The sequence below is a fragment of the Candidatus Brevundimonas colombiensis genome (genome assembly GCA_029202665.1).
Classification (GTDB): domain Bacteria; phylum Pseudomonadota; class Alphaproteobacteria; order Caulobacterales; family Caulobacteraceae; genus Brevundimonas; species Brevundimonas colombiensis.
This window is the reverse complement of record CP119326.1, coordinates 962,839-1,020,509: the sequence shown is the minus strand read 5'-3', so window position 1 is coordinate 1,020,509 and position 57,671 is coordinate 962,839. Positions and strand designations below refer to the sequence as shown.

The window sequence follows — 57,671 nt, the reverse complement described above, 5'->3', positions numbered from 1 at the left end:
CTTGCGGCTGAAGCGCAGCGACCCGTTCCAGGTCGGCAAGCGCACGGGCCGACTGACCCATGCGCTCATAGGCGGCAGCCCGACGATAAAGAGCGTGAATATCCTCCGGCCAGGATCGCAGCGCCCCCGTGAACGCCAGCACAGCCTCTAGATCGTCGTTCCCGATTTCCGCCAACCGGCCTTTGGCGTGAAGAAGGATCACCTCATTGGGATTGACGGCCTCCGCTGCGGCGATATCGGCGCGCGCCTTTTCAAACGTGTTCAGGGCCAGATAGGCTAGGGCGCGGTTGGCGAGCGCATTGGCGTTGGGCGTCGGAAAGCCAGCGATCGCAGCGTCAAACTGGGCGATGGCCCCCAGATGGTCGCCCTGATCATTGAGCGCGTAACCGCGACGAAGCGCGGCCTCCGGATCGCCTTCGGGCGGGGTCGCCAGGGTTTGACGGTCCGTGGCCGTCATCACATAGCCCGGCCTCACCCTCATGGTCGCCTTCAGGTCCTTGAACCGGTCCATGTTCGACTGTTCGGCCCTAACCTCTGTCGCCGTCGCATAGGGTCGAAGGGTGATGGACCCCCGATCAGTCTCCAGCCGGTTTCCGTTCCGCTGAACGGTGCGGAAATAGCGGGTGGCGCCCGCCTCGACCTCGTAGGGCTCAACCGAGAAGTCGATGTCGTCCCGGCCTTCGGGGAGGATGACGACGGTGCGGAAGGAGCTGAAGCCGGGGAAGTCTTTCGCGTAATCCGCGTCCTTGAATCGCTCATCGGCGTTCAGGTCGAACCCCTGCCACGTGACGTGGGCCAAGGGGATGTTGATCGGCCCGCCGCTCCAGTCGAAGACCATGCGCGCCGTCGCGCTGGCGACGAATTCATGCGTATCGTCGCGGTATTCCCATTGGCTTCTTACGTCGGAGACCTCGCCGCTGCTCTTCAGCAGCGTCTTCCACCGCTCATCGTAGAGCCGCGTCAGTTCGGTCGTCGGCGCCTGCGCCGCGACGGCCTGCATTTCGGCGGCGCTGTCACCCCGATCGATATCGGTGATCGTGACGCGTGCGGGGCTGTAAACGCCCTCCGACAGGTCGACCTCGACCGTCATGGCGCCCATGGGACGCGAGGGAAGGCTGAGCGGAACGCGCTCCAGACGCGCGCGCTCGGTGATGGGCAGGATATATTCGTGAACCAACGGCGCGTCCGGCGTCAGGCTTCGATCCCCGATCCGGGACCCGTCCATCAGATAGCTCTGCTGACCGATCCGCGCCCTGACGACCACATGGTCGAACACGCTGACCATTGGCAGATATTGGTCGAGCGGCAGATTGTTGGACGAGACCAGCACTGGAACCGCGTCGATGTCGAGCGCCCGAAGCAGCGCGACCAAAAGAACGGTCTTGCCCTTGCAGTCGCCCTGACGACTGGCCCAGACATCCTGGGCCGAGGTCGGCAGCCAGCCCCCTTCGCCAAGCGTCAAGGCCATATAGCGCACCTCGTCCTGAACCAGCCTCAGGGCCGCCAGGGCGCGCGCTTCGGGAGTGGGGTTCTCGGACTTGATACGTTCCAGGCTTGCGGCGAGATCTGGCGCATCCGGCAGGCGCTCAGCCTGATCGAAGGCCGGGCGCACATGGTCGGCGATGGCGCCCCATTGCGGTATGCTGCTGACCTGCCAGCCGTAGTCCGGAAGAGATCGAGGTGCGATGTTTATCGGGTACGCGTCTCCGTCCGTATCGGTCATGCGATAGGTCAGAACCTTGAAATCGCCCTTCTGGAGGATCGGCGGAAGCTCGACATGGCGTCCGACGCGGGTTTGCACCTCCATGGAGGACGGCCAGCTCAGAGTCGTCACGCCAAGGTCGACCGGCAATGTAGAGCGCGAATAGCCGATCGCTTCCAGGGGATTGCCGAAGACGTCAAACTGGGTGCGCAGCGAATAGGCGAAGTCGATCGTATCGCCCACGCGGATGTCCGGGTTGATCAGGACGCCGGTCAGAATTCCTGTGATCTGCTGCGACTTCTCCAGACCCGCCTCCCGGCGAAGGATGGTGAAGTCGGTCTTCTCCAGAATATCGGCGGTTTCGCCCGCGCGGACAATGTGGGCATGATGGACAGTGGGCGTTTGGAAGGCCGGATTCCACTCCAGGCTCAGCCGCGACGCCTGTTGCAGCCCCAGGGGCGACAGCACCTTGAGCCGCATATGGACATAGGTTTCCGTATGGTCCCCAAAGGCCCTCGCATGGCTTTCGACGACTTCGTACCGAAGGGGCTGCGTCGGACTGTCGGGCCGGTTGGAGCGGTGCGGCGCGACCTCAGGAAGCCATTCCGGCGCGGGGCCGCGCTGAATCGTTTCGCCGGCGATCGCCGATGTGCCGACCAGCAAGGCCCAGACGACCAGCACCAACCCTCTTTTCAAGGCTATCCCTCCCCCGACGGATTCCGCTGTTATCTGCCTAGCAGATCGCCGACGAGAAAGCATAGAGACGCGGTCAAGGCTTCAGGCTTTGCAGGCGGCGGGCGGGTTTCCGTCGCGGGCCCCCAGTTTGCAGGATCGGTCGATCTCGCCCTGGATCAGATCGCACGGATTGGCGGCGTTGCAGGGCGGATGGGTGGCAGGGCTGACCTGGACGCAGCGTTCGACCAGGCGGGCGGCGGCGCTGGCGCCGATGGCGTCACGGCAGGCGACCTCGCTGGCCGGCACGCGAACCGGCGCCATGTCCGGGCCTTCCGGAAGGGTGGCCTGCGGCTCTTCGGCCGGCGTTTCGGCGGGCTTGGCCTTTTCGGGCGCGGGCGTCACGGACGGGGGCGCCGGTGCCGGCGTCTCCTCGGGCGGCAGGGGTACGGCGTCGATCGCGTCGGACGGCGCGGCACCGGGGCCCGAGGCGCCCGGATCGGCCGGGCCGGACCTTTGACAGCCTGCCGCCAACAGGATGCAAGCGGCCAAAGGAAGCCACAGGGTCGGGGCAGAGGAGATGCGACGCACGGGCTGGCCTCCGTTCAGGATCGAGGTGGCGACCATGCCCGGCCCGAGGCGCGGACGAAACCCCTTATCGCTTCACCACCGCCAGGGCCGCCTTCTGCAGGGCGAACAACTCGCCGCAACCGACCTCGGCCAGGGCGAACAGCCGGTCGAACTCGGCCCGGGTGAAGCCCCGCTTCTCGCCCGTCGCCTGGATCTCGACGATCTGGCCCGCCCCGGTCAGGACGAAGTTGGAATCCGCCTCGGCCTGGGAATCCTCTTCATAGTCGAGGTCCAGGACCGGAACGCCGTCGCACACGCCGCACGAGACGGCGGCCACCTGATCCAGGATGGGGTCGGCCTTCAGCACTCCTTCGTCGCGCAGATAGTTCAGGGCCGAGGCCATGGCGACCCAGGCGCCGGTGATGGCGGCGGTGCGGGTGCCGCCGTCGGCCTGGATGACGTCGCAGTCCAGCACCACCTGACGTTCGCCCAGCGCCTTCAGGTTCACCACGGCGCGCAGGGACCGGCCGATCAGCCGCTGTATCTCCTGGGTGCGGCCCGTCTGTTTGCCGACGGCGGCTTCGCGCCGGCCGCGGGTATGGGTCGCGCGCGGCAGCATGCCGTATTCGGCCGTGACCCAGCCCTGGCCCTTGCCGCGCATCCAGCCGGGAATGCTCTCCTCGACCGAGGCCGTCACCAAGACCTTGGTGTGCCCGAAGCCGATCAGGCACGAGCCCTCGGCGTAGCGGTTGACCCCCGTCTCGATGGTCACGAGACGCATCTGGTCGTCGGTGCGTTGCGAATGGCGCATGAGCATGATCCCTTGGCGGCCGGACCCGAAGTGTAGAGGGCCTTGGAAGCGGCAGCGGCGCTGCTTATCCTGAAACCGTGAGCCTGTATGCCCCGAAAAGCCCGCCGTTCGACGCGGGCCAGTCCCTTGCCGGGCTGGCCGGGCTGGATGCGCGCGCCCGCGACATCTTCCGCCGCATCGTCGAGAGCTATCTGGAGACCGGCGAGCCGGTCGGCTCGCGCACCCTGTCGCTGGGCGGGGTGGCCCTGTCGCCGGCCTCGATCCGCAACACCATGCAGGATCTGACGCTGGCGGGCCTGCTGGCCGCGCCCCACACCTCGGCCGGGCGGATTCCGACCCATGCGGGCCTGCGCCTGTTCGTCGATGGCCTGCTGGAGGTCGGCGACCTGACCGCCGAGGAGCGGCGCGAGATCGACGGGCGTCTGGCCGGACGCGGACGCAACTTCGACTCCGCTCTGGACGAGGCGTCCAACCTCCTGTCCGGTCTGGCGGGCGGCGCAGGCGTGGTGTCCAGCCCTGTGCGCGATGCGGGGGTCAAGCACGTCGAGTTCGTGGCCCTGGGCCCGGACCAGGCCCTGGCGGTCATCGTCGCCGACGACGGTACGGTCGAGAATCGGATCATGGCCCTGTCAGCCGGCGTCACGCCATCGACGCTGCAGGAGGCGTCCAATTTCCTGAACGCCCGTCTGCGCGGCCGACCCTTCGCCGACGCCAAGCGCGAGATGACTCAAGAGCTTCAGGCCGCCCGCCGCGAGCTGGACCAGACCGCCGCTAGACTGGTCGAGGACGGCCTGGCGGCCTGGTCGGGCGGCCCGGATCGTGAGCGCGCCCTGATCGTGCGCGGCCGCGCCAATCTGCTGCAGGACCGCGAGGGGCTGGCCGATCTGGAGCGGGTGCGGGTCCTGTTCGACGATCTGGAGCAGAAGGAACAGCTGATCGGCCTTCTGGACGGGGTGGATGCGGCGCAGGGCGTGCGCATCTTCATCGGGGCTGAAACGCGCTTGTTTTCACTTTCGGGTTCCGCCGTGATCGCGGCGCCCTATATGAGCGGTCGACAGCGGGTCCTGGGCGCCATCGGCGTCATCGGCCCCGCACGACTGAACTACGCCCGTGTCATTCCGTTGGTGGACTATACCGCCCGGGTGCTGGGCCGGATGCTGGACGGGAACGAGACGTGAGCGACAAACCCCTGAACGACGACATCAACGCCCTGGACGCCGAGGCGACGGACACCAATGCCGAACACGGTCTGGACGCTCATCCTGCAAAGGATGGGGGCGGTGACCTGGCCCCGCTGGACGCGGTGATCGCCGAGCGCGACGAGTGGAAGGACCGCGCCCTGCGCGTCGCCGCTGACATGGAGAACCTGAAGCGCCGCGCCGAGACGCAGCAGAACGACGCCCGCGCCTTCGCCATCCAGCGCTTCGCCAAGGATCTGCTGGGCGTCGCCGACAATCTGGAACGCGCCCTGATGGCCGCGCCCAAGGACGCGGACGGCCCGGCCGCCGGTCTGGTCACGGGACTGGAGCTGACCCAGAAGGCCTTGCTGCAGGCGTTCGAGACCAATGGCCTGAAGCGCGTGGCGCCGGAAGCGGGCGAGACCTTCAATCCCCACCTGCATCAGGCCATGATGGAACAGCCGTCCGACACCGTGCCCGGCGGCACGGTGATCCAGACCATGCAGTCCGGCTTCGAACTGTTCGGCCGCACCGTGCGCCCCGCCATGGTGATCGTCGCCGCCAAGGGTTCGGGCGCCCAGGCCCCTAATCCCTATGGATCGGCCCCCGCCTCGGACGGCCAGGCCTTCGACGGCAAGGCCTGACCCAAGGATCGACGGGCGGCGCTGTCAGAACCGGCGCCGCCATCCTCCGATCAGGGCGAACTCCGGCGCGGCGTCGGCGACATGGCGCGGCTCGCGGGTGGCCACGGCCTGAAGCGTCACGCTGGATCCGTCCCACACATCGCGTTCGCCGCCCAGGATGAAGTCGATCTGACGACCGCTGGGCGCCGCCGAGAAGCTGCGCCGCGAATAGGTCAGCGGGTCGAAATAATCGGTCGGCACATCGGCCAGATAGGCCGAGAAACCGCCACTCTCGATCCGCAGCGGCTGGGCCAGGGTGAAGCTGATCCGGTCGCACAGGATCGAACATCCGCTCAGCAGCCCCAGTCGCCAGTTCGAACTGATCGCCGCACGGTCCATCGACAGGAACCGTCCCTCGATCCGGGTCGATCCCAGCCCCGCCTCTCCGATCAGGCGCAGGCCGGGCGTCAGGGTCCAGTCGCCGCCTAGCGCATAGAAGGCCGTCCGCGACGGCAGGGCGAAGTCCGATCCGCCGGGCAGGAAGGCGCCCAAGGGCCCCAGCCGTTCGTCCAGGGCGCCGACGCTGAACGACAGGCCGCCGTCCGCGCCGCGCCAACCGATGGAGGCCCGGTTGTAGGTGGAGGCGTCCTGCTCGACCCGGCGCAAAGGCATCCGCCGATCCCCGCCCCCGCTTTCGGCCGAGACCGTCACGGCCCCGAACCGCATCGCGCCGCGCACGGCGTGGTCGGCCTGGGCTAGGGCGGAAAAGCCGTCGCCGGCCGAGCCGCCGAAGGGCGAGACCGCCCCGCCCCGGCCCTGCCAGGCGGAGAAGCTCAGCCGCCCGCTCTCCAGGTTCAGCATGGCCTCCTGGCGCGGCTCGTCGCCCATCCAGGGCGCATTATAGAGATCGTGACGCGGCGCGATCGGCTCGGGCGCCGGGCCCGGCTGGGCCGCCACCAGGTTCAGTCGCCCGCCGCCGGGCAGGGACAGGCTGGTGGTCGCCGTCTGGTTCTGTTCGAACGGCGCAGGCTGATAGGAGCGGCTGGGCGCCGTGGGATAGGCCCCGCCCAGCTGGACGGCGAACATCCGATCATAGGCGTCGTACAGCACCGTGTTCAGCGCGCTCTGACGGCCGAAGGCGTCCCCGAAGGCGCCGCCGATGAAGCCGCCCGGCTCGATGGACGTCTTGATCGCGCCTCCATCCGCCATGGGCGTCGAGGTCGTTCCCGTCGGCCGGAAGGCGTTGGCCAGGTCCAGCAGACCGCGCCCATAGACGATGTCGGTCCCCGGATCGCCGGCGTCGCGCGCCGTATCGACCAGAATGGCCAGGGCCTGTCGCGCGCTCAGATTGGGGAAGGCCTGCATCAGCAGGGCCAGGGCGCCGGACACATGCGGGGCCGAAAAGGAGGTGCCGCTCACGCGCCAGCATGACGTGTCCTCACAGCCGGTGACGACCTCCTCGCCCGGCGCGGAGATATAGGCCGAGGCGGTGTCGCCGGCCTTGTTGGAGAAGCTGGACATGATGTCGGTTGCGCCATGCGACCCCACGGCGATGACGCCGCCGGCGAAGCGCGGATCGACGGCATAGCGTGCGGGCCAGCCCGGATTGGCCTCTCCATCATTGCCGGACGACGCCACGATCACCGCGCCCGAACTGACGGCGCGCAGCAGGGCGGCCTCGAAGGCCGAACCCAGCCGCCCGTCTCCGCCCAACGACATATTGATGATCTTCACCCCGTTGGTCACGGCGTAGTCGAGGGCCCGCACCAGGTCCGAACTGGCGAAACAGACCTTGTCGTCCTTGTCCTTGCAGTCGGAAATGTCGGCGCGGATGGACAGGATGGTCGACTGATAGGCCACGCCGATCGTGCCGAAGCCATTGAAGTTGGAGGCGATGACGCCCGAAACCCGCGTGCCGTGGCTGCTGGATCCGACATAGGGGGTGTTGCGACCCACGACGACATCGGTCGAGGCGCTGGAAATCCTCCCCTCCAACTCCGGCATGGTGTTGGCGATGCCGGAATCGACCACCGCGACCGTGACCCCCGCCCCCGTCGCGCCCGTCTGCCAGGCCGACTGAACCTTGATGTCGGCCAGGCCGTAGTTGCGGAGATATTCGCTCGACGACATGGACGGCGGCGGCGGCGGCGGCGGCGGGGGAGGAGGTGGTGGTGGAGGAGGAGGTGGTGGAGGAGGAGGTGGTGGAGGAGGCGGCGTGATCGTGCCGCCGCCGGTTCCACCGCCGCCACCGCCCCCGCCGCACGCGGTCAGCGGCAGGACCATCAGACCCAAACCCAGAACAAGCGCCGCCCGGCGCCGCAATCCGATCATCGCCCGACCCTCCCGCTCCAGGCCGCCCTCCGCAGCCGTCGTCCAGTAACGTCCTAATTCTTTAAAGTTTTGTCGAAGGTCTCCAGCAGTTTGGACCAGCCGTCGCGGGCGTCCGCCTCGACGTAGCTTGAGCGATAGTCGGCATGAAAACCGTGCGGCGCATTGGGATAGACCACGATCCGGCTGCCGGTCTGGCCGGCGCGCGCCAGAGCCTGACGCATCCGTTCGACGCTGTCCATTGGGATGCCCTGGTCCTGACCGCCGTACAGACCCAGAACCGGCGCCTTGAGGTCGTCGGCCAGATCGACCGGCCAAGGTTGGCCGGCCGAGACCTGGGCCGGGGTCGCCTCGGGGGCCGGCGCCAATCGACCGTACCAGGCCACGCCCGCGCCGATGACGCTGAACCGGGCCGCCGCCTGCCAAACCACCTTGCCGCCCCAGCAGAAGCCGGTGATCCCGACCTTGCCGTCCCTGGCCCAGCCCTGCTGGCTGACCCATTCCAGCGTCGCAGACAGGTCGCCCATCACCTGCTCGTAGCCGGCCGCCCCGACGATCTGCATGATCCGCTGCATGTCCGACAGGGGCGCCGGGTCCTCCACCCGGTTGAAGAAGGCGGGCGCAATAGCGGCATAGCCCTGTTTGGCCAGCCGGCGGCAGATGTCGCGGATGTATTCGTGAACGCCGAAAATCTCGGACACCACGATGACCACAGGGAAGGGCCCCGCCCCTTGCGGGCGCGCGACATAGGCGGGCAGGTCGAACCCGTCGGGTGCGGCATAGGTGACGGTCTCGGCAGTCAGGCCCGCCGCCTCGGTCGTGATCGGCTTGGCCTCCTTGGCCAGGGCGGCCACGGCGTAGCCGGAGAACAGTAATCCACCCAGCGCGCCCAGGCTTCGTCGGCTCAGCTTCAGATCTTCGGGGGTCTGGCCTTCGGGACGGTTCAGCACAGTCATGGGCGGACGCTCCAACACGGGAAAGCCGTCAGAGCATCACGACCATGGCCAAGCGTCCAGTCACGTTAAGGCGCGCGGATCGGCAAGATGGGCGCTCAAGCAGCGAGACGCCGCGCGTCGAGCGGTAGCGCCCATCTTGCCCGGCGTCAGTGCCGGAAGACCCGTACGCCGGTGAAGGCCATGGCGATGCCCTTCTCGTCGGCGGCGGCGATGACCTCGGCGTCGCGCATGGAGCCGCCCGGCTGGATCACCGCCGTAGCGCCCGCAGCGACAGCTTCCAACAAGCCGTCGGCGAATGGGAAGAAGGCTTCCGAAGCGCAGGCCGAACCTTCCGCCAACGAACGGGCCAGGCCCTTGGCTTCTCCCGCCTCCTTGGCGCGGATGGCGGCGATGCGGGCGCTGTCGCGGCGGTTCATCTGACCGGCGCCGATGCCCGCCGTCTGACCGTCCTTGGCATAGACGATGGAGTTGGACTTGACGTGTTTGGCCACGGTGAAGGCGAACAGCATGTCCTGGATCTCGGTCGGCGTCGGCTGGCGCTTCGTCACGATCTTCAGGTCCGACGGCTTGATCAACGACCGATCACGGGATTGGACCAGGAAGCCCCCGGCGACCGAACGGAACACCTCACCCGGACCATGCGGATCAGGCAGGCCGTCGGTGATCAACAGGCGCAGGTTCTTCTTGGCCGCGAAGACTTCCTTGGCCTCCTCGTCCGCGCCCGGTGCGATGACGACCTCGGTGAAGATGCCGGTGATGGCGCGGGCGTCTTCGCCGTTCAGCGGGCGGTTGACCGCGATCACCCCGCCGAAGGCCGAGACCGCATCGCATTCCAGCGCGCGGGCGTAGGCTTCCGACAGGTCTTTGCCGACCGCCACGCCGCAGGGGTTGGCGTGTTTGACGATGACCACGGCGGGCTGCTCGAACTCTGCGACCAGCTCATAGGCGGCGTCGGCGTCGGCGATGTTGTTGTAGCCCAGTTCCTTGCCCTGCACCTGTTGGGCGTAGGCCACGCCCGGACGACGCTCGCCCGTGCGGTAGAAGGCGCCCGTCTGGTGCGGGTTCTCGCCATAGCGCAGCGTCTGGGCCAGCGATCCGGCGATGGACTTGCGCGCCGGGGCCGCATCTTCAACCTGACCGGCGAACCAGCCCGAGACGGCGGCGTCATAGGCGGCGGTGCGGCCAAAGGCGCGGGCGGCCAGACGCTTCCTCAGCGCCAGATCGGTCGAGCCGTCCGCCTTCAGCGCCTCCAGGATCAAGCCGATCGACTCGCCGTCCACGGCGACGGCGACATAGCCATGGTTCTTCGATCCCGAACGGATCATGGCCGGGCCGCCGATGTCGATGTTCTCGACCGCCGCCTCGAACGATCCGCCGGCTGCGACGGTGGATTCGAACGGATAGAGGTCGATCCAGACGATATCGATGCCGCCGATGTCGTGGTCGGTCATGGCCTTGGCGTGGTCGGCGGCGTCGCGAACGCCCAGCAGACCGCCGTGGACCACGGGGTGCAGGGTCTTGACCCGCCCGTCCATCATCTCGGGAAAGCCCGTCAGGTCCGCCACATCCTTGACCGGCAGGCCCAGCTTCTCAATCGCCGCGCGCGTCCCGCCGGTCGAGACCAGTTCGACGCCCAGATCATGCAGGGTGCGCGCCGCATCCTCCAGCCCGGCCTTGTCGGACAGAGAGATCAGTGCGCGTTGCGGCTTGACCCGGTCAGGGGCGGGCGGAAAGTCGGGAGCGGCGGGCATGAGGCGGCGTCCGTGAAGGCTGGAGGAGGATGGCGCGCCCTCTAGCCCCAAACCGGCGCGGCGTCACCCCACGGACGGTTTCAGCCTGGGTCGCCGCTGGCGCCCGCCGGGCTCAGCTTCCAGCGGATTTTGGTTTCGCTGTCGGTGCGGGCCGAACCGCGCACCACGATCTGCAACGAACGCCGGGTCAGGCCGGCGTCGATGTGGACGCTGGGTTCGATGGCGACATCGGGGCCGTCGGTCCTGAACCACCAGCCGCGGCCGGACGCGCCGCGCAGCAGGATCGAGCGGCGGTCCCGCGCCAGAGAAGCCTGCACCCCTGGCTCCAGATGGAAGCGGATGGCGTAGGGGGCCGCGATCTGGCGCACCATCTCCTTGCGGCCCGGCGTCGGGAACACTCGCTCCTCGGCGCGCAGCTCATCCAGCCGCTGGTCCAGATAGAGCCTGCGCTGATGATTCAGGCCGAACAGTTCGGTCCAGCCGTCATGCTCCATCTCCAGCCAGACGGCGCCGTCGCCTTCCCGGCGGTCGGCCGTGACGTGGATCGGCGGTCCGACCAGGCGCGCGCCAAGCAGATCGCTCTTCCATCCGCTGAGCGGTTCGTTCAGCGACCGCTCGCCGAGGGTCAGGGTCGAATGGGCCGGCGTCAGGCGCAGGGCTTGCCGGTCCGTGGCGGCCGGCGTCCAGCCCGAGCCGGTGACCAGACGGTCCTTGCCGCAGGCGATCTCCAGCGCCAGCGGCTGGGCGCAGGCGGCCGCGCCCCACGCCCCGGCGGCCGGCGCGGCCGTGTCGGCCATCAGGGTCAGCAGCGGGCTGGCGATGCGGGTCAGGCCGGCGACCTTGCCGTCCGGCGAAGGCGTCTCGGCCTCCTCGTCATGGGCGCGGGCGGCGCCGACCCGTTCGGCGCTTGAGGCGCCCCCGCCCTGGAAACTGGCCAGCCGACCGTCGGGCAGGGTCAGGACACGCAAGCCTCTGGTCAGGCGGGCGATAGCGGTTGAAACGCCTTCGGGCGTCGGCTCGGACAGCTGCGACAGGGCGTCGTCCAGCGTCAGCAGATCCAGCAACAGCTCCAGCCCAGCCTCGGGACTGCGCGAGGCATGGCCGCCGTCCTCCTGGACCGTGGTCTTCAGCGCGCCGTCCAATGAACCCAGGGCGCGACGACGCAAACCCTGCCCCGCCGGTCCAGCCAGGACGCAGCCGCCGATGGCCGCCGCCGTCAGCCGTTCGGCCCGGCTGGCCAGTCCGCCGGGCGGACGCAGCAGTTGCCGCGTCTGGCGCGCCAGACTGTCGGCCAGGATCAGGCGTTCCGTTTCGGTCGCAACCGCGCCCATCCGTCGCGCCGCGCAGGCCAGATTGACGACCCGGCGCGCCAGAATCTCCGGCCCCCAGGCGAAGGGGGACCAGCGCGCGAAGGCGTTGGCCCAGGCCAGGGTCAGACGCAGGCCCTCGCGCGCGCCGCGATCCCCCTGGGCCATCAGCGCCGGCAGCCAGGCGAAGGCGTGCAGTTCGACCGCGAACGGCCGGGACGGACTGGGCCGGTTCCACGGATCGCCCGACGGCTCCACCTCCATCGCGGCGCCGGCCAGCATGAAACGCCCCGCCAGCACATTGCGACCCGGCGCGGGATCATGGGGGCGGAAGTCGCGGGGCGTGGCGGCGAAGGCGCTGACCTTGCGCCCCTTCAGCGTCAGCCCATAGCCCGGCAGGCCGTAAAGCTCGATCCACAGCTGGCGCGTCGCCAGACGTCCGGCGATGGCGGGCCACAGGCCCGGCCCGGCGGTCGTGTCGCCCGCGCGCACGGGCGTTCTGACCGGCGCGCCGGGCAGGCCGGGGATCTGGCCCGAGGCCACGTCCAGACCGGCGTCCTGGCCGCGCGGGGCGAAGGGACCAAGCGGGCTCATGCGTGTTCCGGCGCGGCCTTCAGGGCGGCGATATTGGCCGCATAGTCGCCCTTGAACACGAAGGAGCCGGCGACCAGGGCGTCGGCTCCGGCGGCCACGCAGGCCCCGGCGTTGGCCGAGGTCACGCCGCCGTCCACCTGCAGATGCGCCGTCGACCCGGCCCGGTCCAGAATGACCCGCGCGCCCGCGATCTTCTTCAGCGAACTGTCGATGAACTTCTGTCCGCCGAAGCCCGGATTGACCGACATGATCAGCACCAGATCGACCAGATCGACCACCTCTTCCAGGATCGACAAGGGCGTCGCGGGATTGAACACGACCCCGGCCTTGGCGCCCAGCTGACGAATGCGGCCGAGCGTGCGGTGCAGGTGCGGGCCGCTTTCGGGGTGGACCGTCAGGATATCGGCCCCGGCGTCGCGGAACGCCTCCAGCCACGGATCGACCGGCGCGACCATCAGATGCACGTCGAACGGCAGGGTCGTGTGCGGCCGGATCGCCTTCACGATGTCCGGCCCCAGGGTGATGTTGGGCACGAAATGCCCGTCCATCACATCCACATGCACCCAGTCGGCGCCTGCCGCCTCCAGCGCACGGACTTCTTCACCCAGCCGCGAGAAGTCGCTGGCGAGGATCGACGGACAGATCAGAGGGGTAACGGCCATGGCCCTCGGGATAGGACGGGTTGCGGGCGGGAGCAAGGCGCGGCCGCTCAGGAAACCCTTTCCAGCCTGGCGGCGAAGAAGCCGTCCAGGCCGCCTTTCTCGGCCCACATGGAGGGCAGGATGCGAAGCCAGCCTTCGGAGGTCAGGGCTTCGGGCGGCGCGCCGATGGCGGCGGGGTCTGCAGGGGCGGTGCGGAAGGCCGGGTTGCGGCGCAGGAAGGCGATGATCTGGGTCTCGCCCTCCTCACGCTCCAGCGAGCAGGTGCAATAGACCATGCGGCCGCCCGGCTTGACCCGTTCGGCGGCGGCGTCGAGCAGGCGGTGCTGGACGTCGGCCAGTTTGGCGACCTCGGCGGGCCGGGTGGCGCGCAGGACTTCCGGGTTGCGGCGGAAGGTGCCGGTGGCGGTGCAGGGCGCGTCCAAGAGGACCGCGTCGAAGGTGCGGGCGTCATCCCATTCCTCGGCGGGGACGGCGACGACCTCGGCGGTCAGGCCGGTGCGTTCCAGATTCTGCGTCAGGCGCTTCAGACGCGGAGCCGAACGGTCCAGCGCCACGACCGAGGCGCCGGCGGCGGCCAGTTGCAGGGTCTTGCCGCCGGGCGCCGCACACATGTCGAGCGCGGTTTCACCCGCCTTCACATCCAGCAGACGCGCGGGCGCCGCGGCGGCGGCGTCCTGAACCCACCAGTCGCCGTCGTCAAAGCCAGGCCAGGTCGCCACATCGCCGCGACGGCCGGTGCGGACGGTTCCACCCGACAGGGTTTCGCCGTCCACGGCGGCGGCCACGGCGGCCGGATCGACGCCCGGCTTGAGGCTGAGGTCGGTCGCCGGCTCCTCGCGGGCCGCCAGCGCCAGTCCGACCAGAGCCGCCTCGCCATAGGCCGCTTTCCAGCGCGCGGCGATCCAGTCGGGCAGATTGCTCTCGGCGGTCGTCAGGCCGGGGCCGTCGCGGCCCACGCCGCGCAGCACCGCATTGACCAGATTCTTGTAGGGTCGGGTCTTCGGGTCGCGTTCGGCCAGTTTCACCGCCGTCGAGACGGCGGCGAAGGCGGGGGTCTCCAGCACCAGGGTCTGGGCCAGGGCGATGCGCAACAGGGTGCGCACCGCCTCAGGCGGCGACTTCTGCAGGCGGCGATCCAGGATCTGGTCGATCTCGCCCAGACGGCGCAAGGCGGCCATGGCCACGGCGCGGGCGAAGGCGCGGTCCACCGGCGCCAGGGCGCGGGCGGGCGGCTGGGACAGGGCCTCGTCCAGGCCGTTGCGCTTCTCCAGCGCGGCGTTCAGCAGGATGCCGGCGACCACGCGGGCCTCGACGCCGATGTCGTCCTGAACGGGCGGGGCTTCGGTCGAGGTCGGGCGCGGCCTGCCCTTGGTCGCCATCCGGCGTCCTCGCGCCTCGGAGCTCTGACCTGGCTTCATACGGCGACCTGTGCGCCCAACTCGACCACGCGGCCGGGCGGAATGTGGAAGAAGTCGGTCGGATTGGCCGCATTGCGCATCAGGAAGATGAACAGCCTATCCTGCCACAGGGGCATGCCCTGACGCGCCGACGGGATCAGTGAACGCCGACCCAGGAAGAAGCTGGTCGACATGATGTCGAACTTCAGTCCCTGTTTGCGGCACAGACCCAGGGCGCGCGGCACGTTCGGCGTCTCCATGAAACCATAGGTGACGGTCAGCCTTTTGAAGTCGTCATTGATGGGCTCCATCTTCACCCGGTCGGCGTCCTTGACACGCGGCCGTTCCGAGGTGCGCACGGTCAGGATGATGTTCTTTTCGTGCAGCACCTTGTTGTGCTTGAGGTTGTGCATCAGGGCGACCGGCGCCACGTCCGGGTCCGAGGTCAGGAAGATGGCCGTGCCTGGCGCGCGGTGCGGCGGGCGGGCGTGCAGCATCTCGATCAGGTCGTTCAGCGGCAGACTGTCCTTGCGTGTCTTGGTCGTCAGAATCTGGGTGCCGCGCACCCAGGTCCACATCACCACGATCAGCAGGGCGCCGAGCACCAGCGGCATCCACGCCCCGTCAGGAATCTTGAGCAGGTTGGACGTCAGGAAGACGCTGTCGATGAAGGCGAACGGGATAAGCGTGCCGGCCACCGCCCACATCGGCCATTTCCAGCCCTTGCGGATCACCGAATAGGCCATCAGCGTATTGACCAGCATGGTCCCCGTCACCGCCACGCCATAGGCCGCCGTCAGATTGTGCGAGCTCTGGAACACCACAAGCAGGGTCAGAACCCCGATCATCAGGAAGCTGTTGACCGCCGGGACATAGATCTGACCGGCCTGGGTCTCGGAGGTATTGCGGATGTCGATGCGCGGCAGAAGACCCAGCTGCACCGCCTGCTGCGTCACCGAGAAGGCGCCGGTGATCACCGCCTGAGAGGCCACCACGGTCGCCACCGTCGCCAGGATCAGCATGGGCCAGTAGGCGAAGCCCGGCACCATGTTCCAGAACGGATTGCTGGCCGCGCTGGGGTTGTCCAGGATGAAGGCGCCCTGCCCCAGATAGTTCAGGGTCAGGCACGGCAGGGCGAAATACAGCCAGCCCGCGCGGATCGGCGCCTTTCCGAAATGCCCCATGTCGGCATACAGCGCCTCGGCGCCCGTCACCGCCAGGAAGACGCTGCCCAGGATGATGAAGCCCAGAAATCCGTCATGCAGCAGCAGGCTGACGCCGTAATAGGGCGACAGGGCGCGCAGGATCGACGGATCGTCGCCGATGTGCATGACCCCCAGCGCGCCGAGGCTCAGGAACCATATGGCCATGATCGGCCCGAAATACTTGGCCAGGCGGGCCGTGCCGCGCGACTGAGCCATGAACAGGACGATCAGGATGCCCGCCGAAATCGGCACGATGAAGGGGTCCAGCCTGCCCGACAGGCCGGGCGCGTCCTGCAGACCCTCGACTGCCGACAGGACCGAGATGGCGGGCGTGATGATGCCGTCGCCATAGAAAAGCGCCGCGCCGCAGACGCCGAGAATGAAGATCCACGCGCTGCGCCGTCCGACCGCGAACTGGGCCAGGGCCATCAGCGACAGAGTGCCGCCCTCGCCCTTGTTGTCGGCGCGCATCAGGAAGAAGACGTATTTGAACGTCACCACGACCATCAGCGCCCAAAAGGCCAGGGACACGACGCCCACGATGGCCAGGTCGCCGCCGACGCCGCGCTGGGCATGGCCGATGGCCTCGCGCAGCGCATAGAGCGGGCTGGTGCCGATGTCGCCGAACACCACGCCAATGGCGCCCAGGGTCAGCGCCCACAGGCCGCCGTGCCTGGCCGTCCCGCCCTGAGCGTGACCGCCCGGAACAGGGGATTCCGGGCCCGTGGCGTGGGTGGACGTTGCCGGCGTGTGCGACGCGGGCGAGGGAGCGCTCGCGTCGTGGGGAGTATCCCCGGCCATTGGTATCCTCCGGGGCGCCGACGCCCAGTCGGTCCCTTCAAAGCGGCGAGGCTTTAGGCCCATTCCGCGCCGTCTTCAATCGCGCCCGGCAGGATTCGGTTTCGCCGTTCCGCCACGGATTTGTGATTCGGCGCTTCAGCGCCTATTTTCACCTCAGGAACAAAATCATGTCAGACAGCCAGCGCTTCCCCGTCGCCGCCCACGCCTTGGCCTATATGGCCCACAAGGGCGCCTATGGGCCTGCGCAGGCCGCCCCCAGCGGCGTCCTGGCCTCGTCCATCCCGACCAACCCCGTCGTGGTGCGTCGCGTGACCGCCCTGTTGGCCAAGGCCGGGTTGATCGCCACCCGGCCGGGCGCCACCGGCGGCTCCTGGCTGTTGCGTCAACCCGAGGACATCCGCCTGGACGAGGTGTTGAAGGCGGTGAACGGGTGCGCCCACATCGGCTCGCCGCCCGCCGGGGCCAAGGGATGCCCCATCAGCGAACATATTCCACGCCAGGTCGCCAAGGCCCTGACCGCCGCCGACGAGGCCGCGACCGAGGCCCTGTCCAAGATCACCATCGCCGATCTGCTGGCCGAAAACCCGACGTCCCTGGCGGCCTATGCGCCGCACAAATCCTGCCCCGTCGCGGCCTGAGCCTCGTATGCGCCGAACCGTCCTGATCACCGGCGCCTCTGCCGGCATCGGCGCGGCCCTGGCGCGGATCTATGCGGCCAGGGGCTGGGATCTGATCCTGACGGCGCGCCGCGAGGGTCCGTTGCAGGCGCTGGCCGACGAACTGATGACCGCCCACGGCGTCGCCGCGACCGTGATCCCTGAGGATCTGAGCGATCCGACGGTGCCCGAGCGGCTGGTGGCATCCATCGCCGCGCGCGGCCTGACCGTCGATGGTTTGGTCAATAATGCGGGTTTCAGCCGGGTGACGGGCTTTCTGGACACAAACCTCGACGCCCACCGGGCCATGATCCAGGTCATGCTGACCGCGCCGATTGAGCTGTCGCGCCTGTTGCTGCCCGGCATGATCCAGCGCTGCTTCGGGCGGGTGCTGAACGTGGCGTCTCTGGCTGGTCAGATGCCCGCGACCGGCGGCGACACCCTGTACGGGCCGATCAAGAGCTTCCTGATCAAGGCCTCTCAAGGACTGCATCTGGAGACGCTGGGGACGGGTGTCCACGTCACGGTCCTGAACCCCGGCTACACCCTGACGGAGTTCCACGACGTCAACGGATCGCGCGATCAGGTCTCCAGCGCCTATCCGCCGTGGATGTGGATGGACGCCGCCCGCGTCGCCCGGATCGGCGTCGACGCCTGTGAAGCCAACCGCCCCAGCGTCACGCCCGGCGTCATGAACAATGTCATGGCGGGCCTGGCGCGGTTCCTGCCCGACAGCCTGGCGCTGCGGATGGTGGCCAACCACGCCAAGCGGCTGGAGCGACTGTAAGGCCGCTCCACAGGGTCAGATGTGGATGGCGTGACCCAGGGCGCGCAGGGACGCTTCGTGGAAGGCCTCGCCCAGGGTCGGGTGGACATGGATGGTCCCGGCCACATCCTCCAGCACCGCGCCCATTTCCAGCACCTGGGCGAAGCTGTTCGACAGTTCCGACACATGCTGCCCCACCGCCTGGACGCCCAGGATGCGGTGATCAGCCTTCGACGCGATCACCCGCACGAAGCCGCCGTCCTCGCCCGCCTCGATGGCCAGCGCCCGGCCGATGGCGGCGAAGGGGAAGACCGACTGGATCACGTCGTCGCGGCCCTCGACATCGTTCGGACCCAGGCCCGCCGAAACGATCTCCGGCTCGGTGAAACAGACGGCGGCGATGGCGACCGGATCGAACACCCGGTCATGACCAGCGATGATTTCCGCGACCACCTCGCCCTGGGCCGAGCCCTTGTGCGCCAGCATCGGTTCGCCGGTCAGGTCACCGACGGCCCAGACGTTCTTCATCGAGGTGGCGCAGCGCTGGTCGATCTTCACGAACGGCCCGGCCATGGCCACGCCCATGGTCTCCAGGCCCCAGCCTTTCGTGCGCGGACGACGGCCCACGGTGACCAGCACCTTGTCGGCCTCCAGCTGCATTGGCGCCCCATCCTTGGTCGTGACGTTCAGCCTGCCGTCCCCGAAGCCGCCCGCGCGCGCGCCGAGGTGAAGTTCGACGCCATGCTTCTCCAGCCATTTCGCCACCGGATCGGTCAGGGCTTTGTCATAGAGGGGCAGGATGCGCTCGGCCATTTCGACGATGGCCACCTTGGCGCCCAGCTTCCTGAAGGCGATGCCCAGCTCCAGCCCGATATAGCCGCCGCCGACGACGACTAACTTCTTGGGGACCTCGGACAGGCTCAGCGCCTCGGTCGAGGAGATGACGTCCCCGCCGAACGGCAGGAAGGGCAGCTCGACGGGCTCGGACCCCGTGGCCAGGATGACGTGATCGGCGGTGATCTTCACCTCGCCATCGTCGGTTTTCACCACGCAGGTCTTGGCGTCCTCGAAGTTCGCCCACCCCTTGATGACCTTGACCCTGGCCTTCTTCAGCAAGGCCGCAACCCCGCCATTCAGCTTCTTGACGATGCCCTCCTTCCACTCGACCGTCTGTTTCAGGTCGATGGCGGGCGCCGCCGCCGTGATGCCCAGCGTCCCGCCGCTAGCCGCCTTGGCCACCGTCTCGAACTTGCCCGCCGCATGGATGATCGCCTTGGACGGAATACAGCCGACGTTCAGGCACGTCCCGCCGAGACCGTCGCCGCCGTCAACCAGCATGGTGTCGAGGCCAAGCTGGCCGCATCTGATGCCAGCTACGTAGCCGCCGGTGCCCGCGCCGATGATTAGGACTTTGGTTTTCAGGGTCTGGGTCAACGATAGGCCTCAAGGCGGGAGCTGAACTGCGGAGGAACTTGCTGAGGCTCGAAAACGCGGACCGCGCCGGTCCCGGTCTCCATGGCCAGTACGATGTCGCCGGGTTTCACGCGCTGGAAATCGACGCAGATCATGCCCTCATAGGCGTCCAACCGACGGGCACTTTCCGCCGCCATCAGCGCATAGGATTCCTGCGGCGCGCCCTGAAGCGTCTCCAGCCGCGCGATGGTCGCCCTGGACTGTATGATCTCAATGGTCGGCGTTCGGCTCAGCTCCGGTAAACGCTCCACCGTCGTCACCCGTCCGATGAACAGGGCTGAACCATCGGCGCGCAAAAGGGACGGCCAGTGCGGCGGCGGCTCAGGAATACAGGCCTGAGCCGATGATGCGAAGACGCTGATAGCCACCAGAATGCCGAGGCTGGCGCCGACACATAGGGTTTTGGCTCTGAGGATCTGGATCATTGTCTCGACACCCTCAGTCTATGTGCAGACGCGCGCAGTGCTGGCGCGACTCGCGGGTCCCGAATGGCGGAGGGCGGAACCGCGACGACCTCGTGCCACTGGCCCCAATGGGACCAATCTTCGCGCAAACCAATCCGATTGGCATAGACGACGGCAACCTCGCCCATGGTCCATTCGCGACCATGACAACCATCGCCATACCAAATACCCGACAGGCGTCGAGGGGGAGCGGCGCCATGTACGGGAGCGATAGCCGCAAACGTGTAGCGAACACCGCCGTTGGCGACCTTTGTCGTCTTTGCGACGCGAGCCAGAAAGACACTGTCGGCCTGATTCCAGCTCGCGACTTGAGCTTCGCGGTCTTGGCGGAACACGGTTTGTTCAAGTGTTTCGCCTGGGCGCGGCGAGTCCAACATGATCGTACAGGCCAAGCTAGGCGATGCGATTGCCCAAACCATAGCGCTGACGATCAGCCCAACTTTCTTCACTTTAACCCCATCCACAGCGTCGCCGGGTTTTCCAGAAGCCCCTTGATCCGCTGCACGAAAACAGCGGCGTCGTGGCCGTCGACGATACGGTGGTCGAAGCTGGAGGACAGGTTCATCATCTTGCGGACGACCATCTGACCGTCCTTGACCACGACCCGTTCGGCGATCTTGTTGGGACCGACGATGGCGACCTCGGGGTGGTTGATAATCGGGGTGTGGACCACCCCGCCCAGCGTGCCCAGCGAGGTGATGGTGATGGTCGAACCCGACAGCTCCTCGCGTTTGGCCGTCCCGTCCTTGGCCGCGCCCGAGACGCGGGCGATCTCCAGCGCCGTGTCATAGGGGTCGCGCGCCTCGGCGTGGCGGACCACCGGCACCATCAGGCCGTTCGGCGTCTGGGCGGCGATGCCCAGGTGGACCGGGGCATGCTGGGTCAGGACGCCCGCCTCGTCGTCATAGGTGGCGTTGATCTGCGGCTGATCGCGCAGGGCGACCACGATGGCGCGGGCGATGAAGGGCAGGACGTTCAGCTTGGGCTGGTCCTTTTGCTTCGTCGCGTTCAGATGAGCGCGCAGCTCTTCCACCGCCGTCATGTCGATTTCCTCGACATAGGTGATGTGCGGAATGCGGCGCACGCTCTCGGCCATCTTCTCCGCGATCTTGCGACGCAGGCCGATGATGCGGACCTCGGTGGTCCCTTCCGCCCTGGCGTAGGTCGAGCCGCCTGTTGCGGGGGCGGAGGCGGGCACCGATCCGCCCCGCGCGATGAAGCCGTCCAGATCCTCGTGGGTGATGCGTCCCGCCGGGCCGAAGCCGGGCACGAAGGTCAGGTCCACGCCCAGATCGCGCGCGCGGTTACGCACGGCGGGCGAGGCCAGCGGGCGTTCGCCGGCGGTGCGGCCGGTCAGGGCGGGGACGGGCTTGCCCCCCTCGCCGGCCTTGCCGTCGCTCGCCCCGATGGTCGGAGATTTGGGTGCGGACGCGGGCGTCGATCCTCCCCCGGCGGAGGAGGGGGAGGAAACCGGCGCGGGCATCGAGACATTGCCCTTGCCCTCGACCTTGAACGACACCAGCGGGCCGCCGACGGGCGCCTGCTGACCCACCTGGCTGTGCAGGACGACGACGGTTCCGGCGACCGGCGAGGTGATCTCGACGGTGGCCTTGTCGGTCATGACCTCGGCCAGAATCTGGTCTTCCTCGACCGCATCCCCGACCTTGACGCGCCACGCGACCAGTTCGGCCTCAGCGGTGCCTTCGCCGACGTCCGGCAGTTTGAAGACGTAGTTGCCCGATGTCGGTGCGGCGTCGGAGAACCCCTCCACCGCTTCGCGGTCCCCCTCCCCATTGGCACGGGGAGGAGACGATGCGGCGACAGTCATCTCCTCCCCGCGCGAAGCGGGGGGAGGTGGCTCGGAGCGAAGCGGAGAGACGGAGGGGCTCTCCTCCGCATTTCCTGCCCCCTCGACCTCGAACTCGACCAGTGGGCCGCGCACCGGGATCATCTGGCCGGGTTCGCCGTGGACGGTGACGACCTTGCCCGAGACGGGGGCGGTGATTTCCACCGTGGCCTTGTCGGTCATGACGTCGGCGACGATCTGATCCTCGGCGACGATATCGCCGACCTTGACGTGCCAGGCGACCAGTTCGGCCTCGGCGGTGCCTTCGCCCACGTCGGGCAGTTTGAAGACGAAACGACCCATCTCAGCGGCCTCCCGATATGACGGCTTTCAGGGCGTCGGCCACGCGCTGCGGTCCGGGGAAATATTCCCATTCGAAAGCGTGCGGATAGGGGGTGTCCCAGCCGGTCACGCGCGCGATGGGCGCCTCCAGGTGATAGAAGCAGCGTTCCTGCACCAGGGCCGACAGCTCGCCGCCGAAGCCCGAGGTTTTCGGGGCCTCGTGCACGATGACGCAGCGGCCGGTCTTCTTGACCGAGGCCTCGATGGTCTCGATATCCAGCGGGACCAGGGTGCGCAGGTCGATGACCTCGGCGTCCACGCCCGCGTGTTCGGCGCCCGCCAGGGCGACCCAGACCATGGTGCCATAGGCCAGGATGGTGAGGTCGTTCCCCTCGCGCATCACCCGTGCCTTGCCGATGGGCTCGACATATTTGCCGGTCGGAACCTGGGCCAGGTCCTGAGCCTTCCACGGCGAGACCGGCTTCTCGTGCCAGCCGTCGAACGGCCCGTTGTAGAGGCGTTTCGGCTCGAAGAAGACGACCGGATCGTCGTCTTCGATGGCGGCGGTCAACAGACCTTTGGCGTCATAGGGGTTGGACGGAATGACGACCTTCAGACCCGCGATATGGGTGAACAGGCTTTCCGGCGACTGGCTGTGCGTCTGGCCGCCGAAGATGCCGCCGCCATAAGGGCTGCGGATCGTGATGGGCGCAGTGAACTGACCGCCCGAGCGGTAGCGCATCTTGGCCGCTTCGGAGACGATCTGGTCATAGGCCGGATAGATGTAGTCGGCGAACTGGATCTCCACGACCGGGCGCAGGCCATAGGCGCCCATGCCGATGGCGGCGGCGACGATGCCGCACTCGCTGATCGGGGCGTCGAAGCTGCGGGTCAGGCCGTGCTTCTGCTGCAGCTTGTCGGTGACGCGGAAGACGCCGCCGAAATAGCCCGCGTCCTCACCGAACGACAGGACGTTGGCGTCCTCGGCCATCTTGACGTCGATGGCCGAGTTCAGGGCCTGGATCATGTTCATCGGCTGGACGCCGGAACCTGTCGTTTGGGAGGCCGGGGCGGCGTTCTGATCGACCATGTCGGGTTCGATGCCGTCGTTGCGATCGGCCTCGGTGAAGGGGATTTGCTCAGCCATGGTCAGACCCCCACCTCGCGACGTTGTTCGATCAGGCGCCAGTCCTCGGTCGCATAGACCTCTTCGAACATGGTCTTCACGCTGGGGCGCGACTGGCCTAGGGTGCCGATCGCCTCGGATTCCTTGCCAGCGGCGCGGACCTGTTCGACGGCGTCCTTCAGGGCGGCCGTGTGACGCTCGTCGTCCCATTCGCCGATGACGGTCAGGTGCTGGCGCAGCCGTTCCAGCGGATCGCCCAGCGGCCATTTGTCTTGCTCGTCGCCGGGGCGATAGCGGCTGGGGTCGTCGGAGGTGGAGTGCGGGGCGCCGCGATAGGTGAACAGCTCGATCACCGTCGCGCCCTGGTTGGACCGCGCGCGTTCCTCGGCCCACTGGGTCGCGGCCCAGACGGCCAGGAAGTCGTTGCCATCGACCCGCAGGGCCGGCAGGCCATAGCCGATAGCCTTGGAGGCGAAGGTGGTCTCAAGACCGCCCGCTATGCCCATGAAGGACGAAATGGCCCACTGGTTGTTGACCACGTTCAGGATCACCGGGGCGCGATAGACGCTGGCGAAGGTCAGGGCGTTGTGGAAATCGCCTTCGGCCGTGGCGCCGTCGCCGATCCAGCTGATGGCGATCTTGTCGTCGCCCTTGTAGGCGCTGGCCATGGCCCAGCCGACGGCCTGAGGAACCTGGGTGCCCAGATTGCCCGAGATGGTGAAGAAGCCGTAGTCCTTGGACGAATACATGATCGGCAGCTGGCGGCCTTTGATCGGGTCCGCCGCGTTCGAATAGATCTGGTTCATCATCTCGACCAGCGGATAGCCGCGCGCGATCAGAAGTCCCTGCTGGCGATAGGTGGGAAAGCCCATGTCCTCGCGGCTCAGCAACATGCCCTGCGCCACCGCGATGGCCTCTTCGCCAGTGCACTTCATATAGAAGCTGGTCTTGCCCTGGCGGTGGGCGCGGTGCATCCGGTCGTCGAAGGCGCGGGTCAGGATCATGGCCTTCAGGCCGCGACGCAGTGTCTCAGGATCAAGGCGCGGGTTCCACGGCCCGACGGCCTGGCCCGCGTCGTCCAGCACGCGGATCAGGCGGAAGGCCAGATCGCGCATGGCGTAAGGCGTGGAGCCGACCTCGGGCCGCTCCACCGCGCCGGCGGGGTCCATCTGCAGATGGCTGAAATCGGGGGCGTCGCCGGGACGGCCGGAGGGTTCCGGCACGCGCAGCGATAGGGGCTGGCTGTTCTTTTTGTTCATTTTGTCGTTCATGCGGGCGTCCATGTCCGTTCGGGGGTCCGTCCGTGTTTCCTCTGGACGTTTGATAACACGGTCCCTAAGCAGGCGCTCGCTCAAATTGACCTTGCTAAATCCCGATTTCGGGTATTTTATTTCGCCATAATCATAATCGGAGAAACGCCTTGGCGGACGAACTCGATCCTATCGACGCCCGTATCCTGGATATCCTGCAACAAGACGCCGGGCTGTCGGTCGCCGAGGTGGCGGATCGCGTCGGATTGTCGGCCTCGCCCTGCTGGCGGCGGATCAAGCGGCTGGAGGATTCCGGCCTGATCACCAAACGCGTCACCCTGCTGAACGCCAAGCTGCTGGGCCTGGACTTCGAGGTGTACGCCATCGTCAAACTGATGTTGCCATCGTCGGACAATCTGAACGTCTTCGAGGCCGCCGTGGCCAAATGGCCCGAGGTGGTGCAGTGCGCCACCATCACCGGGCGCGAGGACTATGTGCTGCGCATCATCACCTCGGACATGCACGCCTTCGACCTGTTCCTGCGCGAGAAGCTGCTGGCGCTGGGCATCGTGTCGGACTGCGAAAGCCACATCGTCACGCGGGGCGTGAAGAATGTGACCGCCCTGCCCCTTGGCATCATCACGCCTCACGTCGGATAAGGTCTCTCGGGACGGCGTCGATCGCCGTGGGAGCCGACACATGATCGAACTGGTGATCGACGCGCGCCGCAAGGACCTGGGCGGGTTCGAGGTCGGGCGCGTCCTGCCCTTCCATGCGCGCCGGATGGTCGGGCCCTTCATCTTCCTGGACCAGATGGGACCGGCCGAGTTCGCAGCCGGCGCGACCGCCATCGACGTGCGCCCGCACCCTCATATCGGCCTGTCGACCCTGACCTATCTGTTCGAAGGTCAGATAATGCACCACGACAATCTGGGCTATGATCAGGCGATCCGGCCGGGCGAGGTCAACTGGATGACGGCCGGCAAGGGCATCGTCCATTCCGAACGCACCGATCCGCTGACCAAGAGCCGGGGCGGTCCGATGCACGGGATGCAGGCCTGGGTCGCCCTGCCCGCCGAGGCCGAGGAGATCGATCCGTCCTTCGTTCACCTGGGCGAGGACGCCCAGCCCGCCTATGAGAACGGCGGCCTGTTCGCGCGTCTGGTGGCGGGCGAAGCCTATGGCGCCAAGGCCGAGGCGCCGGTGTCCTCGCCGCTGTTCTACATCCATTGGGAGCTTCAGCCCGGCGTGCGCACCGCGCCGCCCGCCGCCAAGGGCTCAGGCGGCATGAGCGAGCGCGCCCTCTATGTCGCCAGGGGGTCCATCGAGGTCGGGGACCGCACCTTCCACGAAGGCCAGATGGTCGTGCTGTCGCCCAGCACGGAGCCGACCGTCAAGGCCCTGACCCAGGCGACGGTCATGGTGCTGGGCGGGGAGCCGGTGGGCGAGCGGCTGATCTGGTGGAACTTCGTCGCCTCCAGCCAGGCCCGCATCGATCAGGCCAAGGCCGACTGGAAGGCCGGGCGGATGAAACTGCCCGACGCGGACGATCTGGAGTTCATCCCCCTGCCCGACGAACCCGCCAAGGCCCAGGCGGCGCCCAAGCCGACCGACCCGGTCTAGATCACGAGATCACGCAGAAGGTGACGCGGCGAGGCCGGATCGCTACATGCGGCCTATGAACTTCGATTTCGACGCCCAGGTCACCGCCGCCCTGTTCAACAACACCGGCGCCGTCTTCGCCCTCGGCGACGGCTCCATCCGGTTCGAGGACCGCACCCGTGTCGAGGCCCATGACGGGGCCGTGCTGTGCGCCTGCGTCCATCCGTCAGGCGACGGCGTCGTCACCGGCGGCGACGACGGCCGGGTGGTCTGGACGCGCCGCGACGAGGAAGCGGTCGTCCTGGCCACGGCCAGAAACCAGTGGATCGACGCCATCGACGCCTCGGCCGCCTCGGGCCTGATCGCCTTTTCCTTCGGCCGCACCCTGTCGGTGATCGATCCCAACGACGTGGGTTTCCGCCGCGACTTCCAGCACGAGCGCACCGTCTCGGGCGTCGCCTTCGAGCCCAAGGGTCGGCGCATCGCGACCTCGACCTATGGCGGGGCGGCGCTGTGGTATGCGCGGATCGAGAAGCAGCAACCCGTGAAACTGGCCTGGGCCGGGTCGCACACCGGCGTCGCCTTTTCGCCCGACGGCGCCTTCGTCGTCACGACGATGCAGGACAACCAGATGCACGGCTGGCGCATCAAGGACGCCAAGAACCTGCGGATGGGCGGCTATCCGGGCAAGGTGCGGTCGATGGCCTTCCTGGCCAATGGTCAGTTGATGGCCACCTCGGGCGCGCAGGGCACGGTGCTGTGGCCCTTCGTCGGGTCGAACGGTCCGATGGGGCGCGAGGCGACCGAGATCGGCTATGATGACACCACCCTGGTCAATCTGGTCTCGGCCCGCGCCGACCAGGGGCTGCTGGCCGCCGGACTGATGGACGGTCGGGTCTGGGTCGCGCATCCGGCGGCGCAGGGCCTGAACTTCGTCAAGGCCGAGAAGGGATCGGCGATCGTCGCCCTGTCGTTGAGCCCCGCCGTCGACAAGGTCGCCTGGGCCGACGAGGACGGCCATGCCGGTGTAATCGTCCTCTGATGGCCAAGGGGCGCAAGCGGGGGCGTCGGGTCCTTCTGATCGTGCTGGCGATCCTGGTGCTGTTCCCGATCGCCAGCGTCCTGGTCGTGGCGGTCGTTCCGCCGCCGCCGACCCTGCTGATGCTGCGCCAGGCCGTGCGGGGCGAGGGGCTGGACTATCAGTGGCGCGGGCTGAACCGCATCTCGCCCAATCTGGTCAACGCCGCCATCGCCGCCGAGGACGCCCGGTTCTGCAGCCACAACGGCTTCGACATGGACGCCATCCAGAAGGCGCTGGACCACAACGCCGAGGGCGGGCGCATCCGCGGCGGTTCGACCATCAGCCAGCAGACGGCCAAGAACGTCTTCCTGTGGCCCGGCCGCGACTGGGTCCGCAAGGGGCTGGAAGCGGGCTACACCGTGCTGATCGAGACGGTGTGGTCCAAGCGGCGGATCATGGAAGTCTATCTGAACGTGGTGGAATGGGCCCCCGGCGTCTATGGCGCCCAGGCCGCGTCGCGACACTGGTTCGGCAAGGATGCGGCGGACCTGAGCCCGCGCGAGGCGGCGCGCCTGGCCGCCATCCTGCCGACCCCGCGCCGCTATGAAGCGGCCGATCCCGGTCCCTATGTGCGGCGTCGGACCTCGCGCGTTCAGGCGGCGATGGGGGCGGTTCGGGCTCAAGGCCTGAACACGTGCGTGGTCGGATGAAGCGCCTTCATGCGGACGATGCGCCGCCTGATGACGAAAGAGGTTAACCCTTCTCCTTCAGCCTTCTCTTAACCGCCCGGCGCCAGACTGTTGGTTGATAGGGCGGCCAGAGGGACGTTCGCGCCGACGGGGATGATCTTGGCGAACGTTTTCAAACTGATCGACAAAGGGCTTCGCGGCCTGGCGTCGCGCCTGGCTTCGGATCGCGGCGGCAATGTCGTGATGATCTTCGCCCTGATCATGCCCGCCCTGGTCATGATCACCCTGGGCGGTATCGACCTGAGCCGGATCACCACGGTCAAGGCGCGGGTCCAGGATGCGCTGGACGCTGCGACGCTGGCGGCGGCCCGATCCTCCTACACGGACCCCAACGACCTTAAGACGGTCGCCCTGGTCGCGTTGAAGGCCAATCTGCGCAACGCGTCCATCGCGCCCATCGCCGACAGCGACGTCAAGATCGTGCTGACCGAGGACCGGGTGGTCGTGGCGGACATGCAGGTGCAGGTGAAGACCCTGGTGGCCAACATCGTCCTGCCGCCTTACGGCAAGCTGATGGACGACACCCTGCCGGTCAACGTCCATTCCGAGGTCAATCGCTCGTCCAAGGACATCGAGGTGTCCTTGGTGCTGGACATCACCGGATCTATGGGCGGAAACCGCATCCGCGACCTGAAGAACGCGGCCAATCAGTTGATCAAACTGGTGGTTCAGCCTGCGGACAAGCAGACGCCGTACTATTCTCGGATGGCCATCGTTCCCTATTCCATCGGGGTCAATCTGGGGTCCTGGGCCGACGGGGCCAGAGGCGCGCCGATCACCCACACCGCGATCACGGACGCTTCATGGGCGGCGGCGGCAGCCAAATCGATCAGCGGCATAACCCGCGCCGCGCCCGGCGTCGTCACCGCCAACGGGCACAGTCTGGCGACCAACGACTATGTCTGGATCAGCGGCGTCAGCGGCATGACCCAGATCAACGATCGCGTCTATCGGGTGGTGCGGATCGACGCCAACCACGTCTCGCTGCAATATCAATCCGGCGGCGGCTGGTACACATTGAACACCAACAGCGGCTACAGCAGCTACAGCTACGGCGGTCAGATTCGCAAATGCACGCGATCCGACTGTTACGTGACCCTCACCTCGCGCAATCACGGCTTGTCCGAAGGCGAGGGTGTGGACATCTCCGACGTCAGGGGCATGACGGCGCTGAACAATACGAATAACGGCCTCTACGAGGTCTATGAGCGGCCCAGCGCCGACACTTTCGTCCTGCCCGTGGGCGGCGCGGCCTTTGCCGACTATTCCGGGGGCGGATCGGTGCAATGCGGTCGAGACGGCTGCGCCACCCGCATCTTCCGCGACGCGCAGTATAATCGCCTGACCGCGTTCGATACGACGACCTGTGTCAGCGAGCGGACGGGATCGGCCGCCTATACGGACGCCGCCCCGGGTTCGGGAACCTATGTTGGGCGCAACTATCCGGCGCCAAAACGATATTCGCCTGTTCAATCCCAGGGCAACCCCTGCCCATCGGCCACGATCCAGCCTCTCACCTCCAATATCGACACCCTGACCAATCTGGTGAACGGCCTGTCGGTGACGGGATCGACGGCGGGTCAGATCGGGTTGGCCTGGGGCTGGTATACGATCTCCGATCAGTTCAACCGGCTGTGGCCGTCGAACAAGGCGGCCGGCTATGAGCCGACCAAGGTGCTGAAGGCGGTGGTCCTGATGACCGATGGGGAGTTCAACACCCCCTATTGCGGCGGCGTCATCGCGCGTGACGCCGGGTCGGGTTCGGGCAATTATTACGACAAGATCGCCTGCGACGCGACCAACGGCGACCCGTTCGGCCAGGCCGCCAAGCTGTGCGACGGCATCAAGGGCCAGGGCGTGATCGTCTATACCGTCGGCTTCTCGATCAATCAGGGCAGCGATGCGGCGCGCATTCTGAGCAGTTGCGCCACCGACAAAAAGAAAGCCTTCCTGCCGCAATCGGGGGCGGACCTGTCCAGCGACTTCCAAGAAATCGGCCGCGACATCACCCGGCTCAGGATCTCGCGCTGATCCGTCAGAGCAGGCGGATCTCGCGCAGCCGTTCGGTCAGATAGTCCTCGGCCAGGATGGTCTTGCCGGCATAGCGGTCGGGATTGTCCGGCGTGATGGCGCTGGGCAGGGTCTCGATCGGGAAGTCCGGGTTGAAGTGCAGGAAGAAGGGCGTGGAATAGCGGGCGAAGCCGCGCCGTTCCGCTGCCGGATTGACCACCCGATGCGTCGTCGACGGCAGGACGTGGTTCGTCAGCCGCTGCAGCATGTCGCCGATATTGACGACGAGCGCGCCGGGGGGCGGCGCGATGTCCAGCCAGCTGCCGTCCTTCTCCTTCAGCTGCAGCCCGGCCTCTTCGGCGCCCAGCAGCAGGGTGATGACATTGATGTCCTCATGCGCGCCGGCCCGCACGCCGGGGGCATCGGCCGGCACGGGCGGATAGTGCAGCATCCGCAGCACGCTGTTGCCCATCTCGACCTTGTCGGCGAAGAAGTCGTCGCCCAGCTTCAGATAGCGGGCGATGGCGCGCAGAATCTTGGCGCCCAGAGCGTCCAGGTCCTCGAACATGCCGTACAGATGGTCGCGGAAGCCCTCGATCTCGGTCGGCCAGACATTGTCACGCATGTAGCGGCGGTAGGGATGACCCTCCGGCAACTCGCGTCCGACGTGCCAGAACTCCTTCAGGTCCACCGTCTTGGCGTCCTTGGCCGCCTCGACCCCGAACGGCGTCAGACCCCGCGCCCCGCCCGTTCCGGGCTGGTGATACTGGCGCTTGGTCTCCTCCGGCAGGGCGAAGAAGGCCTTGGCGTCGTCGACGGCGGCGGCGATGCGGGCCTCGTCCAGGCCATGGTCAGCCACCACCGCAAAGCCGAACCGTGAGAAGGAGGCGCCAAGGGCGTCACTGAACGCCTGGAAATCGGCGTCATGCTGTTTCATCGAAACCGGCGTGATGGTGCGGTCCTGCGGGCGGTTGTCTTGGGTCGCGCTCACGGGGTTCGTCCTTCGGTCAGGGGAGGGTGGGCGCTTCCCTTACCCCTAATCCGTGCGATTGTCAGTTCGCTCGACCGGGGTGGGCAAGCCCGTTCATGCGGCATACAGGTTGGAACCTTCACAGTAAGCGTTCGTTTCCGCGCCAGATCGCAAATACGAAGAGGACCTTTTCATGCGCGCCAAGTTCATCGTCACCAGCGTCTCGATCGCCGCCCTGCTGGGCGCCGGCGCCTGCACCACCACCGATCCGTATCAATCCGGCCCAGTTCGCAACAACACTGGCACGGGAGCGATCGCCGGCGCCCTGGGCGGCGCCCTGCTGGGCTATCTGACCAACACCTCTAACGGCGAACAGGGTCGAAAGAACGCCCTGATCGGCGCCGGCGTCGGCGCGCTCGGCGGCGCGGCCGTGGGCCAGTATATGGATCGCCAGCAACGCGCGATGGAATCCCAACTGTCCGGCTCGGGCGTCGGCGTGGCGCGTCAGGGCGACACCCTGGTCCTGCGGATGCCGTCCGATGTGACCTTCGCCACCAACCAGTCGTCCATCGACCCGCGCTTCCTTCCGGTCCTGCAGGATGTGGCCCGCGTGCTGCAGCAATATGATCAGTCGACCGTCGACGTGATCGGCCACACCGATTCTTCGGGCGGCGACGCGATCAACCAACCCCTGTCCGAACGTCGCGCCAGCAGCGTCGCCTCCGAACTGGTCCGCAACGGGGTCCTGGCCCAGCGCCTCTATGTCGCCGGCAACAGTTCGCGCAATCCGGTGGCGTCTAACGCCACGGTTGAAGGCAAGGCGATGAACCGCCGTGTGGAGATCCTGATCCGTCCGTTCACCGGCTAATCCAGACCTGATTTTAGCAAGACCTAAGGGCGGCGTCGCGAGACGTCGCCCTTTTTGCAGTTCGGCCCCTCGCCTACGCTTGCATAGATTCGGACATCAAGGTTAGCCCAGACGGTGTCTGCACAGGAGCGACGTCGTGACGCCCGACGATTGGGACTTTGGACAAGGCTTGAAGCTAGCCGGTGTCGCCGTGGTCTGCGCCATTCTGACCGCGACCGTCGTGATCGCCCTTGGCGAAGCCGCTCTGAACCCAAGGCCGAACAGCTTGCAGCCATCGCATTCGCAGGGCGGATCACAGGACTGATCCTGTTCAAACAGAAACGCCGCCTCCTTGCGGAAGCGGCGTCAAAATCGTCGACGTCTTCATCGATCCTTTGGACCGCCGGTCTGGTGTCCAGACCGGCTTTCCATTGGGTCTTAGAAGTTGATGTCGATGGTCGCGCGGCGGTTGAGCGGTTCACGCACGCCGTCGGCGGTGGGCTTGGCCAGGTTGGTCTCGCCCTTGCCGTCCAGGGCGATCACGCCGCCGTTGACGCCTTGAGCCACCAGGGCGTCCGCGACGGTGCGCGAACGACGGTTGGACAGACCCAGGTTATAGGCGGCCGAACCCGAGGTGTCGGTGTAGCCGACGATCAGGACGCGCGTCGGACGACCCGACTTGGCGTAGTTGGCGGCCTGCGTCACCACCGAACGGGCTTCCGCCGTCAGGTCCGAGCGATCCCAGTCGAAGTAGACCACGAACTGGCGAGCGACCGGGGTCTGAGCGACCGGAGCCGGCGGAGGCGGCGGAGGCGGCGGCGGCGGCGGCGGGGGCGGGGGCGGGGGAGGCGGCGGCGGCGGCGCGTCTTCAGCGCCGAAGCTGTAGCGCAGACCCAGGGTCACGGTGTGCGACTGATCATAGTCGCCATCCCAGGTGCCGAACGACGTGGCGCCCACGCCGGTGCCGGCCGTGGTCGAATCCCACGAGGCGTCGCCCGTCAGATAGCGGTAGGTCAGGTCGATGTTGGCGCGGTCGCTGATCGCCCAGGCCAGACCGGCGATCGCCTGAGCGGCGAACTTGGTCGAGCTGTCGTCAGCGGCGAACGCAGCCAGACGGTTGGCGCGCAGCGCGCCGACGGTGTCGACGTTGACGCGGTTCACACCGGCGCCCAGACCCACGAACGGACGGATGCCCCAGGCTTCGTAGCCGAAGTCATAGATGACGTTGGCCATCAGGGTGGCGGATTCGATGTCGCCTTCCGGCGAGAAGCAACCGCCCGTCGCCGGGGTCAGGTTGCACAGGCCTTGCGTGCCGGAAACGGCGCGGACCTTGCCGATGTCGCCCGAGCGGTAGCCGCCTTCGAGCTCGACGCGCCAGTTGGGGTTGAAGCGATAGCCCAGGCGCGCAAAGGCGGCCCAGCCGTTGTTCACTTCATAGTTCCAGTTGGCGCCGGTCGTCGACGACTCGGCGTTGATGTCGTCGATCATGTGGTAACCGGCGTCGATGGCGCCGTACCAACCATTGGGTTCCGCCGATGCGGCGCCGGCGGACAGGGCCAGGGCGGCCGCTGCGCTGGAAGCCAGCACGAAAGTCTTCATACGCATAAGGGGGTATCCCTCCGCCTCTGTTTATAGGGGGCGGGTCTACCGCCTAAGGCGGGACATAACAGCCTTGCCTTGGAAGGTCGAGGCGAAAAGGTGACAAATGCTCAGGCTTGGGCGGTCACCGTGGCGTTGATGCTACAGGTAAATTTTCGAAATTGTCGACCCTAAGTTAACTTTCGGCCTCTGGATCGTCACAATCCAGAGCAGAAATCCGACCCAACTCTGACGCGCAGCTGACCACCGACAGGGTTGGCGTTAAGCGGCGATCATCTGCATCGCCAGCCATTCGGCGAACAGGGCCGGGTTGTCTTCGCCTTCGATCTCGACCGTCAGCTCATGCTTCAGCAGCCAACGGCCGCCGCCCTTATCCTCGGCGGACACCAGCTTGAAGCGGCCGCGAATGCGCGATCCGACGCGCACAGGGTTCAGAAACCGCAGTTTGTCGAAGCCGTAGTTGACGCCCATCACCGCCCCGTCCAGCGGTGCGACCGCGTCATAGCTCATGGCCGAGGCCAGGCTCAGCGTCAGAAAGCCGTGGGCGATGGTTCCGCCGAAAGGGGTCGTCTTGGCGGCCTCGGGATCGACGTGGATGAACTGGTGGTCCTCGGTGCAATCGGCGAAAGCATTGATCCGGGCCTGATCGACCTCGAACCATTTCGACACCCCGACCTCCTGGCCGATCAGCGCCTGGAGTTCTTTGGCCTGCGTCATCGTGTCCTCGCTCCCTTTTTGATTTTGCGGCAGGGTGACCCACCGTCGGGGCGAAGAAAAGCCCTCAGGCGGTGAACCGGCTTTCGATGATCTGGGCATAGAGCGCCGGATCGACATTCGCGCCGGACAGGATGATGGCGGTCATACGCCCTTTGGCCGTAACCTTGCCGGTCAGAAGGGCCGCCAGAGACACTGCGCCGCCCGGTTCGATCACCAGTTTCAGATGACGGAAGGCGAAGCGCATCGCCTCGGCGACCTCGGCGTCCGACACGGCGACGGCGCCGGCCAGCCGCCGGTTGATCGGCCAGGTCAGTTCGCCCGGCGTCGGCGCCATCAAGGCGTCGCAGATCGAGGGCGCCCCTTGCGGATGCCCGACCCGTTCGCCTGCAGCCAGGGACCGGGCGGTGTCGTCGAAGGACTCCGGCTCCACCACCAAGACCGAGGTCGCAGGGCTGCGTTCGGCCATGACCAGATTGATCCCGGCCATCAGCCCGCCGCCTGACGCGCCGCAAAGCAACTGATCCAACGGGGCATCCGCCTGATCCAGAACCTCAAGGGCTACGGTTCCCTGGCCCTCGATGATGAAGGGGTCGTCGAAGGGGGGAACCAGAACGGCGCCTCGCTCGGCGGCCAGGGCCGCGCCGATGGCCTGGCGGTTCTCGGTCCAGCGATCATACATCCGCACCTCGCCGCCGAAGGCGATCACCCCATCGACCTTCACCTGGGGCGAGTCCGACGGCATGACGATGACGGCCGGCGCGCCGATCAGGGCGGCGGCGGCGGCGACGCCCTGAGCGTGGTTGCCGGAAGAAAAGGCCACTACGCCGCGCCGCTTCTCCTCGGCCGTCAGGCGGCTGATGCGATTGTACGCCCCGCGAAACTTGAAAGCTCCGGTGCGTTGCAGGGTCTCGGCCTTCATCAGCACCCGCCCCCCGACGGCGGCGTTCAGGGCGGGGCTTTCGATCAAGGGCGTACGGACGGCGACGCCGTCGATCTGGCGGGCGGCGTCCAGAACGCCTTCATAGCTGGGCCGGTGCGTGGTCATATGCTCCCATAGACCGCAAGGTCGGCGCCGCCCAAGACGCCGCAGGGAGAAAATCCATGAGCCTGATCCTCGCCATCGACCAGGGCACGACCTCGACGCGGGCGATCGCCTTCGAGATCGCCGGGCCAGCCGGACAGGGCGGATCGGGCCGGGCGGCGGACGACCTGCGTCCCGTCGCGGTCAGCCAGATCGAACTGGCCCAGCATTTCCCGCGATCCGGCTGGGTGGAGCACGATGCCGCCGAAATCTGGAGCGCGACGCTTCAGACCTGCCGCGAGGTGGTTCGCAAGGCTGGCGGCGTGGCCCGGTTCGACGCCATCGGCATCACCAACCAGCGCGAGACGGCGGTGGTCTGGGATGCGACGTCGGGCGAGCCGCTGCACCGCGCCATCGTCTGGCAGGACCGCCGCACGGCCGACGTCACCGCGCGCCTGACAGCCGAAGGCCATGAGCCGAAGGTGCAGACGGCGACCGGCCTGATCCTGGACCCCTATTTTTCAGCGACCAAGTTCGCCTGGCTGCTGGACGCCGTCCCGGACGGGCGCGAGCGAGCGGCGCGAGGCGAGGTCAAACTGGGAACCATCGACGCCTGGCTGATCTGGAAACTGACCGGCGGGCGGGTCCATGCGACCGACGCCACCAACGCCGCGCGCACCGCCCTGATGGACCTGAAGACGGTCCAGTGGCGCGACGACCTGTGCGCCCTGTTCGACGTGCCGCGCGCGGCCCTGCCGAACATCGTGCCCTGCGCAGGCGTGATCGGAGAGAGCGACCCGGTCCTGTTCGGCCGGCCCCTGCCCATCGCCGGATCGGCGGGCGACCAGCAGGCGGCCCTGGTTGGTCACGGCGCCCTGACGCCGGGCGACGCCAAGATCACCTATGGTACAGGCGCCTTTCTGGTCGCCAATGTCGGCGACTGGCCCGTCGCCTCGACCCGACGCCTGTTGGGCACCCTGGGCTATCAGGCCGGTGGCCGGACCGCCTATGCGCTGGAGGGCTCCATCTTTTCGGCCGGGTCGGCCATCCAGTGGTTGAGGGACGGGGTCGGCATGATCTCGCAATCGCGTCAGTCCGAGGCGATGGCGCAGGACCTGCCCGACAACGGCGGCGTTTATCTGGTCCCGGGCTTCACCGGCCTGGGCGCGCCGTGGTGGGAGCCGGAGGCGCGCGGGACCATCATCGGCCTGACGCGGGATTCCGGCCCGGCTCATTTCGTCCGTGCGGCGCTGGAGTCCTTGGCCTATCAGACGCGCGATCTGCTGGACGCCCTGGCCGAGGACGGCGCCCCGCCGCTGAAGACGCTGAAGGTGGACGGCGGGGTCACCGCCAACAGTTTCGCCATGCAGTTCGTCGCCGACATCTGCGACGTCGAGGTGGAACGGCCCGCCTTCCAGGAGATGACCGCCCTGGGTGCCGCCCGGCTGGCCGCCCTGGGCGTCGGCCTGGTCCCCGATCTGGAGGCCCGCCCGGCCGAGGCCCCGGCGCGCTGGACCCCGCGCATGCGCCAGGCCGAGCGCGAACGGCTGCTTTCCGGCTGGCGTCGCGCGGTGAAGGCCGCCATCATCGCCGCGCCGAACCGGGCCTGAGACCCGGACCGCGAAACGGAAACGCCAAGAATAACGGACCGGGCCCGCCCATGACCGACGCCTCCTCTCCCGACGCCCCCGCCCCCGACCTGGATGCTCAAGGCGCATTTTCCGGCACGCGTGAGGTCGACCCGCGCTATCAGTTGGACGACGCGGCGCTGGACGCCTGGATGACGGGACACGTCCCGGGCTACGCCGGTCCCCTGACCGTGCGCCAATTCAAGGGCGGACAGTCCAACCCGACCTATGAGCTGACCACGCCGACGGCCGCCTATGTGCTGCGACGCAAGCCGCCCGGCGTCCTCTTGCCCAGCGCCCATGCGGTGGACCGCGAATATCAGGTCATCTCCGCCCTGGCCGCCCAGGGGTTTCCGGTGGCCCAGCCCCACGCCCTTTGTCTGGACGAAGGCGTCATCGGCTCGATCTTCTATGTGATGGATAAGGTCGAGGGGCGGATTTTCTGGGATCTGAAGCTGCCCGGCCTGACGCCGCCCGAACGGCGCGCCATCTATGAGGCCCAGACCGACACTCTGGCGCGACTGCACGCCTTCGACCCCGCCGCCATCGGCCTGGCGGACTATGGCAAGGCCGGAAACTATTTCGCGCGTCAGGTCGGGCGCTGGACCAAACAGTATCGCGCCTCCGAGATTGAGCCGATCGCCGCGATGGATCGGCTGATCGCCTTCCTGCCCGACAGTCTGCCGGCAGAGGGGCCAAGCCGGATCGTCCATGGTGACTTCCGGCTGGACAATATGATCCTGGCGCCCGCCAAGACCGAAAATGGGGCCGAGGTTCGGGCCGTGCTGGACTGGGAGTTGTCGACCCTGGGCGATCCGATGGCCGACTTCTCCTATCTGCTGATCGGCTGGGCCATTCCCGCCAGCCTGCGCAACGGCCTGGCCGGGGCGGACCTTGAGGCGCTGGGCATTCCCTCCGTCGAGGAGACGGTCGAACGCTACGCCGCCGCCACCGGGATGCGGCCCGCCAACCTGGATTGGCTCTATGCCTATAACCTGTTCCGTCTGGCGGCCATCTGCCAGGGCATCGCAGGCCGTGTCCGCGACGGCACCGCCGCCAGCGCCCACGCCCGGACCATGGCCGCACAGGTCGGCCCGCTCAGCGACGCGGCCTGGGGTTTCGCGAAGAAGGCGGGCGCCTGACGCTCAAGACGGGCGTTAATGGACGTCCGAAGTCCGCCAGACACCGGCGCGGCGCCTGAATAGACAGCGGCCTCTTTCTTACCCGGAGGTCACATGTCCATTCTCATCAACAAGGTCGCCGTCATCACCGGCGCCAGTTCCGGCATCGGCGCCGCCGCCGCACGATTGTTCGCACAGGAGGGGGCGGCGGTCGTGGTCTCCGCCCGCCGCCGCGACCGGTTGGACGCCCTGGTCGCCGACATTCAGGACGCGGGCGGACAGGCCGCGGCCGTGGTCGGGGACGTCACCGATCCCGCCCTGTCGGAGGAACTGGTCGCCACGGCCGTCGAACGGTTCGGCGGGCTGGACATCGCCCTGAACAATGCGGGCGCGATCGGGTCCAGCGCTGCGACGCCCGAAATCAGTCTGGAGCAATGGCGCGAGACCCTGGACGTCAATCTGACCGGCGCCTTTCTGGGCGCCCGCGCGCAGATTCCGGCCATGCTGGCGCGGGGCGGCGGGTCGTTGATCTTCACCTCGACCTTCGTCGGTCCGGTTCTGGGGCTGCCGGGCATGGCCGCCTATGCCGCCGCCAAGGCCGGAATCGTGGGCATGTCGCGCGTCATAGCGGCCGAGTTCGGACCCAAGGGGGTGCGCAGCAACTGCATCCTGCCGGGCGGCGTGGATACCGAGACGGGGCGAGAGTTCGCCAATACGCCCGAGATCGTCGCCTTTGTTCAGAACATGCATGCTCTGAAACGGATGGGCACGCCGGAGGAGATCGCCAGGGCCGCCCTGTTTCTGGCCTCCGACGCGTCCAGCTTCATGACGGGATCGGCGATGCTGGTCGATGGCGGCGTGACCATCAACAAGACCTGACGGGTTCTAGTCCTGCGTCGCCGCGCCGATGATCTGACGATCGGTCTTGGCCTGAACCAGAACGACGACGGCTTCGCCCTCGGCGGCGCGGGGCACGGAAAACAGCACCGGACGGCCGCGCCAGTCGCCCAGGCGTTTGATGTCGCGCACCACATTGATGTGACGCACGGCCTGGCCCCGGTTCTCGCCGGTGCGGACCTGAACCACCTGGGGGCCGGGGGTGTAGGTGACGGCGATGACCTCGGCGCCGCCTGCGGGCGCCCGGCCCGAGCCGACGCCGACCTGGTCGCCGGTCTCTCGGAACTCGATCTGGGGCGGCCAGTTCAGGCGGCTGGCCTCTTCGCCGATGGCGGCTTCCAGCTGCGCGGCGTGGGCGCCCGACATCTGGCGGCGGCCGTCGATGACCACTTCGGGCGTCGAGACGCCGCGCAGGCGAAGCGCCGAACGATAGGCGCGCTGACGCTCCGAAAACTTGGGCTGGGCGAAGGTGTCGGTCCAGCCCAGATAGTCCCAATAGTCGACGCCATAGGTCAGGGCGATCACGCCCCGATCGTTCGCCGCCCGCTCGACCGCCGCATTGGCCTCAAGGCAGCTGCCGCAGCCCTGGGCGGTGAACAGCTCGATCACCACCGGCGGCGCATTGCTGGCGGCATGGCGGACGGCGGCGGCGGGACGCGCGCGCATCGGCTGGGCCGAGGCGCCTGCCGACACAAGGGCGCCCGCAATCACCGTGCCCGCAATGACCCAGCCTGTGGTTTTCATGGTCCTGTTCTTAGGCTTCGATATTCGGCGGATCGCCTCATAAGTGCGTGAGACCGCCTCAATCCATCAGCTGTTGCGACAGATAGACATAGTGGCGGGCCCAGCGGCGGGCGTTGGCCACCGGATCGGCGTCGTTGGAGTGACCGCCCGCCGTGTCCTCGTAATAGAGGTGGTCATAGCCCAGGTCGCCCAGACGGGCGGCGAACTTGCGCGCATGGCCGGGGTGGACGCGGTCGTCGCGGGTGTTGGTGGTCAGATAGACGCGCGGATAGGCGGCGCCGGGCCGCAGCTGCTGATAGGCCGAATAGCGGGCGATGAAGGCGGCGTCCGTTGGGATACGCGGGTCGCCGTATTCGCCGATCCAGGAGGCGCCTGCGGGCAGGTCCTGATAGCGCAGCATGTCCACCAGCGGACTTTCGATCACCGCCGCATTGAACAGTTCCGGGTGCTGGGTGATCGACACCGAGGTCAACACCCCGCCGTTCGAGCGGCCATAGATGCCCAGGCGGCGCGGGCTGGTGACGCCGCGCTGCTCCAGATCGCGGGCCACGGCGGCGAAGTCGTCGAAGGCGCGCTGACGGTTCTCCTTCAATGCGGCCTGGTGCCAGTCGGGACCGAACTCGCCGCCGCCGCGGATATTGGCCTGAACGAAGACGCCGCCCCGCTCCAGCCACAGCTTGCCCATCTCGGGCTTGTAGGCCGGGTTCAGGCTGACCTGGAACCCGCCGTAGCCCAGCATGATGGTCGGGTTCGACCCGTCCAGCTTCATGTCGCGCGGACGGGTGATGAAATAGGGGATTTTGGTCCCGTCGGCCGAGGTGGCCTCATACTGTTCGGTCACGTCGCGCGAGGCGTCGAACTTGGCCGGGGCGGATTTCAACGTTGTCAGGGTCGCAGAGTCCGCATCGGCCAGGCTGAGGGTCGGCGGCACGAGGAAGCCCTGGGTCGAAACGAAGACCTCGCCGCGCGACTTGGAGGAATCGCCAAGGCTGACCGAAAGATTATCCGCAACCTGAATGGGTTGGTCGCTCCACCCGTTTGATCCGCCGAACTGGAACCGAACAAGACGGCCGCGCACGCTGTCATTGATCGAAGCGACCAATGCGCCGTCGAAGACGCTTACATCATTGATGGCCTGGCGTTGCGAGGGCTGGAAGACGATCACCGGATCCGTGGATGCGACGACGTCGAGACGCACGCCGGGCGTCGGCGTGAGAATCCGTCCGAGACCGACTGCGATCAGGCTTCCGGCCTTGACGGTTTCGTTCCACGGGGTGGTCCAGTTCTCCTCGACGGTTGCGACCAGCAAACCAGACCCGAGGTTTTGGATCGGAAGTGTTTGCATCACGCCGTGCAGGCTGACCCTGGCGGGAAGCGCCAGTCGAACCGGCCCCTGCGGCGTAAGAAGCATGGTGTCCGACCGGAACGTGTCCAGCGGGCGGGTGATGATGACGGCCGTGACCCGGCCGGCCTTGTCGCGATAGACGGCGGGGCTGACGCCGTAGCCGCCGTCCGACTGTTCGCCGCGATAGACCTCGGTCGCCTGGGCCAGGGTCTGGCCGCGCTTCAGGGTCTTGACGATGAAGGGATAGCCGGACTCGGTCATCGTCGGCTTGCCGTTCTCTGGGCCGAAGTCGGTGGCGACCAGAAGCGTGTCGCGGTCCAGCCATTCGATGCGGTGCTTGCCCTCGGGCAGGCGGAATCCATCGTCGATGAACCGTTTGGTCGGGATGTCGAACTCGCGCACCACCACCGCGTCCTTGCCGCCGTCCGACAGGCTGATCAGGCAGCGGGTGTCGTCGGGGGCCAGGCAGTCGGCGCCCTTGAACACCCAGTCCTTGCCTTCGGCCTTCGACAGGGCGTCGATGTCCAGCAGCGTCTCCCACCGGGGCGTAGCGGTGCGATAGCTGGCCAGCGTGGTTCGCCGCCATACGCCCTTGGGATTGGTCGCGTCCTGCCAGAAGTTGGCGATCCCGTCCCCAAGGAAGGATGGGCTGGGGATGCGGTCGGTGGCGGTCAGGATGGCCTGCGCCTCGGCCCGGAAGGTCTCATAGCGCGGATCGCCGGTCAGGGCGGCCAGCGACTTCCGGTTTTCCGCCGCGACGAAGGCCATGGCCTCGGCCCCGTCCACCTGCTCCAGCGCCAGATGATCGTCGGCGGCGGCGACGCCGGCCGGGGTCAGGTTGTGAGGATATCCAGGCGGCGGCCCCATGCGCTCGGGATCATGAGTCGCCCAGGCGTCATTTTCGACAGGGACAGTCGCGCAGGCGCCCATCAGAAGCGCCGGGATGGCGGCGGACAGGATCAGGTGACGCATGGCTTGAACTCTCCGCTCATCCCCGCGAAGGCGGGGACCCAGACCTTTGGGCGTTCGGCGTCGCCCATCTCTTACTGAACACGACCCCAGCCGCCGAACCTCGCGAAAGCACTGGGGCCCCGCCTTCGCGGGGATGAGCGGACTGTGGACCTACTGCTGCGCCGGCGTGTCCATCAGGCGTCGCGACAGATAGGTGTATTCCAGCGCCAGACGCCGGGCGGTTTCGCGCAGGTTGGCCCCGGCCGCGTGGCCGCCGTCGGTGTTTTCGTAGAACAGCACCGGATAGCCCAGCTCTTCAAGCCGCGCCGCCGCCTTTCTGGCATGGCCGGGGTGGACGCGGTCGTCCTTGGTCGAGGTGTGGATGAAGACCTCGGGATAGGGCTGGCCCGCGCGCAGGTTCTGATAGGGCGAATATTGCTCGATCCAGGCGCGCTGTTCGGGGATGTCCGGGTCGCCGTATTCGCCCTTCCAGCTGGCGCCCGCCAGCAGCTTGTGGAAGCGCAGCATGTCGAACAGGGGCACCTGGATGACGGCGGCGTTGATCAGGTCCGGGCGCTGGGTCAGCATCGCCCCCATGAACAGCCCGCCCTGCGAGCCGCCCATGATCCCCAGCTTGGGCTGGCTGGTGATGTCGCGGGCGATCAGGTCCAGGGCCACGGCCTGGAAATCCTCATGCGCGCGCTGGCGGTTCTGTTGCAGGGCCGCCTCGTGCCAGCGGGGGCCGAACTCGCCGCCGCCGCGCGTATTGGCGATGACATAGACGCCGCCCCGCTCCAGCCACAGCTTGCCGACCGTCGCCGAATAGCCGGGCAGCAGCGAGCTTTCGAACCCGCCATAGCCGTACAGCAGCGTGGGGTTGGAGCCGTCCAGCGGCATGTCCGCCCTGTGCACCACGAAATAGGGGATCATGGTCCCGTCGGCGGATCGCGCCTCGTGCTGGTCCACCGTCATGCCCGTCGCGTCGAACTTGGCAGGCATGGACTTGACCTGATCGACCGCGCCGGTGGCCGCATCGGCCAGCCACAGGCTGGATGGGTTCAGATAGCCGGTGACGGTGACGAAGACCTTGTCGTCCTTCTCCGAGGCCGAGCCGACGCCGACCGAGACGTTCTGGGGCAGGTCCAGCGTCGTATGCGCCCATTCGCCATCGCTTCCCCGGGGACTGGGCGTATAGACCCGCACCGAACCGCGCACATTGTCATACAGGGCCACGACCAGACGGTTGCGGGTGACGTTGACGCCCTCGATCGCCTGACGCTCGGTCGGGCGCAGCACCAGTCGGGCCGGGGTCGCCGGATCGGCCAGCCAGGTCTCCAGCGGCCAGGCGATCAGATCGCCGGTCTTGAAGTCCTGTCCCGATGGCGCGGTCCAGTCCTGCTTCAACGACACCAGAAGCCGGCCATCGACCAGGCCGCTGATGTCGGACTTGGCCGGCAGTTGCAGCTGGGTCAGGGCGCCGTCGTCGGCGACGCGCCAGGTCTCGGACGAATAGAAGTCCACCGAACGGTTGATCAGGACCGCCTTCACCACCCCGTCGGCGTCGCGCAGCGTATAGCCCGACACCGAGACGTCGGTCGGCTGGCCCGTGAACAGGGTCTGGGCCTGATCCAGGCTCTGGCCGCGCGTCATCCGCTTGACCACCATCGGATAGCCGGAATCGGTCAGGGTGCCGGAACCGAAGTCGCGCGAGACCAACAGCGTGTCCTTGTCGATCCATGATGCGCCGCCCTTGGATTCGGGCAGGACGATGCCGCCCTCGACGAACCTGCGCTCGACGCTGTCGAACTCGCGCAGGGTCACCGCGTCCTTGCCGCCGTTCGACAGGCTGATCAGGCAGTAGCGCTCCTCGGGCTGGAGGCAGGTCGCGCCCTTATAGACCCAGTTCTGGCCCTCGGCCGCCGCCAGGGCGTCGAAGTCCAGGATCGTCTCCCACTGCGGCGTCGCGGTGCGGTAGCTGTCCAGCGTCGTGCGGCGCCATACGCCGCGGACGTGCTGCGCGTCCTGCCAGAAGTTGTCGATATGGCCGTCATGGGTGAAGCCTGGCGACGGGATCCGGTCCTGCGACTGAACGATCTCTAGCGCCTGTTGATGCAGGGTCTCGTAGCGGGGGTCGCCCTGCAGCACGCCCAGCGAATGGGCGTTGTGGGCGCGCACCCATTCCATCGCCCGGTCGCCTTCGACATCCTCCAGCCAGATATAGGGATCGGTCGCTTCGCTGGTCGCAAAACCTGTAGAGGCGGCAGGCGCCGAAGTCGTCGTTTGGGCCATGGCTACCGATGTCAGGCTGGTGGAGGCAAGAAGGGCCGCAAGGACGGCGGCGGAGGAACGGATCATGCGGCGGATTCCGAAATTCTAGGTTGCGCGCACCTTAGCGCCGGGGTCCCGGGCGGCAAGCGACCGCCCCGAAGGTTACGGCTTTGTCATCTTCCCTATTACGAACCCTCGTCAGGGATGCAGAGCAGATTGCCGCAGGCCTTGCAGTGAACCGCATCGGCGTCGTGTTTGTGCAGGCCGCAACGGTCGCAGGGAAAGGAGACCTTGGCCGGTTTGATCAGGGCCTGGGCCAGGCGCAGGAACAGGGTGATCCCGACCAGCATGATGGCGATGGACAGAAGCTTGCCCCACGACCCCGGCAGGGTCACGTCGCCGAACCCCGTCGTGGTCAGGGTGGCCACCGTGAAATACAGGGCGTCGACATAGCCCGCGATACCCGTATGGCCCAGAAAGGTCGCATAGACGAAGCCGGTCGCCACAAAGACGAAGGTGACCAGATTGGCCATGGCGCGGACGATCCCCTCGACCCGCGTGTCATCGAACTTCTGGCCTACCGTGCGCCAGAAGAAGTCCGAGTTCAGCAGGGTCCACAGCCGCAGCATCCGCAGGAAGCCCAGGTTGAACAGCCAGGCCGGAAACAACAGGGTCGCCAGCACGAACAGATCGACCCAGACGATGGGGCGTTTCAGCCAATCCTTGATGTCGGCGTAGGCATAGGCCCGCGCCGCCAGATCCGCCGCCAGCAGGGCGGCGATCACATAATCCAGAACATAGAAGCCCCAGCCCATGTTCTTCAGGATCGGCGAGGCCAGGAAGAAGGCGATGATGGCCACATCGACCATGATCACCGCCAGACGGAACTTCACCGCCAGCGGACGCGAGCCATGATAGAGGTAGCGCAGCCAGGTCCGCAGGCGCAGACCCTCTTCCCTGGGCGCCGCGTCCGGCCTGGCTCCCGCGTCGGTTTTCTTGTGCGCCAAGTGGACCTTCCTCGTTTTCCGAACGTGCGGCCCGGCGAGCCGCCACTGAACAGCGCGCCGTCCCCGGTGTCCAATCCTTCTTCCTGAGCCGGGACGACGAAGAAGACAGGCGTTTTCCCCGGTTCGCGGAACGCCTATATGCCGATCATGACCCGTCCCTTCGTCAAGATGAACGGCGCCGGCAACGACTTCGTCGTCGTCAACGCCCTGGAGCAGCCCTTCCGTCCCACCGTCGATCAGGTGCGGACGCTGGGCGAGCGCGCCTCGGGCGAGGGGTTCGACCAGCTGATCTCTATCGAACCGTCCGACACCGCCGACGCCTTCATGCGGGTGTGGAACGCCGATGGTTCGATGGTGGAGACCTGCGGCAACGCCCTGCGCTGCGTCGGCTGGCTGCTGATGCAGGCCAATGGCGCGGACAAGGTGCTGATCGACACGGCGGGCGGCCCGGCCACCGCGACCCGCGCGGGCGACCACCGCGTCACCGTGGACATGGGCAGGCCGCGTCTGGACTGGACCCAGGCGCCGCTGGCCGAGGCGATGGACACTCGCGGAATCGAGTTGCAGGTCGGGCCCATTGACGATCCGGTCCTGCACACGCCGGGTGTCGTCTCGATGGGAAATCCCCACGTGGTCTTCTTCACCGACCGCCAGGACGACGCCTTCGTCACCGGCTCGGGTTCGCTGGTCGAGCATCACCCGTTGTTCCCGCAAGGGGTCAATGTCGGTTTCGCAAACGTGCTGGACCGCGACCATATCCGCCTGCGCGTCTGGGAGCGGGGCGCGGGCCTGACCAAGGCGTGCGGCACAGGCGCCTGCGCGGCCCTGGTCGCCACGGCCCGGCGAGGCCTGACCGACCGCAAGGCGACCGTGGTCGTGGACGGCGGCGAACTGTTCATCGACTGGGACGCCGAGACCGATCATGTCCTGATGACCGGCCCGGTCGAGATCGAGCGCACCGGCGTCCTGGCGATCTGAAATCCCGCGCCTTTGCGGGAATCCGCACGGACGGGCGCGCGTCGGTCACCTTTTTCGCACATCGTCGAAGCGCCGCCGCACCAGCGTCAGCGGCGTCGCCCGTGATGACGGGACGGCGCGCGATAAGCCCTGGCCGGTTGTCCCGCCCCGTCGCGCGCTTTAGGAACAGGCAAAGCCAATCAGAACGACGCGCCGGAAACGCCTGAAGCCCATGCCCGATCAGACCGACAAACAGACCTTCTCCGATCAGGAAGCTCTCGACTTCCACCGGATCCCGACGCCGGGCAAGATCTCGATGGCGCCGACCAAGCCGATGGCGACCCAACGTGACCTGTCGCTGGCCTATTCGCCGGGCGTGGCCGTGCCGGTGCTGGCGATCGCCGAGGATGCGGACAAGGCCTACGACTACACCGCCAAGGGCAATCTGGTCGCCGTCATCTCGAACGGCACCGCCATCCTGGGTCTGGGCAATCTGGGCCATATGGCCTCCAAGCCGGTGATGGAGGGCAAGTCGGTCCTGTTCAAACGGTTCGCCGACGTCGACAGCTTCGACGTGGAGGTCAAGACCACCGACCCGGACGAGTTCATCACCGTCGTCAAGAACATCGGCGACACCTGGGGCGGCATCAATCTGGAGGACATCAAGTCTCCGGAGTGTTTCGTCATCGAGAGCGAGCTTCAGGACCTGCTGGACATCCCCGTCTTCCATGACGACCAGCACGGCACAGCCATCATCTCGACCGCCGGCCTGATCAACGCCTGCCACGTCGCGGGCAAGCGGCTGGATGAGGTCAAGGTGGTGCTGGCGGGGGCAGGGGCTGCGGGCCTGTCGTCCATCGGCCTGATGAAGGCGGCGGGCGTGAAGCCTGAGAACACCGTCATCTGCGACAAGGACGGCGTGGTCTATAAGGGTCGCGAGATCGCGATGGACCAGTGGAAGGCCGCCCATGCGACCGATACGCCGCTGCGCACCCTGGCCGAGGCCATGGTCGGCGCCGACGTGGTGCTGGGCCTGTCGGCCAAGGGCGCGATCACCAAGGAGATGGTGGCGTCGATGGCGCCCAATCCGATCATCTTCGCCATGGCCAATCCCGACCCGGAAATCACGCCCGAGGACGTGCAGTCGGTTCGCTCCGACGCCATCATCGCCACCGGCCGTTCGGACTATGTGAACCAGGTCAACAACGTCCTGGCCTTCCCCTATCTGTTCCGGGGCGCGCTGGACGTGCGGGCGCGCCGCATCAATCATGAGATGAAGGTCGCCTGCGCCCAGGCCCTGGCGGCGCTGGCGCGCGAGGATGTACCGGACGAGGTCGCCGCCGCCTATCGCGGGCGCAAGCTGAAGTTCGGGCCGGATTATATCATCCCGACCCCGTTCGATCCGCGTCTGATCTGGTACATCCCGCCCTTCGTCGCCCAGGCGGCGATGGATACGGGCGTGGCCCGCGTCCAGATCGAGGACATGGACGTCTATCGCAACGCCCTGCGGTCGCGTGTCGATCCGTCCGCCGCCCTGATGCAGAAGATCAACTCCGCCGTGCGCGGCGGGCCGGACAAGCGCATCGTCTTCGCCGAGGGCGAGGAGCCGGCCGTCATCCGCGCCGCCTGGGGCTTCAAACAGGCCGAACTGGGCACGCCGATCCTGGTCGGCCGTGAGGATCTGATCCGTCAGAACGCCGCCGAGGCCGGATTCAACTTCGACGATCTGGGCATCGAGATCACCAACGCGCGGGTCTCGCCGAACAATGCGGAAGATACCGACTGGCTGTACGAAAAGCTGCAGCGCCGGGGATATCTGCGTCGCGACGTGCAGCGGATGATCAATCAGGACCGCAACTATTTCGCCGCCACCCTGGTCGCCAAGGGCCGGGCCGACGGCATGGTCGCGGGCGTGACCCGCAACTTCAACATGGCGCTGAAGGAAGTCCAGCGCGTGCTGGACGTGGACGACACCCTGATCGGCCTGTCGATCCTGCTGGCCAAGGGCCGCACCCTGTTCGTCGCCGACACCACAATCCACGAACTGCCCAACGCCGAGGAACTGGCCGACATCGCCATCAAGGCCGCCGAGGCGGTGAGAAAGCTGGGCCGCAATCCGCGCGTGGGCTTCCTCAGCTACTCCACCTTCGGCAACCCGCCTGGCGACCGCGCCGAGAAGGTGCGCGAGGCGATCCGCATCCTGGACAAGAAGGGCGTCGATTTCGAATACGAGGGCGAGATGCCGCCGGAAGTCGCGCTCGATCCCAAGGGCCATCCCGCCTACGCCTTCAACCGCCTGACCAAGCCGGCCAACGTCCTGGTCATGCCCGCCATCCATTCGGCCGCCATCTCGACCAAGCTGGTCCAGGCCCTGGGCGGCGCCACCGTGATCGGTCCGCTGCTGGTCGGACTGGAGAAGCCGGTGCAGATCGTGTCCCTGGGCGCCTCGGTCAGCGAAATCATCACCGCCGCCACCTTCGCCGCCTATGACGCCGGTCCGGCCTTCCAGGGATCGGGCCTGACCTCTGCGCCGCGCCCCCCGGCGGCCGTGGTCGAGCGTTGAGCGAACCCTCGCCCTTTCCACCCGCCGCCCCGCCGCCCCGGCGGGTGGAGCCGGGCCTCTATCTGGTCGCCACCCCGATCGGGAACCTGCGCGACATGACGCTGAGGGCGCTGGACGTTCTGGCCGCCGCCGATCTGGTGCTGGCCGAGGACACCCGCGTCACCGCCAAACTGCTGTCGGCCTATGGGCTGAAGGCCAGGCTGGAACGCTGCGACGACCATGCGTCGGGCCGGGCCGCCGAACAGGCGATCGAACGCCTGCGCGAAGGCCATGTGGTGGCCCTGGTGTCCGACGCCGGCACGCCGCTGATCAGCGATCCCGGCTTCGTCGTGGCCCGGGCGGTGATCGCCGAGGGCCTGCCCGTCCATCCGATCCCCGGCGCCTCCAGCCTGCTGGCCGCCCTGTGCATCGCCGGCCTGCCCGCCGACCGGGTGCTGTTCGCCGGCTTCCTGCCGCCCAAGACGGCGGGCCGCACCGCCGCGCTGGAGACACTGAAGGGCCAACGCCAGACCCTGGTCTTTTTCGAAAGCGGGCCACGGCTGAAGGACAGCCTGACCGACATGGCCGCCGTCCTGGGGCCGCGCCCGGCCGCCGTGGCGCGTGAACTGACCAAGCTTTACGAGGAATGCGTGCGCGGCCCGCTGGACCTGCTGGCCGTCGATCCGCGCCTGGACGCGCCCAAGGGCGAGATCGTCGTGGTGATCGGCCCCGGCGAGGACCTGCAGGCGACCGAGGCGGATGCGGACGCCGCCCTGATCGACGCCCTGCAGACCCTGTCGACCGGCGACGCCGCCTCGGAGGTCGCCAAGGCGCTGGGGCTGAACCGCAAGACCCTGTATCGCCGCGCGCTGGAGCTGAAGGGCAAGTGAAGCGCCTGGCCCGCCCCGCGCCGGCCCGTCGCCCCAAGGCGGCGTGGCGTCAGGCGAAGGGCGGGACGGCGTACCGGGCGGGTCATGCGGCCGAATGGGTCGCGGCCGTCTGGCTGATGCTGCGCGGCTATCGGATCCTGGGGTTTCGCCTGAAAGGCCGGGCGGGCGAGATCGACCTTCTGGCCTGTCGCGGCCGGGTGCTGGCGGTGGTGGAGGTGAAGCGGCGTGCGACCATGCAGGCGGCGCGCCTGGCGTTGAAGTCCGCCCAGTTCGACCGGCTGCTCTCGGCGGGCGAGACGATCCGGCGCAATCGGCCTGCCCTGCAACGTCTTGATTTGAGAATTGATATGGTGGCGCTGGCTCCCTGGCGGTTTCCGCGTCATCTTCGCGGCGTCGAACGAGACGGTTGAAGGAACGGCATGACCCGCGAGGAGGCCGAACTTATCCTGACGGCGGCCGGCGAGGCCGACGACGAGGCCTTTCCCCTGCTGGAGGCCGCGATCGCCTGCGCCATCCACGATCACCCTCTGCGCGATCCCGAACCGACCCGCGCCCTGGCCATGACCGCCTGCGCGCGGCTGAAGGAGCGGCTGGGCGGCGAAGGTCCCGATGACGCCCTGTCCGAGACCCTGTGCGCGGACCTGCGCCTGAACGGCGACCTGATCCATTACGACCACCCGGCCAACACCGACATCATCGAGGTGGCCGAGCGGCGGCGCGGCCTGTCCGCTGCCCTGGCCGTCTTCTATCTGCACGCGGCGCGCCATGCGGGCGTGGCTGCGGCGGGCGTGGATTTCCCCGGCCATTTCATGGTGCGCGTCGAGACGGCCGAGGGGCCGGTGGCGCTGGACCCCTTCAGCCAGGGGCGGCTGATCCTGCCCAGCGAACTGACCCGCCGGGCGCTTCGCGCCGGGCTGACGCCGCATGTGGCGGACCGGCTGGATATATTGATGGCGCCGGTGACGGACCGGCAGTCGCTGATCCGGCTGCAGAATGTGCTGTTCAGCCGGGCCATCCGCGACCGCGATTATCAGGCGGCCGAACGCTCGGCCCTGCGCCGCGCCCTGCTGGACCCCGAGGATCACCGCCCCTGGCTGGACGTGGCCTCCGCGCGTGAGAAACAGGGCGCCCTGGCTGGCTCGCTCCAGGCCCTGTCGCGCGCCCGCGGCCTGAACGGACCGGAGGAGGCGCGGCGCTTCTCCACCTTCGAGCGGGTGCGTTTGCAGCTGAACTAGACGACCGCCTCGCCCCTCAACAACCTCGGCAAATCCCCCGTGGCGCCGCCCGCCTCCTGCATGAAGGCGCGGCGCAGGGGGCCGATGCGGTTGACCGCCGCCATCCCCAGGTCGCGCGCCAGACGGATCGGGGCGATGTCGTTGGAGAACAGCCGAACGAAGGCGTCGAAGCCCGCCGCCAGGGCCGCATTGTCGAACCGGCGCCAGCGGGCGTAGCGGTCCAGCACGGTCTCGGCGCCGATGTCTTCGCCTAAACGCGCGGCCTCGGCCAGAACCTCGGCCAGGGCGGCAGCGTCCTTCAACCCCATGTTCAGCCCCTGGCCCGCGACCGGGTGAACGCCGTGGGCCGCGTCGCCGATCAGGGCGATGCGCGGCGCGACCAGTTTCTCGGCCAGGCTGAGCGACAGCGGATAGACGAAGCGCGGTCCCTCGACCGTTGCCCCGTTCAGAAACTCGCCGAACCGCCGCATCAGATGGGCGTGGAAGGCGTCGTCGGAGGCGGAGCGCAAGGCCTCGCCCCGCCGGGTGGTCTCGGTCCAGACCAGGCTGGCGCGCTGGTCGGTCAGCGGCAGGATGGCGAAGGGGCCGCCCGGCAGGAAATACTCATGGGCGACATTGCCGTGGTCGCGGCCCAGCCGAACCGTGGCCACCACGCCGCTCTGGCCATAGCCCCAGCCCACGGTCTCGATGCCCGCCGCGCGGCGCACGACGGAGCCGCGCCCCTCGGCGCCGACCACCAGCGGCGCGGTCAGGACCGATCCGTCCGCCAGCGTCACCGTCGCCTTGCCCGCATCGGTGGCGACAGTCGCGACGGTCGCCGGCGCCCGGACCGCGATCCCGGCCGCCGTCACCGCCTCGGCCAGGGCGGCGCGGATGCGGCGGTTCTCGACCATATAGCCCAGCGGCTCGCCGCCCGTCCGGCCGCCGATCTCCTCGGCGTCGAAGCGCAGGAAGGCGGGCAGGGCGGGGCGGCTGGCGGCGCCCGGCCGGCGTCCGTCCGTCACCAGAATATGGTCCATGCGACAGGCGTGGGGCCGCAGCGCCTCGCCCAGGCCCAGGGCGTCCAGCATGCGGAAGGTCGAAAAGGCGATGGCGGTGGACCGCCCGTCGAAGGTCGGCGCCAACTGAGCGTCGAACGGCTGGGGGTCGATCATCACCACCTTCAGGCCGCCCTGCGCCGCCGCCAGGGCGAAGGCCGCACCCGTAAGGCCCGCGCCGGCGATGACGATGTCGTAGCGTTCGATCTCGGACATGACAGGCTTGTCGCCCCGTGCGGTCCAAAGGTCCAGAGGGCGGTTTGCCTCCACTCGTTTTACGGGGCCGCGCCGAAACCGCACCGTCAAGCTGGTAAACAGCCCTTTAACCCTGAGGGTGCGACAAGGGCCGTCGAACGTCAGCCGCCCGGAAGGTTCGCCCTTCATGTCCACCGCCCTCGCCGTCGGCCGTCAGGCCTGGATCAGCGCCCGCATCCTGTGGGGCGCGCCTTTCGTGGTGCGGTTCCGGGGCGTGTTGCAAGCCCTGCTGGCGACCCTGTTGCTGATCGCCCTGCTGTCGTGGAACCCGGCGGACGCCAGCCTGAACGCCGCCTCCACCCTGCCGACCACCAACTGGCTGGGGGCGAACGGCGCCCTGTTCGCCGATCTGTTCATGCAGTCGCTGGGTCTGGCGGCCTGGCCGGCGGCCCTGCTGCTGGTCGCCTTCGGCCTGGCGCGGGCGGTCGGCGACGCGATCCAGCAGCGCCTGAAGCCCACGCCGTTGAAGGCCCTGGCCGCGACGGGCGGGGTCCTGGCCCTGTCCGCCGCCCTGGCGGCCCTGGCGTCGCCGGCGGCCTGGCCGTTGGCGGCGGGGCTGGGCGGCCTGTGGGGTGACGGTCTGACCGAGCTGACGGCCAAGGCCATCGGCGCCCTGCACATTCCCGGCGCGCGGATCGTCGCGGGCCTGATCTTCCTGATCGCGGGCCTGTGGCTGGTCGGCTTCGCCATCGGTCTCCGGGCCATGGATTTCCTGGACGCCCTGCATTGGGGACGGTCGTTGAAGGCGCAGACGTCCCGCCCGCCCGCCCATGCCGCGCGCGAAAAGGCCCCCCGCGAGAAAGCCCCGCCCAAGGCGCGCCAGCCACGCGCCGCGCCGGTGCAAGACGCTCCATCTTCCGTCGAGGGGTCGGCCGATCCGGAGCCGCAGACCGCCTATGACGACCTGCCGCCGTGGGAGGACGAGGCTGCGCCTTCGGCCCCAAGCGCCGCACGCGGCGCGGCCGCCCGCGCGATCGAGCCGCGCGTCGCGGCGGTCAAGGCGCCCAAGGCCAGGAAGGATGACCTGGACCAGCAGGCCTTCGACTTCACCCGACCCGAAGGCGATTTCGACCTGCCGCCGCTGGGCATACTGACCAAGCCGGCCCAGCGCGTCGGTTCGGTGGACGAGGATTCGCTGAAGCAGAACGCCAAGATGCTGGAAGGCGTGCTGCAGGAGTTCGGCGTGCGCGGCGTGATCGACCAGATCAGGCCCGGCCCGGTCGTAACCCTGTACGAACTGGTCCCGGCGCCCGGCGTGAAACATGGCCGCGTCGTGGCCCTGGCCGACGACATCGCCCGCTCCATGTCCGCCCGCGCCTGCCGCATCAGCGTGGTCCAGGGGCGCAACGCCATCGGCATCGAACTGCCCAACGCCAAGCGTGAGACCGTCTATCTGCGCGACCTTCTGGCCAGCGCCGAATACGACAAGAAGGGCCATCTGCTGCCGCTCGCGCTGGGCGAGACCATCGGCGGCGAACCCTATGTCGCCGATCTGGCGCGGATGCCGCACCTGTTGATCGCGGGCACCACCGGCTCGGGCAAGTCGGTGGGGGTCAACGCCATGATCCTGTCGATCCTGTATCGCCACAGCCCGGCCGAATGCCGCTTCATCATGATCGACCCCAAAATGCTGGAGCTGTCGGTCTATGACGGCATTCCGCACCTGCTGGCGCCCGTCGTCACCGATCCGAAAAAGGCCGTCGTCGCCCTGAAATGGACGGTGCGGGAGATGGAGGATCGCTATCGCCGCATGTCCAAACTGGGGGTGCGCAACATCGCCAGCTACAACGAGCGCGCCCGCGAAGCGCAGGAGAAGGGCGAGCATTTCGAACGCACGGTCCAGACCGGCTTCGACGATCAGGGCCGCCCGGTTTACGAGTCCGAGAAGATACGGCCCGAGCCTCTGCCCTTCCTGGTCGTGGTCATGGACGAAATGGCCGACCTGATGCTGGTCGCGGGCAAGGACGTCGAAGGCGCCGTCCAGCGTCTGGCCCAGATGGCGCGGGCGGCGGGCATCCACCTGATCATGGCGACGCAGCGGCCGTCGGTGGACGTCATCACCGGCACCATCAAGGCCAACTTCCCGACCCGGATCTCCTTCCAGGTCACGTCAAAGATCGACAGCCGCACCATCCTGGGCGAACAGGGCGGCGAGCAGCTGCTGGGTCAGGGCGACATGCTCTATATGGCGGGCGGCGGGCGCATCACCCGCCTGCACGGGCCGTTCGTGGACGACAAGGAAGTCGAGGATGTCTGCAAACACCTGAAGGCCCAGGCCGAGCCGGACTATCTGGACCTGATCACCGACGAGCCGGACGGCGACGGCGACAACGGGTTCGACGAGGGCGGCGGCGGAGGATCGGGCGACGACCTGTATGACCGCGCCGTCGCCGTGGTCACCCGCGACCGCAAGGCCTCGACCAGCTATGTCCAGCGTCGCCTCCAGATCGGCTACAACCGCGCCGCCTCCCTGATCGAGCGGATGGAGCAGGAAGGCGTGGTCAGCCCCGCCAACCACGCCGGCAAGCGCGACGTCCTGGCCGGCCCGCCGCCGATGGTGTGATGATCTCGTCTCCTCCCTGCTTAGCGGGGAGGTGGCGCGGCGCGTCTTCGCGCCGTGACGGAGGGGTCTTTCACCGCATCTCTGGCGTCAGTGGGACTTCAAGAGCCCCTCCCCCACGCTACGCGCGGTCCCCCTCCCCATCGCGATGGGGAGGAGACGACATGCAACCGTCCTCTCCCACGCCCGTTCTCCACCCCGCCATCGCGTCCAAGCTTCAGCATTTCGATGAACAGGGCTTCATCGCAGCGCCGGAATATGGTCAGGCTCGCGTCATTCCGACGCCAAGCCGGCCGGGCAAGACGGCAGGATCGACAACCATCCCGAACGGGAGACGGACTTCATGACCTCGCGCGCCAAGACCGTGGCAATCGCCACCCCCGACCTTAACCGCCGCGGCCTGCTGCTGGGCGCGGGCCTGACCACCGGCCTGATCGCCGTGGGCGCCTTCGACGCCGCCCGGGCCCAGTCCAACCTGTCGGCCGATGACCAGGCGGTCGTGCAGCAGGCGCAGGGCTATCTGCAGGCCCTGACCTCGGCCCAGGGGACGTTCACCGAGACCGGCCCCAATGGCCAGACCCGCCAGGGCCGCTTCTATCTGCAGCGGCCAGGCAAGATGCGGTTCGAATATACCGATCCGGCCGGGCTGCTGGTGGTGTCGGACGGCTATAACGTCAAACGCTATGACCCGCGCCTGAACACTTTCCAGCAGGTGCCGCTGGGTCGCACGCCCCTGTCCACCTTCCTGGCGCGCAACGTCCGCCTGGACCAGGGCGTGCGCATCGAGCGGGTGACGCGCATGGCGTCGGGCGCCTTCGCCATCACCGCGCGCGACGCCGGCCGCCCTAACGACGGCCAGGTCGTGCTGGCCTTCGCCGGCGATCCCGTGCGGCTGCACGAATGGACGATCACCGATCCGCAGGGCGCGCGCACCCGCACCCAGCTGACGTCGCTGCAACCGGCGTCGAACCTGTCGGCGCGCCTGTTCCAGCTCAGCGATCCGACACGCCGGCCCGGCCGCAACTGATCGCGGGACGGCGAGAGGACGGGGGCGAGTGACCATTCCTCAACCCCTGTTCCCCTAAGCTGTCGGCCATGAGCGCGACCGTCCCGCCGTCCGGCGTCCCATCGTTGAAGTGGACCGTGGCGGCGGGCGGCGCGGCGTTCGCCCTGTTCCTGCTGGGCGCCCTGGTCGTCGAGCCGGCCCTGAACCGGCTGATCGAACCGAACGCACCACCTGTCAGACCCCTGGCCCGGGGGCAGGTCGTGATCGGCGACCCGGTGGTTTCCGGGCGATATGTCTCGACAGGTTCGGACACGCGCGCGCCGCTGGCGGTCCAGGTCGAGGGCGGCGGTCTGACGGTCGAGGGGGCGGGGCGTCTGCTTGCCACGCCGCACCGGCTGGTGGGCGCCGACCAGAAGGCCGACGGGGCGCGAACCTTCGCCGAGGCCATGGGCGCGCCCGCCGCCGCCCAGATCGAAATCCGCAGGGTCCTCGCCGACGAGGACAGCCGATTGTGCGCCGGTCAGGCCGTGGGCTGGCTGGCGCTGGCGGTGCGGCGCGACGGCTTTCTGCTGATGCCCGTGCGTCAGGGACCGCCGCCCGGCGCCCTTGTGGCCCAGGATCGGCTGTGCGCCGTGCGGGATTTCAGCCGGTGATCCGCGCTTTGATCCTGGCGGCCCTGATCGGCGCGGCGGCGGCCCTGTGGACCTGGACCCTGCCGGGCGCAGCTGAGACCGGCGCGCCGAGCGATGCAGTGGTCGTCCAGGTGCTGGACAACGGTTTTCACACCGATCTGGCCGTGCCGCGCGCGGCCCTGATGCGGCGCGGCGGCCCCCTGGCCCAGGCGGTCGCGAGACTTGGGCCCGGCGACTGGATTCTGATCGGCTGGGGCGACGCGCGCTTCTATGTGGATCAGAGCCCGATCGTGGATCGTCTGCCGGACGGCGCCCGCGCCTTCTTCCGGCCGGGCAATGCGTCGGTCGTCATGCTGGACCCGGCCGCTGTCGACCCTCGCCTGACCCATGGCGAGGACAGCGCGAGCCTGACCCTGACGCAGGGGCGGTTCGACCGGCTGGCCGCCCGCGTGGAGCAGTCGCTGGCCCTGTCCCACGGCGCGGCTCGCGTCGCCGCCTCCCGCCCCGGCGACGACGCCCGCTTCTTCGCCAGCCGAGAAAGCTTTTCGATCGGCCACCTGTGCAACCATTGGACAGCCGCGGTGCTGAACGCCGGGGGCGTGCCGGTTCGGCCGGTTCGATCGATCACCTCGGCCGAGGTGATGCGGTCCGTTCGGGCGTCGGAGCAGGCCGGGAAGCCGGAGCGAAAACTGGACACGCGCCCGGCGCAGGACTAGACCGCCCGACTTTCGCCTATCCGGCCGGGTCCGATCCCCTGCGGGCGAACACGAAGGAGAGGCCGATGGCCCACAAGCAACATACGCGAAATTCCTCAGGCCCCGCAGGGCCCAGCCAGCGTCAGCTGCGCGCCGGCGAGCTGATCCGTCACGCCCTGGTCGACATCCTGCGCGAGGAGGATATCCACGACGAGGCCCTGGTCGGCGTGTCCGTCACCGTGACCGAGGTGCGGCTGTCGCCCGACCTGAAACACGCCACCTGTTTCGTGGAGCCGCTGGGCGCGGGCGTCGAGACGGCGCCGACCAACGGCCACGAAAGCGAGATCATCAAGGCGCTGAACGCCCATGCCAAGTTCCTGCGCGGCCAGCTGGGTCGCCGACTGGACATGAAGTTCACGCCCGACCTGCGCTTCCGTCACGACGAAAGCTTCGACGCCGCGACCCATATGGACCGTCTGTTCGACGATCCCCGCGTCCGCGCCGACCTGGGACACCGCGACGAAGACGAGAACGATCAATGATCCTCGGGCCTCAAACAGGGCGACACGCGGCAGGCCCAGCGTAATGGCCCGCAAGAAGAAGGGCGAGGTGGTCGACGGCTGGATCTGTCTGGACAAGCCGTTCGAGATGGGATCGACCGAGGCGGTCAGCCGCATCCGCCGCCTGTTCAACGCCCAGAAGGCCGGTCACGCCGGCACGCTGGACCCGCTGGCCAGCGGCATCCTGCCCATTGCGCTGGGCGAGGCGACCAAGACCGTGCCGATGATGATGGAGGCGCAGAAAATCTATCGCTTCACCATCAACTGGGGCGTTTCGACCGATAGCGTGGACCGCGAGGGCGAGATCATCGGCCGTTCCGACGTGCGGCCGACCGTGGATCAGGTGAAGGCCGCCCTGCCCGCCTTCGTCGGCGAGATCGACCAG

General features: G+C 67.8%; 49 protein-coding genes (2 of these 49 only partly in view). 25 read left to right on the top strand and 24 right to left on the bottom strand.

Annotation, left to right across the window (positions count from 1 at the left end):
• From P0Y50_04770 to rph, 3 genes are all read right to left on the bottom strand, one after another.
• On the bottom strand, positions 1-2,398 hold the 5' portion of the coding sequence (locus P0Y50_04770) for a DUF3857 domain-containing protein (protein ID WEK40925.1). 683 nt of this gene lie to the left of the window's left edge; only the first 2,398 of its 3,081 coding nucleotides appear in the window; its start codon is at positions 2,396-2,398; its stop codon lies off the left edge, out of view.
• Between the two features lie 81 nt (positions 2,399-2,479).
• On the bottom strand, positions 2,480-3,001 hold the full coding sequence (locus P0Y50_04765) for a hypothetical protein (protein ID WEK40924.1): 522 nt from the start codon (positions 2,999-3,001) through the stop codon (positions 2,480-2,482).
• Positions 3,002-3,029: 28 nt separating this feature from the next.
• Positions 3,030-3,755, bottom strand: a complete 726-nt coding sequence (gene rph / locus P0Y50_04760; GenBank protein WEK40923.1) for a ribonuclease PH — start codon at positions 3,753-3,755, stop codon at positions 3,030-3,032.
• A gap of 83 nt (positions 3,756-3,838) precedes the next feature.
• Here rph and hrcA point away from each other — a divergent pair, with 83 nt between their 5' ends.
• Both hrcA and grpE read left to right on the top strand, forming a co-directional pair.
• Positions 3,839-4,933: a heat-inducible transcriptional repressor HrcA gene (gene hrcA / locus P0Y50_04755; protein WEK41525.1), complete on the top strand. Its 1,095-nt coding sequence runs from the start codon at positions 3,839-3,841 to the stop codon at positions 4,931-4,933.
• Complete coding sequence (gene grpE, locus P0Y50_04750) at positions 4,930-5,577, top strand: nucleotide exchange factor GrpE (protein ID WEK40922.1); 648 nt, start codon at positions 4,930-4,932, stop codon at positions 5,575-5,577. The genes hrcA and grpE overlap by 4 nt, the downstream gene beginning before the upstream one ends.
• A gap of 24 nt (positions 5,578-5,601) precedes the next feature.
• Here grpE and P0Y50_04745 read toward each other — a convergent pair whose 3' ends face one another.
• From P0Y50_04745 to P0Y50_04715, 7 genes are all read right to left on the bottom strand, one after another.
• Positions 5,602-7,686 (bottom strand): S8 family serine peptidase, encoded by a 2,085-nt coding sequence (locus tag P0Y50_04745; protein WEK40921.1) that lies wholly within the window; start codon positions 7,684-7,686, stop codon positions 5,602-5,604.
• A 254-nt stretch (positions 7,687-7,940) separates the two neighbouring features.
• Positions 7,941-8,840, bottom strand: coding sequence for a dienelactone hydrolase family protein (locus P0Y50_04740; GenBank protein WEK40920.1), 900 nt, complete (start codon positions 8,838-8,840; stop codon positions 7,941-7,943).
• A gap of 146 nt (positions 8,841-8,986) precedes the next feature.
• Entirely contained in the window at positions 8,987-10,591 is a 1,605-nt protein-coding gene (gene purH, locus P0Y50_04735; protein WEK40919.1) for a bifunctional phosphoribosylaminoimidazolecarboxamide formyltransferase/IMP cyclohydrolase, read from the bottom strand.
• 80 nt (positions 10,592-10,671) lie between these two features.
• On the bottom strand, positions 10,672-12,492 hold the full coding sequence (locus P0Y50_04730; protein WEK40918.1) for a heparinase II/III family protein: 1,821 nt from the start codon (positions 12,490-12,492) through the stop codon (positions 10,672-10,674).
• Positions 12,489-13,154: a ribulose-phosphate 3-epimerase gene (gene rpe / locus P0Y50_04725; protein WEK40917.1), complete on the bottom strand. Its 666-nt coding sequence runs from the start codon at positions 13,152-13,154 to the stop codon at positions 12,489-12,491. Before rpe ends, P0Y50_04730 begins: the two co-directional genes overlap by 4 nt.
• A 47-nt stretch (positions 13,155-13,201) precedes the next feature.
• Positions 13,202-14,533 carry an RsmB/NOP family class I SAM-dependent RNA methyltransferase gene (locus P0Y50_04720; GenBank protein WEK40916.1) on the bottom strand — a complete coding sequence of 444 codons (1,332 nt, stop codon included), beginning with the start codon at positions 14,531-14,533 and terminating at the stop codon, positions 13,202-13,204.
• Positions 14,534-14,568: 35 nt separating this feature from the next.
• The gene (locus tag P0Y50_04715; GenBank protein WEK40915.1) at positions 14,569-16,557 is read right to left on the bottom strand and encodes a potassium transporter Kup; all 1,989 of its coding nucleotides are present in this window, start codon (positions 16,555-16,557) and stop codon (positions 14,569-14,571) included.
• A gap of 167 nt (positions 16,558-16,724) precedes the next feature.
• Between P0Y50_04715 and P0Y50_04710 the strand changes: the two genes are divergently transcribed.
• Positions 16,725-17,195: an Rrf2 family transcriptional regulator gene (locus P0Y50_04710; protein WEK40914.1), complete on the top strand. Its 471-nt coding sequence runs from the start codon at positions 16,725-16,727 to the stop codon at positions 17,193-17,195.
• Positions 17,196-17,202: 7 nt separating this feature from the next.
• Positions 17,203-18,000, top strand: coding sequence for an SDR family oxidoreductase (locus P0Y50_04705; protein WEK40913.1), 798 nt, complete (start codon positions 17,203-17,205; stop codon positions 17,998-18,000).
• A gap of 15 nt (positions 18,001-18,015) precedes the next feature.
• Here the strand turns inward: P0Y50_04705 and lpdA are convergent, their stop codons facing one another.
• The 5 genes from lpdA to P0Y50_04680 all read right to left on the bottom strand — a co-directional run bounded on the left by lpdA (position 18,016) and on the right by P0Y50_04680 (position 24,429).
• A complete protein-coding gene (gene lpdA, locus P0Y50_04700) occupies positions 18,016-19,413 on the bottom strand; it encodes a dihydrolipoyl dehydrogenase (GenBank protein ID WEK40912.1) in 1,398 nt (465 codons plus the stop codon).
• A complete protein-coding gene (locus tag P0Y50_04695) occupies positions 19,410-19,877 on the bottom strand; it encodes a hypothetical protein (protein ID WEK40911.1) in 468 nt (155 codons plus the stop codon). The genes lpdA and P0Y50_04695 overlap by 4 nt, the downstream gene beginning before the upstream one ends.
• A 484-nt stretch (positions 19,878-20,361) precedes the next feature.
• On the bottom strand, positions 20,362-22,065 hold the full coding sequence (locus P0Y50_04690; GenBank protein ID WEK40910.1) for a 2-oxo acid dehydrogenase subunit E2: 1,704 nt from the start codon (positions 22,063-22,065) through the stop codon (positions 20,362-20,364).
• Position 22,066: 1 nt separating this feature from the next.
• The gene (locus tag P0Y50_04685) at positions 22,067-23,191 is read right to left on the bottom strand and encodes an alpha-ketoacid dehydrogenase subunit beta (GenBank protein WEK40909.1); all 1,125 of its coding nucleotides are present in this window, start codon (positions 23,189-23,191) and stop codon (positions 22,067-22,069) included.
• A 2-nt stretch (positions 23,192-23,193) separates the two neighbouring features.
• On the bottom strand, positions 23,194-24,429 hold the full coding sequence (locus P0Y50_04680; protein WEK40908.1) for a thiamine pyrophosphate-dependent enzyme: 1,236 nt from the start codon (positions 24,427-24,429) through the stop codon (positions 23,194-23,196).
• Positions 24,430-24,590: 161 nt separating this feature from the next.
• Between P0Y50_04680 and P0Y50_04675 the strand changes: the two genes are divergently transcribed.
• From P0Y50_04675 to P0Y50_04655, 5 genes are all read left to right on the top strand, one after another.
• Positions 24,591-25,079, top strand: a complete 489-nt coding sequence (locus tag P0Y50_04675) for an Lrp/AsnC family transcriptional regulator (GenBank protein WEK40907.1) — start codon at positions 24,591-24,593, stop codon at positions 25,077-25,079.
• 40 nt (positions 25,080-25,119) lie between these two features.
• A complete protein-coding gene (locus P0Y50_04670) occupies positions 25,120-26,043 on the top strand; it encodes a pirin family protein (GenBank protein WEK40906.1) in 924 nt (307 codons plus the stop codon).
• Between the two features lie 55 nt (positions 26,044-26,098).
• Entirely contained in the window at positions 26,099-27,064 is a 966-nt protein-coding gene (locus P0Y50_04665) for a WD40 repeat domain-containing protein (protein WEK41524.1), read from the top strand.
• Entirely contained in the window at positions 27,064-27,753 is a 690-nt protein-coding gene (gene mtgA / locus P0Y50_04660; GenBank protein WEK40905.1) for a monofunctional biosynthetic peptidoglycan transglycosylase, read from the top strand. The genes P0Y50_04665 and mtgA overlap by 1 nt, the downstream gene beginning before the upstream one ends.
• A 138-nt stretch (positions 27,754-27,891) precedes the next feature.
• On the top strand, positions 27,892-29,823 hold the full coding sequence (locus tag P0Y50_04655; GenBank protein ID WEK40904.1) for a ubiquitin-activating E1 FCCH domain-containing protein: 1,932 nt from the start codon (positions 27,892-27,894) through the stop codon (positions 29,821-29,823).
• Between the two features lie 4 nt (positions 29,824-29,827).
• Here the strand turns inward: P0Y50_04655 and P0Y50_04650 are convergent, their stop codons facing one another.
• Positions 29,828-30,739 (bottom strand): 2-oxoglutarate and iron-dependent oxygenase domain-containing protein, encoded by a 912-nt coding sequence (locus tag P0Y50_04650; protein ID WEK41523.1) that lies wholly within the window; start codon positions 30,737-30,739, stop codon positions 29,828-29,830.
• A 226-nt stretch (positions 30,740-30,965) separates the two neighbouring features.
• Between P0Y50_04650 and P0Y50_04645 the strand changes: the two genes are divergently transcribed.
• Both P0Y50_04645 and P0Y50_04640 read left to right on the top strand, forming a co-directional pair.
• Positions 30,966-31,640, top strand: coding sequence for an OmpA family protein (locus P0Y50_04645; protein ID WEK40903.1), 675 nt, complete (start codon positions 30,966-30,968; stop codon positions 31,638-31,640).
• 136 nt (positions 31,641-31,776) lie between these two features.
• Positions 31,777-31,944, top strand: coding sequence for a hypothetical protein (locus P0Y50_04640; protein ID WEK40902.1), 168 nt, complete (start codon positions 31,777-31,779; stop codon positions 31,942-31,944).
• Between the two features lie 113 nt (positions 31,945-32,057).
• Here P0Y50_04640 and P0Y50_04635 read toward each other — a convergent pair whose 3' ends face one another.
• From P0Y50_04635 to P0Y50_04625, 3 genes are all read right to left on the bottom strand, one after another.
• Entirely contained in the window at positions 32,058-33,218 is a 1,161-nt protein-coding gene (locus P0Y50_04635) for an outer membrane beta-barrel protein (protein ID WEK41522.1), read from the bottom strand.
• 261 nt (positions 33,219-33,479) lie between these two features.
• On the bottom strand, positions 33,480-33,935 hold the full coding sequence (locus P0Y50_04630; protein ID WEK40901.1) for a MaoC family dehydratase: 456 nt from the start codon (positions 33,933-33,935) through the stop codon (positions 33,480-33,482).
• A 64-nt stretch (positions 33,936-33,999) separates the two neighbouring features.
• Complete coding sequence (locus P0Y50_04625; GenBank protein WEK40900.1) at positions 34,000-34,980, bottom strand: threonine/serine dehydratase; 981 nt, start codon at positions 34,978-34,980, stop codon at positions 34,000-34,002.
• A gap of 56 nt (positions 34,981-35,036) precedes the next feature.
• Here P0Y50_04625 and glpK point away from each other — a divergent pair, with 56 nt between their 5' ends.
• The 3 genes from glpK (at position 35,037) to P0Y50_04610 (ending at position 38,584) form a co-directional block, all read left to right on the top strand.
• Positions 35,037-36,566 (top strand): glycerol kinase GlpK, encoded by a 1,530-nt coding sequence (gene glpK / locus P0Y50_04620; GenBank protein ID WEK40899.1) that lies wholly within the window; start codon positions 35,037-35,039, stop codon positions 36,564-36,566.
• Between the two features lie 50 nt (positions 36,567-36,616).
• The gene (locus P0Y50_04615) at positions 36,617-37,726 is read left to right on the top strand and encodes a phosphotransferase family protein (protein WEK40898.1); all 1,110 of its coding nucleotides are present in this window, start codon (positions 36,617-36,619) and stop codon (positions 37,724-37,726) included.
• Between the two features lie 93 nt (positions 37,727-37,819).
• Positions 37,820-38,584 carry an SDR family oxidoreductase gene (locus tag P0Y50_04610; protein ID WEK40897.1) on the top strand — a complete coding sequence of 255 codons (765 nt, stop codon included), beginning with the start codon at positions 37,820-37,822 and terminating at the stop codon, positions 38,582-38,584.
• Between the two features lie 6 nt (positions 38,585-38,590).
• On the opposite strand, the gene P0Y50_04605 is transcribed toward P0Y50_04610, so the two are convergent.
• From P0Y50_04605 to P0Y50_04590, 4 genes are all read right to left on the bottom strand, one after another.
• Entirely contained in the window at positions 38,591-39,346 is a 756-nt protein-coding gene (locus tag P0Y50_04605) for a DUF1223 domain-containing protein (GenBank protein ID WEK40896.1), read from the bottom strand.
• Between the two features lie 58 nt (positions 39,347-39,404).
• Positions 39,405-41,663, bottom strand: a complete 2,259-nt coding sequence (locus P0Y50_04600; GenBank protein WEK40895.1) for a prolyl oligopeptidase family serine peptidase — start codon at positions 41,661-41,663, stop codon at positions 39,405-39,407.
• Positions 41,664-41,813: 150 nt separating this feature from the next.
• Positions 41,814-43,997, bottom strand: coding sequence for a prolyl oligopeptidase family serine peptidase (locus tag P0Y50_04595; GenBank protein ID WEK40894.1), 2,184 nt, complete (start codon positions 43,995-43,997; stop codon positions 41,814-41,816).
• Between the two features lie 98 nt (positions 43,998-44,095).
• Positions 44,096-44,917, bottom strand: a complete 822-nt coding sequence (locus tag P0Y50_04590; GenBank protein WEK40893.1) for a potassium channel family protein — start codon at positions 44,915-44,917, stop codon at positions 44,096-44,098.
• Between the two features lie 147 nt (positions 44,918-45,064).
• Here P0Y50_04590 and dapF point away from each other — a divergent pair, with 147 nt between their 5' ends.
• The 5 genes from dapF to P0Y50_04565 all read left to right on the top strand — a co-directional run bounded on the left by dapF (position 45,065) and on the right by P0Y50_04565 (position 50,541).
• Positions 45,065-45,895 carry a diaminopimelate epimerase gene (gene dapF, locus P0Y50_04585; protein WEK40892.1) on the top strand — a complete coding sequence of 277 codons (831 nt, stop codon included), beginning with the start codon at positions 45,065-45,067 and terminating at the stop codon, positions 45,893-45,895.
• A 211-nt stretch (positions 45,896-46,106) separates the two neighbouring features.
• Positions 46,107-48,437, top strand: a complete 2,331-nt coding sequence (locus P0Y50_04580; GenBank protein WEK40891.1) for an NADP-dependent malic enzyme — start codon at positions 46,107-46,109, stop codon at positions 48,435-48,437.
• Positions 48,434-49,306, top strand: a complete 873-nt coding sequence (gene rsmI / locus P0Y50_04575) for a 16S rRNA (cytidine(1402)-2'-O)-methyltransferase (GenBank protein ID WEK40890.1) — start codon at positions 48,434-48,436, stop codon at positions 49,304-49,306. Before P0Y50_04580 ends, rsmI begins: the two co-directional genes overlap by 4 nt.
• Entirely contained in the window at positions 49,303-49,716 is a 414-nt protein-coding gene (locus P0Y50_04570) for a YraN family protein (protein ID WEK40889.1), read from the top strand. The genes rsmI and P0Y50_04570 overlap by 4 nt, the downstream gene beginning before the upstream one ends.
• A gap of 9 nt (positions 49,717-49,725) precedes the next feature.
• Complete coding sequence (locus P0Y50_04565; protein WEK40888.1) at positions 49,726-50,541, top strand: transglutaminase family protein; 816 nt, start codon at positions 49,726-49,728, stop codon at positions 50,539-50,541.
• On the opposite strand, the gene P0Y50_04560 is transcribed toward P0Y50_04565, so the two are convergent.
• Positions 50,538-51,794, bottom strand: a complete 1,257-nt coding sequence (locus P0Y50_04560; protein ID WEK40887.1) for a UbiH/UbiF/VisC/COQ6 family ubiquinone biosynthesis hydroxylase — start codon at positions 51,792-51,794, stop codon at positions 50,538-50,540. The two genes, P0Y50_04565 and P0Y50_04560, sit on opposite strands and share 4 nt — an antisense overlap.
• 166 nt (positions 51,795-51,960) lie before the next feature.
• On the opposite strand from P0Y50_04560, the gene P0Y50_04555 reads away from it, so the two are divergent.
• The 6 genes from P0Y50_04555 to truB all read left to right on the top strand — a co-directional run.
• Positions 51,961-54,396, top strand: coding sequence for a DNA translocase FtsK (locus P0Y50_04555; protein WEK40886.1), 2,436 nt, complete (start codon positions 51,961-51,963; stop codon positions 54,394-54,396).
• 340 nt (positions 54,397-54,736) lie between these two features.
• On the top strand, positions 54,737-55,420 hold the full coding sequence (locus P0Y50_04550) for an outer membrane lipoprotein carrier protein LolA (protein ID WEK40885.1): 684 nt from the start codon (positions 54,737-54,739) through the stop codon (positions 55,418-55,420).
• Between the two features lie 68 nt (positions 55,421-55,488).
• Positions 55,489-56,052, top strand: a complete 564-nt coding sequence (locus P0Y50_04545; protein ID WEK40884.1) for a hypothetical protein — start codon at positions 55,489-55,491, stop codon at positions 56,050-56,052.
• A complete protein-coding gene (locus P0Y50_04540) occupies positions 56,049-56,747 on the top strand; it encodes a DUF2459 domain-containing protein (GenBank protein ID WEK40883.1) in 699 nt (232 codons plus the stop codon). Before P0Y50_04545 ends, P0Y50_04540 begins: the two co-directional genes overlap by 4 nt.
• A gap of 65 nt (positions 56,748-56,812) precedes the next feature.
• A complete protein-coding gene (gene rbfA / locus P0Y50_04535; protein WEK40882.1) occupies positions 56,813-57,268 on the top strand; it encodes a 30S ribosome-binding factor RbfA in 456 nt (151 codons plus the stop codon).
• A gap of 43 nt (positions 57,269-57,311) precedes the next feature.
• A protein-coding gene (gene truB / locus P0Y50_04530) for a tRNA pseudouridine(55) synthase TruB (protein WEK40881.1) crosses the window boundary here: on the top strand, positions 57,312-57,671 show its 5' end (the start). It continues 570 nt past the right edge of the window; only the first 360 of its 930 coding nucleotides appear in the window; the start codon lies at positions 57,312-57,314; its stop codon lies beyond the right edge, outside the window.

Bases quoted from the DNA above. Each gene is read 5' to 3' on its own strand.
- P0Y50_04765 (WEK40924.1), bottom strand. From the start codon at position 3,001: ATGGTCGCCACCTCGATCCTGAACGGAGGCCAGCCCGTGCGTCGCATC.
- rph (WEK40923.1), bottom strand. From the start codon at position 3,755: ATGCGCCATTCGCAACGCACCGACGACCAGATGCGTCTCGTGACCATC.
- P0Y50_04745 (WEK40921.1), bottom strand. From the start codon at position 7,686: ATGTCGTCGAGCGAATATCTCCGCAACTACGGCCTGGCCGACATCAAG.
- P0Y50_04740 (WEK40920.1), bottom strand. From the start codon at position 8,840: ATGACTGTGCTGAACCGTCCCGAAGGCCAGACCCCCGAAGATCTGAAG.
- purH (WEK40919.1), bottom strand. From the start codon at position 10,591: ATGCCCGCCGCTCCCGACTTTCCGCCCGCCCCTGACCGGGTCAAGCCG.
- P0Y50_04730 (WEK40918.1), bottom strand. From the start codon at position 12,492: ATGAGCCCGCTTGGTCCCTTCGCCCCGCGCGGCCAGGACGCCGGTCTG.
- rpe (WEK40917.1), bottom strand. From the start codon at position 13,154: ATGGCCGTTACCCCTCTGATCTGTCCGTCGATCCTCGCCAGCGACTTC.
- P0Y50_04720 (WEK40916.1), bottom strand. From the start codon at position 14,533: ATGGCGACCAAGGGCAGGCCGCGCCCGACCTCGACCGAAGCCCCGCCC.
- P0Y50_04715 (WEK40915.1), bottom strand. From the start codon at position 16,557: ATGGCCGGGGATACTCCCCACGACGCGAGCGCTCCCTCGCCCGCGTCG.
- P0Y50_04710 (WEK40914.1), top strand. From the start codon at position 16,725: ATGTCAGACAGCCAGCGCTTCCCCGTCGCCGCCCACGCCTTGGCCTAT.
- P0Y50_04705 (WEK40913.1), top strand. From the start codon at position 17,203: ATGCGCCGAACCGTCCTGATCACCGGCGCCTCTGCCGGCATCGGCGCG.
- P0Y50_04695 (WEK40911.1), bottom strand. From the start codon at position 19,877: ATGATCCAGATCCTCAGAGCCAAAACCCTATGTGTCGGCGCCAGCCTC.
- P0Y50_04690 (WEK40910.1), bottom strand. From the start codon at position 22,065: ATGGGTCGTTTCGTCTTCAAACTGCCCGACGTGGGCGAAGGCACCGCC.
- P0Y50_04685 (WEK40909.1), bottom strand. From the start codon at position 23,191: ATGGCTGAGCAAATCCCCTTCACCGAGGCCGATCGCAACGACGGCATC.
- P0Y50_04680 (WEK40908.1), bottom strand. From the start codon at position 24,429: ATGAACAAAAAGAACAGCCAGCCCCTATCGCTGCGCGTGCCGGAACCC.
- P0Y50_04670 (WEK40906.1), top strand. From the start codon at position 25,120: ATGATCGAACTGGTGATCGACGCGCGCCGCAAGGACCTGGGCGGGTTC.
- P0Y50_04665 (WEK41524.1), top strand. From the start codon at position 26,099: ATGAACTTCGATTTCGACGCCCAGGTCACCGCCGCCCTGTTCAACAAC.
- mtgA (WEK40905.1), top strand. From the start codon at position 27,064: ATGGCCAAGGGGCGCAAGCGGGGGCGTCGGGTCCTTCTGATCGTGCTG.
- P0Y50_04650 (WEK41523.1), bottom strand. From the start codon at position 30,739: ATGAAACAGCATGACGCCGATTTCCAGGCGTTCAGTGACGCCCTTGGC.
- P0Y50_04645 (WEK40903.1), top strand. From the start codon at position 30,966: ATGCGCGCCAAGTTCATCGTCACCAGCGTCTCGATCGCCGCCCTGCTG.
- P0Y50_04635 (WEK41522.1), bottom strand. From the start codon at position 33,218: ATGAAGACTTTCGTGCTGGCTTCCAGCGCAGCGGCCGCCCTGGCCCTG.
- P0Y50_04630 (WEK40901.1), bottom strand. From the start codon at position 33,935: ATGACGCAGGCCAAAGAACTCCAGGCGCTGATCGGCCAGGAGGTCGGG.
- P0Y50_04625 (WEK40900.1), bottom strand. From the start codon at position 34,980: ATGACCACGCACCGGCCCAGCTATGAAGGCGTTCTGGACGCCGCCCGC.
- glpK (WEK40899.1), top strand. From the start codon at position 35,037: ATGAGCCTGATCCTCGCCATCGACCAGGGCACGACCTCGACGCGGGCG.
- P0Y50_04615 (WEK40898.1), top strand. From the start codon at position 36,617: ATGACCGACGCCTCCTCTCCCGACGCCCCCGCCCCCGACCTGGATGCT.
- P0Y50_04610 (WEK40897.1), top strand. From the start codon at position 37,820: ATGTCCATTCTCATCAACAAGGTCGCCGTCATCACCGGCGCCAGTTCC.
- P0Y50_04605 (WEK40896.1), bottom strand. From the start codon at position 39,346: ATGAAAACCACAGGCTGGGTCATTGCGGGCACGGTGATTGCGGGCGCC.
- P0Y50_04600 (WEK40895.1), bottom strand. From the start codon at position 41,663: ATGCGTCACCTGATCCTGTCCGCCGCCATCCCGGCGCTTCTGATGGGC.
- P0Y50_04595 (WEK40894.1), bottom strand. From the start codon at position 43,997: ATGATCCGTTCCTCCGCCGCCGTCCTTGCGGCCCTTCTTGCCTCCACC.
- dapF (WEK40892.1), top strand. From the start codon at position 45,065: ATGACCCGTCCCTTCGTCAAGATGAACGGCGCCGGCAACGACTTCGTC.
- P0Y50_04580 (WEK40891.1), top strand. From the start codon at position 46,107: ATGCCCGATCAGACCGACAAACAGACCTTCTCCGATCAGGAAGCTCTC.
- P0Y50_04565 (WEK40888.1), top strand. From the start codon at position 49,726: ATGACCCGCGAGGAGGCCGAACTTATCCTGACGGCGGCCGGCGAGGCC.
- P0Y50_04560 (WEK40887.1), bottom strand. From the start codon at position 51,794: ATGTCCGAGATCGAACGCTACGACATCGTCATCGCCGGCGCGGGCCTT.
- P0Y50_04555 (WEK40886.1), top strand. From the start codon at position 51,961: ATGTCCACCGCCCTCGCCGTCGGCCGTCAGGCCTGGATCAGCGCCCGC.
- P0Y50_04550 (WEK40885.1), top strand. From the start codon at position 54,737: ATGACCTCGCGCGCCAAGACCGTGGCAATCGCCACCCCCGACCTTAAC.
- P0Y50_04545 (WEK40884.1), top strand. From the start codon at position 55,489: ATGAGCGCGACCGTCCCGCCGTCCGGCGTCCCATCGTTGAAGTGGACC.
- rbfA (WEK40882.1), top strand. From the start codon at position 56,813: ATGGCCCACAAGCAACATACGCGAAATTCCTCAGGCCCCGCAGGGCCC.